A 57251-nucleotide genomic window follows, 5' to 3' on the forward strand; every position below is an offset into this window, starting at 1 on the left:
GGTGTGCAGCTCCCCGTTCGCGGTGATCCCCCGCAGCGCGGCGCGCTGGGCGGCGGTGAGGGCCCGCTGACGTCCGTCACCGGTCACCACCTCGGCGGCGATGACCTTGCCGTCGGCGAAGCGGGCCGCCAGGGTGCCGGTCGGCTGGCCGCGCTCGTTGAGGAAGCCCAGATCCGTCGCGCCGCCCGTCCGCCGCTGCAGCCCGCCCTGGCTCCGGTCCGCGGCGTGGGTGACCCGCTGGTCCAGATCCTCCAGCAGATACACCCGCTGGACGAACACCGTGGTGAGCGCCATCGCGGCGCACACCACGACGAGCGTCACGGAGACGAAGAGCACCAGCCGGACCCGTAGCGAACGCCAGCCCAGACCGGTGCCGGAACGGCCCGCCGGGCCCCTCGGCTCCGTCATCGTCACGCGTCCGCGGCTCTGATCGCGTAGCCCACGCCGCGCACCGTGCGGATCATCGGAGCCCGGCCTTTGTCGATCTTCGCCCGCAGGCCGTGGATGTAGACCTCCACGAGGTTCCCCTCGCCGTCGAACGAGGCGTTCCACACGTGGTCGAGGATCTGCGCCTTGCTGAGCACCTGGTGCGGATGGTGCATCAGGAAGCGCAGGAGGTCGAACTCCTTCGTGGTCAGCGTGATCGGCGTGCCGTCCCGCTGCACCTCGCGTGTGGTCTCCGCCAGCACGAGGTCGCCCAGTACCCGTACGGGACCCCGCTCGCCCGGGTCGGGGGGACCCACGCGACGCAGCAGCCCGCGCAGCCGCAGCATGACCTCCTCCAGGGAGAACGGCTTGGTCACGTAGTCGTCGGCGCCGGCCGACAGCCCGTCGAGCCGGTGTTCCAGCGCGTCCCGGGCGGTGAGCATCAGTACGGGCAGCCGCGTGTTCTCGCCGCGCAGCCTGCGGAGCACCTGCACCCCGTCGACATCGGGCAGCATGCCGTCCAGGACGACGACGTCCGGTGCGCAGTCGCGCGCGAGACGCAACGCGCTGCGGCCGTCCTCCGCCGCGAGGGAATGCCACCCCGCCTCGGTCACGGCCGCGGAGAGCAGCTCGGTGAGTTCGGGCTCGTCGTCGACTATCAGCACGCGAACCGTGCCTTCACGGGTACCGGAGGGGCCAGACATGTCGCCGACCCTCTCCCGGCCGGCCATGGGAATCATGTGGATGAGCTGAGCGTGCGCCGTGGGACGTGGTGAAGGGAGCACCGGCATACGCGATCCGTACGCGTTCGGTACGGAACACGAGGTCCGCCGCGCTGGCAGCCCCGGATCCGCGCCAGGGCCACCGAGGAGCAGTTGCGCGAGGTCGCGGCCGAGGGCCTGGGCGAGGTGTACTTCCGCGACCGGGGGCGCCGCGCCCAGGGCCTGCTGGTCGAGTTCACCGACGTGGAACACGTGGACTTCGACCTGGAGCCCCGCCGCCCGGCTCCCCACGCCCCACCTAGGATCGCCGGCATGGCACTGCGACCCGTTCACGTGATCATCAAGGCTCTCGACCCCTCGGCGGTCGGCCGGTTCTGGGCGGAGGCGCTCGGCTGGACCGCCTACAGCTCCGGCGTGACCACCTACGTCGGACCCGGCGGCGGCCTCGTCTGGCCCGACCCGGTCGCCCTCGGCATCGACGTCGTTCCCGTACCGGAACCCAAGACGGCGACGAAGAACCGGGTGCACCTCGATCTCGCCACCACCTCCGCGGCCCATCAGACGGAGCTGGTCGCGCGCCTCCGGTCGCTCGGTGCGACGCCCGCGCACGTGGGTCAGGGCGACGTGCCGTGGACGGTCCTCGCCGACCCGGAGGGCAACGAGTTCTGCGTCCTGGAGCCCCGGGAGATGTACCGGGACACCGGGCCGGTCGCCGTGGTGGTGGTCGACTGCGCGGATCCGCGGGCCATGGCCCGGTTCTGGGGTGAGGCGACGGACTGGACCCTGCACGAGGTGACCGACGACCACGCGGTGCTGCGCTCCGCCAAGGGTGTCGGCCCGTATCTGGAGTTCCTCCGCACGCCCGGCGCGCAGACCGTGCACGTGCCGGACCGCCTCCACGTGGACCTGCTGCCGTACCCCGGTGACGACAAGGCGGCGGAGGTGGCCCGGCTGCGCGCCCTCGGCGCCACCGACCTCGACCTCGGTCAGGGCGACGTCCCGTGGACGTGCCTGACCGACCCGGAGGGCCACGAGTTCTGCGTGCTCGCCCCGTCCTGACCCTGAGCCTCCCGCCCTCCGGCACGCGAGCCTTCGTCACCCCGGTGAGGACGCTCGGGCGCGGGCGGTCAATGTGCCGAGTGTTCCGGGTCAGGGCCGTTCGACTCTAGTCACGCCTTCCACGCCCTGACTTCACTGATCGCGAGGTCCCGAGCCTGGCGCAGGGATCCGGACGGAAGAGCGCCGTGACGGCGTCGTACGGCGGGAAGGAGTGGCAGATGATCGCGGTGGTGGGCCACGCCGATGTGACTTCGGAGACCCTGGGGCTGCTGGAGGCCGAGCTGGGGGCGTTGCTGGAGCGTGAGCCCGACGGGGAGCCTGGAGTGGTGCGCGCCGGTGGCGGCGTCGCGCCGGCGTTCGCACGGGCGGTGCGGCAGGCGGGCCGGGACCTGGTCGTGGTGATCCCCACCCTCGGCATGGTGCCCGCGTTGCTGCCGGAGCGGGACCGGGTGCCGACCGGCGAACTGCTGCTGCTCGCCCGGCAGGTGCGTCTGCTGACGTACGACCCGGGCGACCGCGACGCCTGTGTCCGCGCGGACGAGGAGATCGTCGCCGGATGCCGGCGTCTGGTGGCCGTCTGGGACGGTTCGCCCTCCAACGGCCGGGACGCCACCGCCCATCTCGTGGCCTACGCCCGCTCCCGCGGTGTGCCGGTGGAGGTGGTCTGGCCGCTGGGCGCCGGCCGCACGGGCCTGCGGGTCGCGGCACGCCCGGACGACGACGGCCGACCGCCCGGCGACGCTCCCCGGCCGACGGCTCTCCCGGCCGCCGTGGGCACGCCGGGCACCCGTGGCATCCGCGAGGCGGGGGCGGCCCGATGACCGGCGTGAGCGGCACCACGAGTCTGCGGGGGCTCGACACCGCGGACACCCGGGGACACGGGCCGGCCCGGGAGATCCCGGTGGCGGGCGCGACCGGGGGCTCCCGTGCTCTCGCCTGGCTGCTGATCGTCACCGGGGCCCTCGGCGCCCTCGCCTCGTTCGTGATCACCGTCGACAAGTTCGAACTCCTCCGGAACCCGGCCTTCGTCCCCTCGTGCAACCTCAGCCCGGTGCTGTCCTGTTCGAACGTGATGCGCAGCGACCAGGCGTCCGTGCTCGGCTTTCCCAACCCCCTGCTGGGCCTGGCCGCCTATCCGGTCGTGGCGTTCGTCGGATTCGCGCTGCTGGCCGGTGCCCGCTTCCGCCGCTGGTTCTGGCTCGGCCTGAACCTCGGCACGCTGCTCGGCGTGGGCTTCTGCATGTGGCTGATGACCCAGGCGCTCTACGAGATCGGTGCGCTGTGCCTGTGGTGCTGCCTCGCCTGGGCGTCCACCATCGCCATGTTCTGGTACGTCACCGTGCACAACCTCCGGCACGGCGTCATCCGGGCTCCCCGAGGGGTGGTCGCGGGCGTGCGGGAGTTCCACTGGGTGGTGCCGGTCACCTGGTGTCTGAGCATCGTGATGCTGATCGGGACGCGGTTCTGGGCGTACTGGCAGACGCTGCTCTGACCCTCCGGGCGGCGCCGGACTCCTCGACGGCGAGAAGAGTGGGCCGTTGGGCCCAGGGTGCCGGCCCGCATGGGGCCGTTCGACCCTATCGGGCCCTCGTACCCCTGCGGCGATCATGAGGCGGCGGCCGGGAAGAGCCGGCTCGCGGTCCCGTACCCATGGCTCTTCCCGGTCCGATCACGACATGGGCACCCAGCAGAGGACGCGATCAGGTGGACGAGGCACGGACGGAACAGGTGGAGAGCGCGCGGCCGAGCGCCGTGGTCTCCGCCGCCGGCACGGCGGTGGAGCAAGGCGGGCGGGACGGCCGGGCACCGCACCGGCCCTCCTGGGTGGAGTGGCTGACGACCACCGACCACAAGAAGATCGGCACGATGTACCTGGTGTCCGCCTTCGCGTTCTTCGTGATCGGTGGTGTCCTGGCGCTGCTGATGCGCGCGGAACTCGCCCGGCCCGGACTGCAGGTGATGTCGAACGAGCAGTTCAACCAGGCGTTCACGATGCACGGCTCGATCATGCTGCTGATGTTCGCGATGCCGCTGTTCACCGGCTTCGCCAACTGGATCATGCCGCTGCAGATAGGCGCCCCGGACGTCGCCTTCCCCCGGCTGAACATGCTCGCCTTCTGGCTCTTCCTGTTCGGCTCCTCGATCGCGGCCTTCGGCTTCCTCACCCCGGGCGGGGCCGCGTCCTTCGGCTGGTTCCTCTACGCGCCGCTGTCGGACTCCGTGCACTCGCCGGGCCTCGGCGCCGACCTGTGGATCATGGGTGTGGCGCTGTCCGGCTTCGGCTCCATCGCCGGCGCCGTCAACTTCATCACCACCATCATCTGCATGCGCGCCCCCGGCATGACGATGTTCCGGATGCCGATCTTCACCTGGAACGTGCTGCTGACCGGTGTGCTGATCCTGATCGTGTTCCCGGTCCTCGCGGCGGCGCTGTTCGCGCTGGAGTGCGACCGCAAGTTCGGCAGCCACGTCTTCGACTCCGCGAACGGCGGGGCCCTGCTGTGGCAGCACCTCTTCTGGTTCTTCGGCCACCCCGAGGTCTACATCCTGGCCCTGCCGTTCTTCGGGATCGTCTCCGAGGTGATCCCCGTCTTCAGCCGTAAGCCGATGTTCGGATACATGGGGCTGATCGGCGCGACGATCGCGATCGCGGGCCTCTCGGTGACGGTGTGGGCGCACCACATGTACGTCACCGGCGGTGTGCTCCTGCCGTTCTTCTCCTTCATGACGTTCCTCATCGCCGTCCCGACCGGCGTGAAGTTCTTCAACTGGATCGGCACGATGTGGAAGGGCAGCCTCTCCTTCGAGACACCGATGCTGTGGACCACGGGCTTCCTCATCACGTTCGTCTTCGGCGGCCTCACCGGCGTCATCCTGGCCTCGCCGCCGATGGACTTCCACCTCTCGGACTCGTACTTCGTCGTGGCCCACTTCCACTACACGGTCTTCGGCACGGTCGTGTACGCGATGTTCGCCGGCTTCCACTTCTGGTGGCCGAAGTTCACCGGCAAGATGCTCGACGAGCGCCTCGGCAAGATCACGTTCTGGACGCTCACGGTGGGCTTCCACCTGACCTTCCTGGTCCAGCACTGGCTCGGCGCCGAAGGCATGCCCCGCCGCTACGCCGACTATCTCGCCGCCGACGGCTTCACCGCCCTCAACTCCCTGTCCACGATCGGCGCGTTCCTGCTCGGCCTGTCGATCCTGCCCTTCTTCTACAACGTCTGGAAGACCGCGAAGTACGGCAAGCCCGTGGCCACGGACGACCCGTGGGGCTACGGCCGCTCCCTGGAGTGGGCCACCTCCTGCCCGCCGCCCCGCCACAACTTCACCAGCCTGCCCCGCATCCGCAGCGAGTCGCCGGCATTCGACCTGCGTCACCCGGAGATCGCCGCGCTCGAGGCGGAGGTCTAGGCCGTGCTCCAGCCCGTGGTCGCCGTGGGCACCGGGATGCTGACCGTGTCCGGCTGCGTCTGGTACCTGCCGGCCCTGGCCGATCTGCGGGCCGGTGCCGACCGGCCCGACTCGCGCCGTACGGCGGCGGCCGCCTGCCTGAGCGGCTGGTCCACGACCGGGATCATCGCCCTGCTGCTCCTCGTCGTGGAGGCGTGGTGGCTGCCCGTCGCCGCGGCCGTCGCCGGAGCCGGCGTCACGGCCGGCCTCCGGGCCCGGGCGGTCGTCCAGCGACGGCGTGAGGCACGACAGGCCGCACGCGACTGGGCGGAACTGCGCACCGGCCCGTACCCGCCCGGCCCCGACGGGGCCAGGAACGTCGTCGCGCTCCTCCTCGCCTTCGGCCTGCTCACGGCCGGGGCCATGGCGGCCGTCGGACTGGTCACGGGCGGGGCGCAGGACCCGGACTGGGTGTCGGCAGCCGTGGTTCCGGCCGGCGTCATGGGCCTGTTCATCGCCCTCGCACTCCTCTACCCGCGCGGCCGGCCCACCCCCGCGCAACATCGGGGCGAGCACGGCTCGAAGCCGACGCGGGGGTAGGCACGACGGCCCCCACGACGGCGCCCTGCGCGGGGACACGGGCCGACGCTCCGCGAGGACGACGACCACCAACCGGCCACACGACCCGTCGGCCACACGACCCATCGGCCACACGACCCGTCGGCCACACGACCCGTCGGCCGTGCGGCCCCGTCGGCCGTGCGGCCCCGTCGGCCGTGCGGCCTTCATCCGGCGTGTGACCCCATCGGGCGTGTGGCCCTATCGGGCGTGCGGCTCTCCTCGGCCGTGCGGCTCTCCTCGGCCGTGCGGCTCTCCTCGGCCGTGCGGCCTCCTCGGGGCGTGTGACCCCTATACGCTGAGCGGCCTTTGTCGGTCGGCGTGTGTCCCCGTCGCCGGGTGGCCTTCGTCGGCCGTGCGGCCTTCACCGGGCATGCAGCCCTTTGTGCCGAGTGGCCTTCACCGAGGGTGAGGTTCCCGCCCGGTGCGCGGCTTCAGCGGCTGTGCGGCCGCCCGTTGGCGAGTGGTCCCATCGGGCGTGTTGCCCTCATCTGGCGTGGGGCCTCGGGCGTGTGGCCCCCGATTGGCTGTGCGGCCACCCAATCGGCCGTGTGGCTTGGCGGCCGTGGGGCCCTCACTGGTCGTGCGGTCCCATGTGCGGAGTGGCCCTCATCGGGCGCTGCCCTGTCTGCCGACGGCCTGCATCGGGCGTGGGGCCGCATCGGGCATGCGGCCCCCTATGCCGAGCGCCTTGCCAGGCGTGCGGCCTCATCCGCCGACGGCCTTCATCGGCTGTACGGACCTGCCAGGTGGGCGGCTCCCCTCGTGCGCGCGGCTCACCTCGCGCGGGCGGATCCTCAGACCTGTGGTCCCATCGGTCGAATGGGCCTCGTCGAGGCTGTGGTCCCTGGAGGGCCATCCGTGCGGACCCCGGCCGAAGGCCGCGTGCCCTACTCGGCCGTGACGAACCGGAGGCGGCGGCGGGCCCGTGGTGGGGTGCTTCTGCGGGCGCGGATCTCCTGTACGACTGCGGCGAGGACGACCACGGCCCAGGCGATCGAGAAGACGCCGGTCTGGCCGTCCGGGTCGAAGGCCAGCCAGCCGACCCCCAGCCCGGCCGTGGTCAGGCCGGCGGCGGCCGCGAGGGGCGACGGGCGTCGGCGGCTCAGCGCGCGGAGCAGGCAGAGCGCGCCGAGGGCGAGCAGCGGGGTGGCCAGGATCTCGATGTTGTCGTGCGCGGTGTAGTCGTGGTCGACCCCGACCTCGGCCTGGGCAGGGGAGTAACTCCCGCTGTAGTCCTGCTCGAAGAGCCTGGAGCCGGAGGAGTCGGGCGGCAGCTCGTAGTAGCCGCCGTACGCGGAGTCGTAGTAGTACAGGGTGGAGAAGTCGGACTCCGACACGTAGTCGTAGTCGTAGTCCGAGCCGCCGACCGCACCGCCCACCGTGACGCTCGCCATGACCAGGGCCCCGGCCCCCCACCACAGGCAGGCCGAGGTGAGAGGGAGCCAGCGGAACAGGACGAGCCCGAGCACGCCGGTCGCCACCCACACGCCGATGAACGCGTCGCTGGAGTCCTCGTACAGATCCTGGTAGCCCACGGCGACGACGCCGGAGACCACCAGGCCGAGCAGGGCGACGATCCTCCCGTGGGGGAGCGTGAACCGCCGCCTGCCGGGCGAGGCTTCGCCGTCCGGCGACGCGGTGCCGGCCGGCGTCCCGCCGCCGTCCGCCGCACCGGACCCGGTCGCGCCGACCTCCTCGCCCGGTGGCGGGGTGGCGGGCCTGGGCGGTGTCAGCGCGGTGCGGGTCTCCTGGTGGGCCAGCGCCGTCTGCCCGGGACCGGCCGTGGCCTCGGCGGACGCACGGGCGGGGGGCACGGCCGGCACCGGAGGCGTGGGCGGCGTCGGCGGTGTCGGCGGCGCGGCCGGGGTCGAGGCGCCGCCCGGCCGGGCCGGCACGGGCGCCGGAGAGCTCAGCGCGAGGAGGGTCTCCGTCAGCGCCTCCCGCATCTCCGCCGCGCCGGCCTGCCGCTGCTCTCGGTCCTTGGCCAGGGCCCGCAGCACCAGGACGTCCACCGCCGCCGGGATCTGCGGGCGCAGCCGGGACGGCGCGACCGGCTCCTGGCTGATGTGCTGGTGCATCACCGCGAAGGGGGAGTCGCCGATGAACGGAGGGCGGCCGGTCAGCAGTTCGTACAGCAGACAGCCCGTGGAGTACTGGTCGGAGCGGCCGTCCACGGGCTGCCCCGTGAGCTGCTCGGGGGAGAGGTAGGCGGGGGTGCCCACCGTCATTCCGGTGGCGGTGAGCCGGGTGGTGGTCTCCGCGACGACCTTGGCGATCCCGAAGTCCAGGACCTTGATGCCGCCCTCGGACGTCAGCATGACGTTGGAGGGCTTGATGTCGCGGTGGATGAGGCCCCGGCCGTGGCTGTGGGCGAGCGCGTCGGCGATGTCCCGGCCGATCGCCAGGGCCCGTTCGACCGTGAACGGGCCGTCGGCCAGCACATCGGTCAGAGTGCGCCCCTCGATGAACTCCATGACCAGGAACGGCGTCGTCTCGCCGTCCGTGGAGTCCTCGCCGACGTCGTGCAGCACGGCGACGTTGCGGTGGTTGAGCGAGGCGACGACCCGTGCCTCCCGGCGGAACCGGACACGGAACTCCTCGTGCCGGGTGAGTTCCGGGGGCAGCAGCTTCACCGCCACCGTGCGGCCCAGCTCCCGGTCCGTGGCGCGCCAGACCTCCCCCATTCCACCGCGCCCGACCGCCTCGACCAGTTCGTATCTCTCCGCGAGCACCCGCATGGTTCTGCCCCCCTGGTGGCATGGGGCAGCCCGAACACGACCCGACTGCCCGAGATGTGCGAAACACGGCAGCCGACGGGGCGGGCACACCGTGAACTCCCCGGTGCCGGCGCGCCCTCCGCTCAGCCGCGCGCCCACGATAGTGGTGAAAATCGGCGCACGGGATATTCCGTGCTTAACCGTACAAATGTGCGCCTGTTGCGCGCCTTTGCCTCCTGAGTCCCTCCTTCCCGAGGGCGGTGGCGGCTTCGGGAGAGCGGATGCCCGACGGAAGGCGTCTACCGGCTCAGGCGCAGGACGAGCCGCAGCGTGTCCGTCAGCACGGCCGTGGGCACGGCAGGGTCGGCGACCCGCTGGACACCGAGACCGATGCCCAGGCTGAGCAGGGTCATCGCGGCCTGCTCGGCCGGCATGGCCAGGGAGGCGCCCAGTTCGCCGGCCAGCGCTTCGAGGAGCTGGGCCAGCGCCTCGCGGATCGCGGTGACCCGCGCCGTGATCTCGCCGCGGAGCTCGGCGTCATGACGGGCGCCGATGAGGAACTCGACCTCGAGCAGGGTCCAGGTCTCGTCGCCGATGTGCGCCTCGCCCCACGCGGCGAAGGCCGCCAGGCGGTCGTCGGCCCCCGCGTCGCGCAGGACCGCCTCCGTCAGCAGGGCGAGCTGCTCGGCGCGGATGGCGTCGAGCACGGCCAGGCACAGATGGCCCTTGCTGCGGAAGTTGGAGTAGACGGCGCCCTTGGAGTAGCCGGCCCGCTCCGCGACGTCGCTGAGCGAGGTCACACCGTAGCCGTCGCGCAGAAAGAGCTCCCGCGCGGTGGCGACGAGTTGCTCGCGCGTACGTTCCTGGCTCTCGACGCGGCTGAGGCGGGCCATGTCTCGCTCCCTCTCCCGTCCCGCGCGGTGTTCTGTCTCCCGGCGGCTCCCGAATCCCTCGGATCCTAACGCCGGAACGGGCTGTCCCCGGCATTCGGATACCGCTAGTATCCGGATCTCGTCGGTATCCCGAATGGGCGGAGAACCCAGTGACCGCAACGGGCACACGCACGACTCCTTCCCGGGGACTGGTCCTCGGCTGCGGCGGAACGCTCGGCGCCGCCTGGACGACCGGAGCCCTGCACTCACTCCAGCGGGCCCTGCGGTGGGACCCGCGCCACGCGGAGGTGCTGGTCGGCACCTCGGCGGGCGCCGAGCTGGCCGCACTCCTCGGCGCCGGCGTCGGCGTGGAGGACCTCCTGGCCGCGCAGCTCGCCCGGGTGGGGGCCCGAGCGGACCTGACCGGTCACTTCGCCGCCCCGCCCCGCGCGCTCCCGCCGCGGCCCGCACTCTTCCCCGGATCCCCGCGGCTGGCGCGCCATGCGCTGGGACGTACGGTTCCCCTGGTCGCGGGCCTGTCCGGCCTGCTGCCCCAAGGGCGCGGCGACGCCGCCCGGCTGGCCGCCCTCGCCGACGTCCTGGCACCGGCCGGCGGGTGGGTCGCGCACCCGGCGACCTGGCTGGTGGCCACCGACTTCGACACGGGCCGGCGTACGGTCTTCGGGCACCCCGACACCCCGCCGGCCGCCCTGCGCGACGCCTTGCGCGCGTCCTGGGCGGTCCCGGGCTGGTTCCCGCCCGTACGCATCGACGGCCGGCGCTACGCCGACGGCGGCATCCTGTCCACCGCCTCCGCCGACCTCCTCGTGCCCCGGGGCCTCGACGAGGTGTACGTCGTCGCCCCGATGAGCTCGACCGCTCCCGGCCCGCGCAGAGGACTCGGCCGGGCCGAGGCCCTGTTGCGGCGGGCCATGACCCGGACCCTCGACGCGGAGTGCGCCGCGCTGCGGGCCACGGGCACCCGCGTCGTCCGGATCGAGCCCACCGCCGCCGACCTGGAGGTGGCCGGCGGCAACTTCATGGACCCCCGGCGCCGCCTGGCCGTGCTGGAGACCGCTCTGCGCACCACCCGCGCGACCGTCCGGGACCTCCTGCGCCCGGCCGTCACCCCCGCCGCGGACCCACGCCCCGAACGCCGCCCCGACGCCCGGACAGGAGCCTGACATGCCGCGAACCGAACCCGCCGCGGCGGCCACCCGCCGGCCGCACGCCGTCGAGGCACTGGTCGTCGGCAGCGGACTGTCCGGCATCGGGGCGGCCATCGGGCTGCGCCGGACCGGCGTGCACGACCTCGTCGTCCTCGAGAAGGCGGACGACCTGGGCGGCACCTGGCGGGACAACACCTACCCGGGGTGCGCCTGCGACGTCCCCTCCGCCCTGTACTCCTACTCCTTCGCGCCCAACCCGGAATGGACGCGTGCCTTCGCCGGCCAGGCGGAGATCCGTTCCTATCTCCGTGACACCGCGGCCCGGTACGGCATCACGCCCCTCATCCGCTTCGACACCGAGGTGATCCGTGCGCAGTGGGACCCCCGGACCGCGCGCTGGCACGTCGAGACCAACCGCGCCGACTACACGGCACGCTTCCTGATCGCCGCGGCGGGGCCCTGGCACGAACCGCTGCTCCCCGACATCCCGGGCCTGGCCGATTTCCCCGGCACGGTCTTCCACTCCTCCCGCTGGCGCCACGACCACGAACTCACCGGCGCACGCGTCGCCGTCGTGGGCAGCGGAGCGTCCGCCGTGCAGTTCGTGCCCGCCATCCAGCCGCGCGTCGCCCGGCTGCATCTGTTCCAGCGCACCGCCCAGTGGGTGCTGCCCAAGCCCGACCACCATGTGCCGCGTGCCGAACGCCTGTTGATGCGGCGCTTCCCCGCGGTCCAACGGGCCCTGCGGAACGCGGAGTACGGAGCTCTGGAAGCCCTGGGCGTGGGCTTCCGCCGTCCTTCCCTGCTGCGCGCGGTGCAGAAGGTGGGCGCCCTCCACCTCCGGGCCGCCGTCAAGGACCCGGACCTGCGCCGGGCCCTGACACCCGACTACACCCTCGGCTGCAAACGGCTGCTGCTGTCGAACACCTACTATCCGGCGCTGACCCGGCCGAACGTCACCCTCCACCCCACCGCCGTGCGGGCCGTCGACGGCCACCGCGTCATCGGCGCCGACGGCAGCACGGCCGAGGTGGACACCATCATCCTGGGCACCGGTTTCCACATCCTCGACATGCCCATCGCGCAGCGCGTGTTCGACGCCGGCGGCGCGAGCCTCGACGATCACTGGAAGGGCAGCCCGGACGCCTACCTGGGCACCACGGTCAGCGGGTTCCCCAACGCGTTCCTCCTGTTGGGGCCCCACCTCGGGACGGGCCATTCCTCCGCGTACACGATCCTCGAAGCGCAGCTGGACCACCTGACCCGAGCGGTACGTCGCATCCGCTCGGCGGGCTGGACGAGCATCGACGTGCGCTCCGAGGTCCAGGAGGCCTTCAGCGCGGAAGTGCGACAGGCGCTGCCGTCCACGGTCTACAACTCCGGCGGGTGTTCGAGCTACTACCTCGACGGCAACGGCCTGAACAGCTTCAGCTGGCCCTGGTCGACGGGCCGGCTGCGCCGCCGGCTGGCCCGCTTCGATCCCGAGGCGTACGAGATCACGTAGGGCGGCTCCCGGTCACTGGCCGGCGGCGAGGACGTAGGTGTTGAGGGTGCCGACCGTCTCGAGCGGCGCGGGGGAGCCCAGGTCGTAGCGGTCCACGGCGAGGTAGTTGGGCTTCTTGCGGGCGGCGGGCGTGCAGAAGTTCTGGGCGCGGTTGAGGAGTTTGCCGTTGTCCGTGGCGGCGGTGGAGCCGATCGTGTAGTCCCTGAAGTGGTTCATCACAAACAGCGGACGGAAGGCGGCCGAGTCCACGGTCAGCGGGCGGCCGGTGCCCCAGCGGCTGTAGCAGGACCAGTCGGAGGTGCCGATCCCGCCGCCCATGGACCAGTAGTTCTCCACGGTCCACTCGCGCTGGTACATCACACCGAAGGTGTCCCGGGTGGCCCAGCCGTTCGCGGTGTCACCGGCACGCGTCCGGTCGCTGAAGATCAGCAGTTGCCTGCCGCGTGCCGCGAGGTCGGCCATGGCCGGCCAGCCCCGGGCCGCGACGCCCTCCTGGTCGGGCCGGTAGAGCACGTCGTACAGTCCGTTCACCGAGGCCAGGGAGGACTTCAGCACGTCGGAGGAGGCGTAGTCCTCGAGGAACAGGGTGACGAACTGGCCGGAGTGGGCCTTGAGGAAGTCGACGACGCGTTGCAGGTCGGTGGCGAGCGGGACGGGGTTGCTCACGCCGTCGCAGCTGTTGTGGCAGAGCACGGCCTGTCCGGAGACGGTGTAGTCGTCCAGCATGAAGCCGCGCACGCCGTCATCGAGCTGCCGGCTGATGCCGCGGGTCTGGTTGGGGAACAGACTGACCGGGAACGAGGCGAAGTTGCCGTCGGCGCCGTTGGCGAAGGCGTTGTGCGCGGTGAGGAAGGTGACCTGGTCGAGGGTGCGGGTGTCGGCGGAGGGGATCGGGCTGGTCGCGTACGCCACCGGTGTGAGGTACCAGCGGGCGAGGTCTCCGGCGGAACCCAGCTGTACGGCGCCGGAGTCGGCGGAGGACCCGGTGAGGTACTGCGAGGTGCCGGGGACGCCGACGGTGTAGGTGCCGTCCGTGCCGGCGGTGATCGTCCAGACGGTGCCCTCCGCCCCGCAGGGGAGGGTCACCGCGGAGGTACCGCTGCGGCCTAGGCAGGTGCCGGCCTCGTCGGTGTTCCGCAGCTGGTGGCCGCCGTCGACCGCGACCGGGGTCCACTGCTGGTGGTCCTCGTCGCCCTTCGGGTGGTGCGCGGCGACCGTGCCGCCGCTGTCGGCCGCGTTCAGGCCGGTCGTGCGGTTCTGCAGGTACACCGGGTGAGCGGGGACGGCGGCCGACGCCGGGCCCGCGGACAGGACGGGCAGGGTCAGGGCGAGCGCGGCGGTACCGCACAGGGCGCGCAGGGGACGCAGATGCACGCGGCTTTCCTTTCGTTCCAGCACTCCGAGATGGCAGAGGCATGACATATCGAAAGGAGCGGGTGCCGCGCCAGACCCCGCGTCCGAACTCGCCCCGGAAAAGGCAACTTTGACGCCTCGTCAACGCCCCTGCTATGAGGCCGAGAACGCCTTCAGCCGTACGCCGGTGTCGCAGATGCGCACCGCTTCCGCCTTCCCTCCGGCGGCCGTGAACGCTCGGGTGAGGGGCCGGGACTCGCCGGGCGGGACGATGTCCAGGCCGGTGACCGCGTCGCATTCGTCGAGGCTGGTGAAGGTGAGGGCGGCGGTGGCGGAATCGCCGGGGGAGAGGGTGGACTTCGCGGCGTCGCCGACCGACCCGGCCCAGTCCACCGGCAGTTCCACCCGGCCGGACTCGCCGACGAAGAGAAGCGAGGGGAAGCCCCGCACCGTGCAGGATCCGTCCCCCTTGTTCGTGATCACGACCGAGGCCCGTCCCGGACCGGTGGTGCGTGCCACGGCCGTCAGGTCCTTCGTACGGCAGTGGTCGGCGGCGGCGCTGGGGAGGGAATCGGCTCCGAAGAGCACCCCGGCGGGCGGCGAGGACGCGCCGTCACCCCCGCGCGACCCGCCCGACGCCGAACCGTCGGTCGAGGCCCCGCCGGTCGACGCCCCGCCCCCGGCTTCCGTCCTCGACGAACCGGAGCCGGAACCAGAACCGCTGCCCGGTGCGCCTTCGACGCCCGGCGGCGAGGAGGAGGCGCCCGACGGCGAGGAGGAGCCCGGCGACGCGCACCCGGCCGCGCCGACGAGGAGCAGCACCGTGACGGCGGAGATCAGAGGTCGGCGCATGGCTCCTGCTGCTGGTTCGAACGGATGGACGGACCCGGTGACGTGGACGTGAGGATATTGCATAGAATCCACGGCGATCACGTTCACCGGCGCTGCTCAGCGCACCGCCTTTGGGGGGAAAGGCACGCGTGTGCAACCGAGCGACAACGACATGAGCACCCACGGCATGCGCCGCAGGCGGTTTTTGGGCGCCGGGGGAGCGATGACGTTGGGAGCAGCGGGAGCGCTGGCGGCCGGACAGCTGGTGTCGGGAGACGCCTCGGCGTCCGTGGGCGGGGCGACCGCCACGGCCGGCGCCGGCACGTCGGTGAGCGGCACGGTCTTCGGACTGGGCGTCGCCTCCGGCGACCCGCTGCCCACCGCGGTGGTGCTGTGGACCCGGGTGGTGCCCCCGCAACAGGGCAGTTCCGGCATCCTGGCCCCCACCGTCGCGGTGACCTGGCAGCTCGCCTCGGACAGCGGTTTCACCACGATCGTCAAGAGCGGCACGGCCACGGCGAGCAGCAGCCTCGGCTACAGCGTCCACGTGGACGTCACGGGCCTGACCCCGGCCACCGACTACTGGTACCGGTTCACGGCGCTGGGCCGCACCTCCGTCACCGGCCGGACCCGCACCGCCCCCGCCCCCGGCACCACCCCCGAGAACCTGCGGATCGCCCTCGCCTCGTGCCAGAACTGGCAGCACGGATACTTCACCGTCTACCAGGACATGCGCGAACAGCGGCCGGACCTGGTGCTGTTCGTCGGCGACTACATCTACGAGAGCTCCGCCTACTCCTACCGCGTGCGCCGCCACGAGGGTTCGGGTGCGCCCGTCACACTCGCCCAGTACCGTGCCCGGCACGAGCAGTACAACACCGACCCGGACCTCCAGGCGATGCGTGCCGCCGCACCCTTCGTGGTCGTCTTCGACGACCACGAGGTGGAGCAGGACTGGGCCGGTGACGTGGCGAACGACCCCGTCGCCTGGCCCGCCGACAAGTTCCGCGCCCGCCGAACGGCCGCGTTCCAGGCGTTCTACGAGCACATGCCGATCCGCCTCGCGCAGAAGCCCGTCGGCCCGGACGTCCTGATGTACCGCGCACTCGACTTCGGCAGTCTGGCCCGGCTGCACGTCCTCGACACCCGCCAGTACCGCGACGACCAGGCGGCCACCGCCGCCGAGGCCTCCGAGACCGGCCGCGTCATCATGGGCGACACCCAGCGCGACTGGCTGCTGGACAGCATGCGCGGCTCCGGCGCGCGGTGGAACCTGGTCGCCTCGCAGGTGATGATGGCCGAGACCGACTACCTCGCCGGCGTGGGCAAGGAGTGGTCGTACGACGCCTGGGACGGCTACCAGACCGAACGCGCGGCCCTGCTCGCCGAGTTCCAGGACATCCGCAATCCCGTCGTGCTGTCCGGCGACCGGCACCGCACCATCGTCAGCGACCTCAAGCTGGACTACGCCGACGCGGACTCCGCCGTCGTCGGCGCCGAGTTCGTCGGCACCTCCATCTCCAGCAACGGCGACGAGGACCTGACGGCCTTCGCCGCCGAGTGGCAGCCCAAGCTGGCGGACAACCCGCACTGGAAGATCATCGACGCCCGGCGCGGCTACCTGCTCCTGGACATCGCACCGGACCGCATCGACGCCCGACTGCGGACGATCTCCACCGTGCTGACCCGGAACGGGACGACCACCACCGCCGCGACCTTCCGGGTGGAGGACGGCGTGCCGGGCGTGTACCAGGTCGGCGTGGAACCCCAGTCCGCGGCCGACGCCTCCACCGCCGTCCCCACCCCCTGACCTCCCCGGGAGAGCACGTGTTCACCACCCGACCCCGGCGGCGCGACGGAAGCCACGGACGCCGGCGGCACAACCTGATGAGGACCTCCGCGCTGACCGGTGTGGCGGCGGTGCTGGCGGCGGGCGCCTTCGTGCTGCTGCCCTCCGACGCGGACGCCACCGCCCCCGCGCGCGGTGACTTCGACGCGGACGGCACGTCCGATCTGGTGTACCGCAACGTGGCGGGCCAGTTGTACGTCCACACCGGCGCGGCCGAGACCATGGTCCTCGACACGGACGTCGCCAAGGTCAAGGACGTCCTCACCCCCGGGGACCTCGACTCGGACGGCGTCCAGGACGTGCTGACCCTCAGTCCGACCGGCGTGCTGTTCTTCCACTCCGGTGTGTACGCCCGCACCCCCGGCGGCCTCGGCTCGTACCGTACCGCCGCCTCCGGCTGGCAGATCTACAACAAGGTCGCCGCCCCGGGGGACATGAACGGCGACGGCAAGGCCGACCTGGTGGCCCGCACCCCGGCCGGCACGCTCTACTTCTATCCGGGCAAGGGCACCGGCGCCTTCGGCAGTCGCGTGACGATCAGCACCGGCTGGCAGCAGTACGACGAACTGATCGGCGCCGGCGACCTCAACGGCGACGGCGTCGGCGACCTCCTCGCCCGCACCCCGGCCGGCGTCCTCTACCGCTACCCGGGCAGGAAGGGCGGCACCTTCGGCACCCGGGTCAAGGACCCCAGGACCGACTGGGCGTCGTACAACCAGATCATCGGCGGCGGCGACTGGGACGGCAACGGCAGGACCGACCTGCTTGCCCGGGACTCCGCCGGCGCTCTCTGGTTCTACGCCGGCGACGGCAAGGGCACCTTCGGCACCCGGTCCGCCCGCAGCACGGGCTGGGGCAAGGCCACGCAGTTCGCGGGAGCCGGCAACAACCCGCACTTCGGCAAGTTCGGCGTCATGGCCCGTACGTCGGCCGGCAGCGTCTACAGCTACCAGGTCACCGGCACCGGCACGCTGACCGGCAAGCTCCTGGTCGGCGAGGCCTGGCCGTCCTCCACCACCCGCCTCGCCTACGCCTCCTCGCTGCGCCAGAACGGACTCGCCGACCTCGTCGTGCAGTCCGTCAGCAGCGGCCGGCTGACCAACCCGGCGTTCTACGCCCTCTCGGACCCCGCCCTCGCCACCGGTTCCACCTCCTACAACCGGGTCGTCGGCCCCGGGGACGTGACCGGTGACGGCAAGGGAGACCTGCTGGCGGTGACCACCGCCGGCACGCTGTACCTCTACGCGGGCGACGGCTCCGGCACCGGCGTCGCCGGACGCGTCAAGATCAGCACCGGCTGGGAGCGCTACAACACCCTCGTCGGCGCGGGCGACTTCACCGGGGACGGCCGCCCCGACCTGCTGGCCCGGGACACGGCCGGCGTCCTGTGGCGCTACGCGGGCACCGGCAGCGCGTCCGCCCCCTTCGCCGCCCAGGTGAAGGTCGGCACCGGCTGGCAGCAGTACAAGAAGGTGTTCTCGCCCGGCGACGCCAACGGCGACGGCAAGGCCGACCTCATGGCCACGAACTCCACCGGCGCCCTCTACTTCTACGCGGGCACCGGCACCGGCGGCTTCAAGTCCCGCGTCACGAAGGCCACCACCGGCTGGAGCGGCTGGGCCGACCTGCTGTGACCGCCCGGCCCGGCGCGCGGGCCCGGGCGGCCCCGCAGCGCGGCGCGTGTCACGGGCGCCGCCGGCGGGCGAGCTCGTCGGCTCTGCCGCCCGCCCCGAGCGAGCCGGTGGGGCGGAAGGACCGACCGGCCTCCAGGCGGGTCAGGACGCGCCGGGAGCGGCGCAGCACGAGAGGCGGCAGCGTGCCGCGGGAGAGCTGGGCGAGACGCAGCCAGGGCGGGGCGTAGACGGCGGTGCGCCGGTGCTCCACGGCCTGGACCAGCCGCTGGGCGACGCTGTCCACCGGGTGGACGTGCCGGGCCGGCGGCGGCATGTGGGCGCGCAGTTCACGCAGAACGGCGTGCCGGTCGGCGTCGCGGACCATGTCGGTGGCGGTCCAGTTCAGGTAGGCGACGCCCACGGCCACCCCGTACGGGGCCACCTCGGCGCGCAGGGAGTGCGCGAAGGCCTCGGCACCGGCTTTCGAGGCGCAGTAGGCGCTCATCATCGGGGCGGCACCGATCGCCGCGAGTGAGGCGACCTGGAGGTAGTAGCCCGCCGTCCCGATCAGATCGGGCAGGAACACGTGCGCGGTCAGCGCGCTTCCGGTGAGGTTGACGTCGACGACCCGCCGCCAGTCCGTCATGTCCGTGTCGGCGAACGGGCCGCCCTGCGCGATGCCGGCGTTCGCCACGACCGCGGACGGGGGCCCCAGCTGCCGGCGGACCCGCGTCGCCGCCCGTTCGAGGGCCGCCTCGTCGGTGATGTCGGCCTCGATGGCCAGGGCCGGTGCGGGCAGGGCGGCAGCCACCCGCTCCAGGCCCGCCCTCTCGTGGCCGATCAGCGCCAGGCGCGCGCCACGGCGGGCGAGTTCGCGCGCCTGGGCCGCTCCCAGCCCACGGGCGGCTCCGGTCACCACGACGGTTCGGCCTTCGAGCGGACTGCCGGACACGGGCTGCTCCTTCGGCTGGGGCTTCAGCGGCCGTCCGGGCGTGGTGCCCCGGTGCGGTCGCGGCGGGTGAGGACGTGCTGCAGCCGGTGCAGACCGGGTGGCCGGTTGCGGCGCAGGGCCGCCCGCGCGGCGTTGGCGCCCGGGGCACCGTGGACGCCGCCGCCGGGATGGGCTCCCGCGGAGGCGAGGAAGAGCCCGTGCACGGGGGTCTCCGGACGCCCCGAGCCGGGCAGCGGGCGGAAGACCAGCTGCTGGTGGAGGGCGGTGGTACCGCCGTTGATCGCTCCGCCGTCGAGATTGCGGTCGAGCAGTTGCAGGGTGGGGGGAGCCAGGACGCGCCGCGCCCGGATCAGCGACCGGAAACCGGGGGCGAACCGCTCGACCTGGCGTTCGACCCGGTCGGCCATCACCTCCTGCTCCTTCGTGTTCCAGGCACCGGTCAGCCCCTCGTCGCCGGCGTCGGACGTGATCCGCCGCGGCACATGGGTGTAGGCCCACGCGGACTCGGTCCCGTGCGGTGAGCGCACGGGATCGGCGGTCGTCATCTGGCCGAACAGCGCGAACGGGCGGTCGGGCACCGCACCCGTCGCGATCTGGGCGGCGAACCGGGTGAGCTCGTCCAGCCCGTCGGCCAGATGGACGGTCCCGGCCCGGCGGGCCGCCTCCGCCTGCCAGGGCACACGGGCGTCGAGCGCCCAGTCGACCTTGAAGGTCCCGAAGTCCCACTCGAACCGCTCCAGGTCCGCCAGCAGCTGCGCGGGCAGATGTTCCGGGCCGACCAGGGAGCCGTAGAGCGCGGGCACCGAGACGTCCGCCAGCACCGCACGCCGGGCGGCGACGCTGTCGCCGTCAGCCGTGCGCACGCCGACCGCCCGCCCGTCCCGGACCACGACCCGGTCGACCCGCCGCTCGCAGCGCACGACCCCACCCCGCGCCCGCAGACGCCGCACCAGCGCGTCGGTGAGGGCACCGGAGCCGCCGACCGGCACCGGAAACCCGTACGTCTGGCCGAGCATCGACATCAGCCAGCCGAATCCACCGCTGCCCGCGGCCTCCGGGGCGAGATCGGCGTGCAGGGCGTTGCCGGCCAGCAGCAGCCTGCCGCCCTCGCCCGTGAACTCCTCGGACCCCAGGCGCCGCACCGGCAGGACGAGGGTGCGCGCCATCCGCAGCCCGCCCGCTCCCCGCAGCCGCAGCGCGAGCCGAGCCGTCGCCCGCAGCGGGGGGAACGGCGTGAACAGCGCGTCCAGGATGTCGCCGCGCAGCTGCTCCCACACCCCGTGCAGCCGCCGCCAGGCGTCCCCGTCCCCGGCCGCGAAGGCGTCGAGCGAGGCGGCGGTGGCGTCGATCCCCCGGTCGAGGACGGCGCATCTGCCGTCGGTCAGGGGGTGGGCCAGGACGCGCGGCGCATGGCTCCACCGCAGCCCGTGTGCCTCGAGCCCCAGGCCCCGCAGCACGGGGGAGGCGGCGGCCAGCGGGTAGAACGAGCTGAAGAGGTCACTGACGAACGCGGGGTCCACCCCCCGGTCGTGCCGCACCGCACCACCGGGTTCGGACTGCTCCTCCAGGACCTCCACGCTCCACCCGGCGTCCGCCAGGAGGTTCGCGGCCACCAGACCGTTGGGCCCGGCCCCGATCACCACCGCGTCAGGCATCGCCGCCTCCGGGCGCGCCTGCCCTGGCCGTCGCCTGCCGCCGGGGCACCCCGGCGGCCTGCTCCTCGGCCTCGCAGACACGGGCGAGGCGGGCCAGCATGGCGCGGTGCCGCAGCTGGATCACGACCTCCACGGCCGCGCTGTGCAGCATGCCGCCGACGCCCTCCAGCGGGTGCTCGTCCACGATCGCCAGACAATGCTCGCCCCACGAGCGCAGTTCCAGCGCGATCCGTGCCGTGCCGAGGGCGCCCGCGTGGGCCTCCAGCTCCAGCACGGACGGCTCCACGCAGCGCCGGACGACCGTCTCGTTCGTCAGCCGGGCAGGGCCGAGCCGGACCTCGTAGGCGATCGTGGCGCCCACCTGCGGCCAGTCGCCCCGAGCGGGCTGCGACGCCGAGGTGCCGACCACCCACTCCGTGTAGCGGTCGCCGTCCGCCAGGACGTTCCACACCGTCCGGGGACTCGCCTTGATCAACTGATGCCGAACCGCCACGGGTACCTCCCGCACTCGTCGATGTTCATCGCCAAGTGCCCATATCGACAATCGCCAACCGGGAGGTGCCGTGACCGTGAGGCCGCGGGTCGGTCAGGCGGTGTGGTGCAGCCAGCGCCGCAGGACGGCGTTGACGTCGTCCGGCAGGGCGCTGAGCTGGTCGATGGCGGCACGGTCCTCCGGGCGCGGCGGGATTCCCGACGCGGTCAGGGCCGCGTGCAGGTCGATGCGGCGCAGGTCGCGCGGGCTGACGGTGAAGCTGAGGCGCTCGGCGGGGTTCGGTGGCGGCAGCGGGTGGTCGGCCTCCAGGCGCGGGCCGGCCGGCTCCGGCCAGAGGACGTCGGGCGCCTCGACGGCGTAGAAGTCGACGTAGGCGTGGGGTGCGCCGTGCTCGGCGGCGGTGGTGGTCACGTGGGTCTCCTCACCGGCTTGTCTGCGGTTTCTGCGGGACATGAGGCGCGCGGAGCCCGCGCCGGTTGCGGTCGCCGCCGGACATCACACCGACGGCGTCATAGGAGGCTCATCCTCTGGTCCGACCACCGTCCCGGACCGGCCGTGAGGCGCCTGCGTCGCGCAGGGGGCGCCTACGCGTCAGGGGGATCGGGGCAGAACACCGGAACCCGCTGGACCAGGTTGTTGGCGAACCCGCCCAGGTTCCAGGGCTGTTCCAGCGGCTGGGTGTTCCCCGCCGCGTCGTGGGCGCGGGCGCTCAGGACATGCGGGCCGGGGGCCGCGGCCCATGGGGCGGACCAGCGGCGCCACGCCCATCGGTGCCCCCGATCCGGTTCCAGCCCGGCGTCGTACCAGGTCAGGCCACCGTCCGTGCTCACCTCCACCGAGGTCACCGGGGCGCGTCCCGACCAGGCTCGTCCCTCCAGTCGGACCGGCCCGGGCGCCACGACCCGGGTCCGGGACATGAAGTCGGGAAAGCCCGGCGGGATCATCAGCGCCCTGGGAGCGATGCGGGTGACCGGCTCGCCCTCCTCCCCGGGCACCTGCCTGATCCGGTACGCCACCGACTGCTGGAAACCGGCGAAGGGCGCGTCGACGACCGTGATGTCCCGCAGCCACTTCACCTGGGCCATCCCGTACCAGCCGGGCACCACCAGGCGCAGCGGGCTGCCGTGCTGGGGCGGCAGCGGCGCGCCGTTCATCGCGTAGGCCACCAGGACCTCGGGCTCGTCGCCCAGGGCCAGGTCGAGAGGGAGACCGCGCCGGTAGTCCTGCTCGACGCCGCGTTCCACGCCGTGGTCCGCCCCGGTGAACACGACGTCGACCGCGTCGTGTCCGACGCCCGCCTCGTCGAGGAGCAGCCGCAGCGGTACCCCGGTCCAGTCCGCCGTGCCGACGGCCTCGACCAGCCACGGCTGGCTCACCGGCCGCGGTGACAGCAGGGCCCTGCCGTTGCCCGCGCACTCCATCGTCATCCGCGTGGTGACGGCGGGGCAGGTGCGCAGCCGCGCCGGGGTGAAGCTGAGCGCGCGCCGTACCCGTCCGCCCACCGTCAGCCGCCAGGCGTCCGGCTGCGGCACATGGGGGATGTCGTAGTGCGTCAGCACGTAGTGCAGGCCGGGCGGGGTGACGTCGTGGCGCATGGCCTCCAGCGGCAGGCCGTGGTTCCGCGTGGCCAGCGCCAGCTCGTCCAGCCCCGCACCGTCACCGGACGGGGCGAGGCGGGCGGGAGCACTGACGTCGGCCGGTCGACGCCTCATGCCCTGATTCTCCGCTCCCTGCGCCGAGGGTGCATCGGCAGCCGCGGGCGGGGATCGGCCGGCCACTGCCGGAGCTCTCCGGCCGCCGCCGGGTCCCGCGCGAGGAGCCGGCGATCCGTTCCCGCAGGCCTGCCGCAGGAAGCCCGACGTGTGGACAGGCGGCCGTCCTTCGGGGACGTGTCCTCAGCTCCGGCAGCCGCAGCCCGATGCCGTCTTGGCCTGGGCGACGGTCAGGCTGGGGTCGGCGGAGGTCTCGTCGGGGGTGCAGCAGGCGTCGACGCCGCAGCAGGCCTGGGCCGGCTCCGCGGCCCCGGCGGGGGTGTCGGCGGTCTCCGGCTTGGTGGCGCGGACGATGGCGGAGTGCATGCCGGCGGCGACCGGGTGGGTCGGGGTGATCTCGATGCCGGTGAAACCCGCGGCTCGCAGTCCCGCACGGTATTCGGCGAAGGAGAGGGCGCCGGCGATGCAGCCGACGTAGTCGCCGCGTTCCGCCCGCTGGTCCGGGGTGAGGTCGTCGTCGGCGACGACGTCGGAGACGCCGATGCGGCCGCCGGGCCTGAGGACGCGGAAGGTCTCCGCGAAGACGGCGGCCTTGTCGACGGACAGGTTGATCACGCAGTTGGAGATCACCACGTCGACGCTCTCCGCGGGCAGCGGGATGGACTCGATGGCGCCCTTGAGGAACTCGACGTTCGTCGCGCCCGCCTTCGCCGCGTTGGCGAGGGCCAGGGCGAGCATCTCGTCGGTCATGTCCAGCCCGTACGCCTTGCCGGTGGGGCCGACGCGGCGTGCGGAGAGCAGGACGTCGATTCCTCCGCCGGAGCCGAGGTCCAGGACGCGCTCGCCCTCGCGCAGTTCGGCGACGGCGGTGGGGTTGCCGCAGCCGAGCGAGGCGGCGACGGCCTCCGTGGGCAGCGCGTCGCGTTCGGCGGCGGCGTACAGGGTGGAGCCGAAGTTCTCGTCGCTCTCGACGGGCTGCGGCCCGCAACAGGCGGTGGAGCCCTCGGTGACCTTCAGGGCCGCCTCCGCGTAGCGCCGGCGGACGGTTTCGCGCAGATCGGTGGACTGCTCGCTCATGGCTTCACTCCTGGATGACGGGACAGGGGCATGCCCCGGAACGGCTTGTATCGACGTTCGTTGATGCAAGAGTGCGCCCTGAATCGAAAAGCGTCAACATAGAGATATGTCGAATCAAGAAGCCGTGGGCGGCTCCGGACGCCGACGGCCCGCCACAGGTCACCGGAGGGTGGGAAGCCCCCCACCCTCGACATACGCCACCTCGACCCCCGCAAGTCCCGTCACCCACCGGCCGGCGAGCTCCGCGAGCCGCTCCGCGCCGGGCGGCGTACGTCCGAGCCCGATCGCGTACCGCGCCTGCGCCGCCCCCGCGCCGGGGACCGCGGAAGGTGCCGGGAACAGCGGCCGAGGCCAGGCGTGCGCGTCCCCCACGCCCGCGTCCTCCAGCGCCCCGAGCAGCGCGCGCACCCGCCCCCGGACCCGCCCGTTCAGCTCGTCGAAGTCCTCCGCCCGCCGGGGCAGCACCGTCACCACGGCCCACGCCGCGTTCCGCCGGTGCAGGGGCGGCGGGGAGAGAAGCTCGGGCCACGGATCCCGGCCTGCCTCGGCCGCGGCCTCCACCGCCTCCCAGGCCCGGTAGAGCTCCTGGCTCAGCAGATCGAGTCCGCCCGCGCCGACCTGTCCGGTGCACGACCGCACGGGCGCGCTGGGCGTCCACACGGTCAGTGACCCTCGGGCTTCGTCCCCGAGTACGTCACCGTCCCCGGCGAGGCCCACGGGCTCGCGCCAGTCCCACGCGGCCCACGTCCCGAAGAACCGCCGCAGCAGGTCACCGGCGTCCGCGACCTCCGGTGCCTCCCGGACCGTACGGGCCGCGAGGACCGCCCACGCCACCCCGGGCAACCCGCCGAACGGCGCCCCGTCCAGCCCGCGCGCCCTCGCCCACGCCTTCACGCCCCGCGCCAGCGCCGCGAACCGCGACACCCCGGACCCGTCACCGCCGGGTCCGCCCACCGCCGCCAGGACCGCGTCCGCGTCGGACACCGCGCTCAGGGCGACGGCGGCGGCCTCGCCCAGCCCGGCCCTCCGGGCCACCGCCTCCTGAACCGGCACCGGGCCCGTGGCCACGACGACCAGGTCCACGTCCAGCCCTCCGGCCCGGAACCGCAGCCCCGGCACCCGCGCGCCGACGACCTCCCGCATCCGTTCGGCGTCCGGCAGCGAGGCCGCGACCCGTTCCCGTACGGCCGCGAGGTCCACCGTGCCGGGCAGCGCCGCGACGAGGTCCAGGTCGGCCCCGTCCAGCGCACAGCCCATACGCCGCGACCCGGCGACATGGACCACGCCCTCGCCGAGCGCGTCCGTCAGACGCCGTACGACCCGTTCCGCCGCCGCGTCGTCCCCGGCGGGCCGCACCACCGGGCCGGCGGCCGGCGCGGCCCAGTCCGCCCACTCCCGGTCGGGCCGCCCGACGGCCGGCTCGGGCAGCCACCGCACCTCCCCGGTGCCGAGGGCGACCGTGCCCCGGGGCCGCATCGGTTCGTCGCCCCGCCGGGACAGCAGGACCAGTTCCCCGACCCGCGTGGTCATGGGGGACAGGCGGGCCGCGCAGTCGACCGCGACGGCATGCGGGTCACTCGTCCGGCCGAGGCTCAGATGCGGGGTGAACCCGTCGTGGCGGCCACGGCAGCGCGGGAAGCGCCGCACGAGCGCCCGCCACAGTTCCGCCCACGGCGTCTCGTCGTCCGCCGCGGGGTCCAGCCATACGGTGGCGCCGTGCCGGTGGGCGAAGGTGTGCAGCCCCGCCAGCCGCGCCGCGAACGGGGCGACCTGCGCGGCCGCGCCGGCCAGCAGCGGCGCCGCCCGCTCGAATTCCGCCTCGGGGACGAACCCGAACAGCACGTTGACATGCGGTGGCCAGCGCCGGATCTGCACGTCGTGGTCCCGGCGCACGTCCTGCAGCGCCGGCCACAGCTCGCGCGGCGGGACCCACGCCAGCGCCGTACGGGGCGTCGGCGCGACGTCGAGCACCTCGAAGGGCGCGCCGGTGCCGCAGTACAGGTCGGCGGCCACCCCGTAGTGGTCGGAGATGTACAGCCCTTCCGGTGCAGGCGTGTCGCCGAGCAGCGCCGCACCGGTCACGCGCGGTCCGTCGGAGGCGCGGACGAGGACGCGGTCGAGGCGCGAGGCGCGGCCCGACAGGGACGAGACGGCGGCCAGCGGGTTGACGCCCGGGTCGAAGGTGGGGGAGTGGTCGCCCGGTCCGTGTGTCTCGGTCCAGGCGTCGAGCATGCCGAGCGTGCGCTCCGGGCCGGGCCCGCCGTCGTTGAAGTCGCCCACCAGGACCAGGCCGCCCGTCACCCCCGCGAGCCCCTCGGCGAGCCGGGTCAGTTCCGCGCCGCGCCGGGCCGGCCCGTCCTCGGAGTGGTCGCTGGTGAGATGGGTGGCGGCCACGGTCAGCGGCCCGGACGCGGTGTCCACGACGACGGCCGTGACGGCCTTGTGGTGGCCCAGGACGTGCAGTGCCGCCTCCCTGACGGGCAGCCGGCTGAGCAGCAGCAGCCCGCAGTCGTCGACGTCCTTGCCGTAGGGGTCGGTGCCGAGGGTGTAGTGGGCCCGCACCCAGGGCGCGTCCAGCAGCAGGGACAGCAGCCCCGCCTCGACCTCCTGCAGGGCGATCACGTCCGCGTCGGCGCGCTCCAGCGCCCGCAGCAGCAGCGGACGGCGCAGGGCGGTGTCGATGCGGTCGCTGTCGTAGCGGTCCCACAGCGTGTTCCACGTCAGCACCCGCGCCCGGTCCGGCCCCGCCTCCCGCGCCACGGGCGCCGCGGGGGCCCACCGGCCGGCCGCCGCGTCCCACGCGTACGGCGTGCGCGCCGAGAAGAAGGGCGCCCGCAGCCGCCGCGCCTCGCGCACCCGTCCGGCGCCCGAGGCGTCGATGCGGTCCACACCCGTGGCGCGGTCCCACACGACCTCGCCGTCCGCCTCCACGAACAGCACCCGGTGCCACGGGATCTCGCCGCCCGGCACGAAGGCCGGCAGCGGCACCCGCTTGGGTGCGGCACCGCGCTGGTGGATGCCCAGCACGAACCGCGCGGGGTCGAAACGCGCGTCCCAGCGCACCCGGTGGTAGATCTCCTCGCTGGTACGCATCAGGCGTCCTCCCCCTCCAGTGTGCCGTCGCGGTCCTCGACGGTCCCGCGCGCGCCCACGTACCAGGTGCGGTGCGCCTGGCCGGGATACGGCGGCACGAACCGGCGCAGCTGCGCCGCCAGCACCTCCGCCGGCACCGGGTGCGCCCGCGCGCCGTTGCGCCGTACGAGCTCCTCCTCGTCCGCGAGCAGCACGGCGTGCGTGATCAGCGCGTCGCGCCGGCGCGCCACGGCGTGCACCAGGGACCGCTGGTGCGCGTTGAGCGACGTGGCGTCCCACACCACCGTGCCCCCGGCCGCGAGCGCCCCGTCCAGCCGCTCCAGGCCCTCCCGCAGCACCTCCCCGTTGGCCTTCTGGTCCGCCCGCGCGCCGCGCGCCTCGCGCAGGTCGTCGAGCGCCACGCGCACCGACACGCCCTCCAGCCGCGCCGCGAAGGCGCTCTTGCCGCTGCCGGACGGCCCCACGAGATGCACCAGCCGGGGAAAGTCCCCGCCCCGCCACCGCCATGTCGCCGCGACGGCCTCCTCCACCGTCGCCACCCGCCCCTGGGCGTACGCCTCCCGCGCTTGCGCCCAGCAGCGGTCCGCCGCCTCGCCGCCGACCCCGTCCCGCGCCAGAGCCTCCCGCAGCCCGTCCCGCAACGGCCGCAGCGGCGCCTCGGCCAGCAGACCGGCCTCCTGCGCGTGCAGCGCGGACCACTCCACCTGTTCCCGCGCCTGATCGTCCACCGCCACCGCCCCCGCGACGGCGTGCAGCACCCCCGGATCCGCCGCGAACGACATCCGTACGAGCCCCGTCCGCCGCTCCGCGTCCGGGTACGGCCGGTGCAGCGACGGGTGCAGCCCCACCAGATCGGCGACCCGCCGCGCGAGCGGCACCCCCAGCGGTCCCGCCGCCCGGCCCATCACCGTCGCCCGCGGTGTGCGGTGCAGCAGCGCGGCGAGCACCCCGGCGAGCCGTGCGTCCCCGCCGCGCCCCAGCGCGTCGAGCCGCGCGCCCGCCTCGGCGGCCGCGCCCGCGTCGAGGTCCGCCACGCCCAGGTGCCCGGCCAGCGCTTCCGCGTCCGGCGCCGCCCCGGACCGCACGGCCCACAGCGCGGCCGCCGGGCCGAGCCCGTTGGGCACCACGGGCGCGTGCATCCAGTGCGTCCCCGTCGTCACATGGCCGGGCCGCACCCACTTGGCGACCCGCTCGGCGAAGTCCCCCCGTGCGAAGCCCTCGACGGTCCGTACGACGTACCCCTCCTGCCGACCGGTCTCCACCCGCAGCCGCCGCAGCACGCGCTCGTCGAACACCCCCCGCCACCACACCGGCGGCACCGGCACCCCCAGCCGCCGCAGGAAGCGCACGGTCTCGTCCCAGCCCAGGCACCGGTCGTGCTCGTCCCACACGGAGAACCCGTAGAAGTACCCGTCGAGGGTGTCGTACGGGATCGAGTGCCGGGCGTACATGTTCTCCCCGCACACCCGCCAGCCCGCCGGTATCCGCGCTCCCACCCGCCCCTGGAGCGCCTTGACCCACGCCCGCGACGGGTGGTGCGCGGAGTCCACGGACCGCGCGTGCAGCCCGTCCGCGTACAGGGTCGTGTTCTCCCCGTCGAGCTTCTCGGTGACGACGACCTCCCGCCCCAGGAACCCGCTCACCCCACCGGCCCGCACATCGTCCGCGGAGACGCCCGGTGACCAGGGCAGATGGGGAGTCCGGGGATAGGAGGCGCGCATGCGGGCCACTATAGGAGCGCGGAAAACGGCCCCTCCAGCGGATTACCGGCCGGGGCCGGGCCGTTCACGGCGTCACCGCCTCACGGTCAGGGCGGCGACGGTCACCGAGGTGAGGCACGTGCCGGCGGCCAGCACCCAGCCGAAGCAGCGCAGGCGCAGGGTCCGGTAGCGCTGCTCGTACTCGCCGCGCAGGAAACGGCAGCGGGCCGCGACGCGTTCCAGGTCCTCGCGCGCGCGCCGGAGGCTCTCGGCGACGTACCGCTGCTCGATGTCGGCCCGTTGAGAGGTGGTCAGCCACTCGATGGGCCGCACGAACTCACGCGCCCGCTCCTCCGCCACCGCGATCCTGGCCTGCCACAGGAGATAGCCCTCCGCTTCGTCACCGACACCGGCCCCCGCGGTTCCCTTGCCCGTCAGATCGCTCATCGGGGTCCCCGGTCGGTCATCAGCGGACTCCGTGTGCCTCGGCCTCGGCGATGGCGATCTCGGGGTGGTGCAGGTCGAACGCGGGGGACTCGCTGCGGATCCGCGGCAGGGTGAGGAAGTTGTGCCGCGGCGGCGGGCAGGAGGTGGCCCACTCCAGGGAGCGGCCGTAGCCCCAGGGGTCGTCGACCCCGACCGGCTTGCCGTACCGGCCCGTCTTCCACACGTTGTACAGGAACGGCAGCATCGACAGACCGAGGATGAACGAGCTGATCGTCGAGATCGTGTTCAGGGCGGTGAAGCCGTCCTGCGAGAGGTAGTCGGCGTAGCGGCGCGGCATGCCCTCGGCGCCCAGCCAGTGCTGGACCAGGAAGGTGCCGTGGAAGCCGACGAACAGCGTCCAGAAGGTGATCTTGCCGAGGCGCTCGTCGAGCATCTTGCCGGTGAACTTCGGCCACCAGAAGTGGAAGCCGGCGAACATCGCGAAGACGACGGTGCCGAAGACGACGTAGTGGAAGTGCGCCACCACGAAGTACGAGTCCGACACATGGAAGTCCATCGGCGGCGAGGCCAGGATGACACCGGTCAGACCGCCGAAGAGGAACGTCACGAGGAAGCCCGTCGCCCAGAGCATCGGGGTCTCGAAGGACACCGAGCCCTTCCACATCGTGCCGATCCAGTTGAAGAACTTCACGCCGGTCGGAACGGCGATGAGGAACGTCATGAAGGAGAAGAACGGCAGCAGGACGCCCCCGGTGACGAACATGTGGTGCGCCCACACCGTCACCGACAGGCCGGCGATCGCGATGGTCGCGGCGACCAGGCCCATGTAGCCGAAGATCGGCTTGCGGGAGAAGACGGGGATGACCTCGGTGACGATGCCGAAGAACGGCAGGGCGATGATGTACACCTCGGGATGGCCGAAGAACCAGAAGAGGTGCTGCCACAGCAGCGGCCCGCCGTTGGCCGCGTCGTAGATGTGCGCGCCGAACTTGCGGTCCGCCTCCAGGGCGAACAGCGCGGCCGCCAGGACCGGGAAGACGAACAGGACCAGGACGGAGGTCAGCAGCACGTTCCAGGTGAAGATCGGCATGCGGAACATGGTCATGCCCGGTGCGCGCATGCAGATGACCGTGGTGATGAAGTTGACCGCGCCGAGGATGGTGCCGAAGCCGGAGAAGGCCAGACCCATGATCCACATGTCGGCGCCGACCCCCGGGGTCCGTACGGCGTCCGACAGCGGGGTGTAGGCGAACCAGCCGAAGTCGGCCGCACCCTGCGGGGTGAGGAAGCCGCCCACGGCGATGGACGAGCCGAACAGGTACAGCCAGTAGGCGAACATGTTCAGCCGCGGGAACGCGACGTCGGGAGCGCCGATCTGCAGCGGCATGATCCAGTTGGTGAAGCCGGCGAACAGCGGGGTGGCGAACATCAGCAGCATCACGGTGCCGTGCATCGTGAACGCCTGGTTGTACTGCTCGTTCGACAGGAACTGCAGCCCCGGACGGGCCAGTTCGGCGCGGATGAACAGCGCCATCACCCCACCGATCACGAAGAACGCGAACGACGTGATCAGGTACAGGGTGCCGATGGTCTTGTGGTCGGTCGTGGTCATCCACTTCACCACGACGTTGCCGGGCTGTCTGCCCCTGACCGGCACCTCACTGTCGTAGGAAGCGGCAGCCGACCGCTCCGGGCCGTTCAGAATTGTCACAGCCGTTTCTCCCGATGCTCGCGGTTCACCCCGCCATGGCGTGAATCACGGCTCATCCTTGCGGCTCGCCGTGGCGGGCGAAGCCCGGAGCGGCCGACACACCGCCGATCGGGCGGTTGTCACACACGGGTGGAGTAGTCGGTCCTGTGCGCCGTCCGGGGAACCGCGTTCAGGCGCCGGCAGGGGCGAAGGCCGGGGCCAGGCGGTCGAGGAGGGCCGCCGCTGAGCGTCCGAAGGTGCTGGACGTTCTCGAACTCGGCCCGCTCGGCGGGCTCGTGGCCCGCAAGCGAAGGTTCCTCACCGGCCGGGCGGCCCCCGCCACGGCCGAGTTCACGATCGGCGCACTGGCCAAGGACATGTCGCTGCTGGCCGCCGCGTCGAACACCCCCGTGCGCGGCGCGGCCGGCCTGGCCGGCCACCCCGCCGGACCCGAGGCCGACATCGCCCTCGCCGCCGCGGCCCCCGCCGTGGAGGACGCCGTGCGCACCCCTGCGCGCCTACGTCCGCGGGCACGCCACCGGCGACCCCTCCCATTTCCGCGCCGCGTTCCTGCCCACCGCCCACATCGAGGGAATCCGGGACGGCGCATTCGTCTCCTGGCGTCTGGACGAGTACTGCGCCCTCTTCCCCGGCCGCCCCGCCCCGGACGAACCGTCCCGTTCCCGCCGTGTCGACGTCCTCGACGTCCACGGCTCCGTCGCGACCGCGACCATGACGCTGTCGCACGGAGCGGACACCTTCACCGACGTCTTCCTGCTGGTCCGCACCGACGACGGCTGGCGCATCGCCAACAAGGCCTACCACCGGCACTCCTGAGCACCGTCCTTCCGCCAGGCACCCCCTGCGGGCGCAGGGAAGGGGGCCTGGCGGGAGGACCGGCCGTCCGCCGCCCGCCCGGTCAGTTCGCCATGGCGGCGAACATGCCGGGCTCGTACGAGCCCCCGGGGTTGTGCACGATCACGTTCATCCGGGTGGCCGCGTTGATCAGGGCGACCAGGCAGACCAGCGCACCGACCTGGTCGTCGTCGTAGTGCTTGCGGACCTCGGCCCACGTCTCGTCGGACACGCCGTGGTCGCCGAGCCGGGTGCCCTCCTCGGCGAGCGCCAGCGCGGCCCGCTCGGCCTCGGTGAACACGGTGCTGTGGCGCCAGGCGGCGACCAGGCCGAGCCGGAGCGCGGTCTCCCCGGCGGCCGCGGCCTCCTTGACGTGGACGTCGACACAGAAGCCGCAGTCGTTGAGCTGGCCGACCCGCAACTCCACGAGGTGCCGCAGGTTCTTCGGCAGCGTCGACCCTTCCAGAGCCAGCGCCGCCGTGTAGAACCGCTTGGCGATCTTCGCGGCGGTCGGGCTGTCGAGCAGATTGAAACGGGGTTCCATGACGTGGTCCTCACTCGTGGTGTCGCGTGCTGCTCCGGACGCACACAGGACACCGGCGGCCCGGTCCCTGTGACGGCGCGGCGATGTGGCGTGCGTCACCGGCCGCGGGTGTCACGACGCGGAGGGGCCGGGGGCCGGGGTGCGGGGGCCCTCCGGAAGTCGGAGCCGCGAACCGGCGGCCTGTGCAAGGTGCCGCGCGAAGAACCGCAGCGCGTCGTCGGTCTCGAACGCGGGGATTCCCCCACGCTCGCCGGGGTTGGCGTGCAGTGTCCTCTCGGCCGAGCCCAGGGCGTCGAACAGCGCCAGGGCGTGTTCCCTGGGCACCCGCGTGTCGTCCCACTGGAGCAGGAACAGCACCGGCGCGGTCACCCGGGCCGCGGTCGCGGCCGGCCCGCGCACGCCGAGCAGCCCCAACACCGCGGCACGGACCCGGGGTTCGGCGGCGAGCAGGGGCACCCCGAGCCCGCAGCCCATCGACACCCCGTGGTAGCCGACCGGACCGGCGCCCACGTGGTCCAGCTCCTGGACGGCGGTCAGGACGGCTGCCGGTCGGCGACGGCCTGCCCGGCCGGCGGATCGTGCATGGCCGCGACCAGCTCGGCCGCATCCTCGCCGGCGGCCATACGGGTCCGCATGGCGCCCGCGAACCGGAGGAAGCTTTCGTCCTTCGGCACTGTCGGCGCCCCGACTTGAGTCTCAAGCGACTTGAGGCTTCAGACTCTTCGCATGAACGACGAACACGTCGGCCGACTCACCATCGGGCAGCTCGCCGAACGCGGTGACGTCGCCGTCCCCACCATCCGTTACTGGTCGGACATCGGTGTGCTCCCGCCCGAGGGACGCTCCGAGGGCGGTTACCGGCTCTACGGGGCCGAGGCCATCGCCCGTCTCGAACTCGTCCGCACTCTCAGGGAGTTGGGGCTCGGCCTCGAAGCGATCAGCCGGGTACTGGAACGCGAGGCGACGATCGCCGAGGTCGCCGCGGCCCACGTCGTCGCACTGGACGCCCGGATCCGGGCACTGAAGGTCGACCGGGCCGTGCTGGCCACGGTCGCCGAACGCGATTCCACCGCTCAGGAGACAGCACTGATGAACAGACTGGCACGACTCTCGGTCGCCGAACGCAGGGAGATCATCGAGGACTTCATGAAGGAGGTGGCCGAAGGACTGGACGTCGAGCCCGGCATCGGCGAGCGCCTGTCGCGCTCTCCGCTCGAACTCCCCGACCACCCCACGGCGGAGCAGGTGGACGCCTGGCTGGAGCTGGCCGAACTGATCCAGGACCCGGGCTTCCGCTCCCGGATGCGAACGATGCTGGAACTGAGTGCGCCCAGGCCGGGTTCAGGCGGATCCATCTGGTTCGCCGGGCACGTCGTCCAGGTCGTCGGCGACGCCCGCGCCAGAGGAGTCGCCCCCGACGCACCGGAGGCCTCCGCGGTACTGACCGGGCTGTTCGGTGACGCCGACCGGCGCGAGATCCTGCGGTGCCTCGAGGCGGGCCTGGCCGCGGAGGCCGACCGGTACCGCAGGCTCATCTCCGTCGTCCGGGGGCACCGGCCGCCGCCCTCCCGCGCCGACGACCACACCTGGCTCGGCCAGGCCCTGCGGGCCGACCTCGCTCCCACGCACCGGTGAGCCGGAAGCCCCGCGGCACATCGCAAGCCGCCGGCGGAAACCGGACGCCCCTCGGCGGAAAACCGGATGCTCTGCGGCGGAAACCGGATGCTCCCCGGCGGCGTCCTCGCCACTGATCGGATCTGATGTCCGGCGGACGACGTGTCACCGGCGCCGAGCGGCGCCGTGCCGGCAGGGGAGGGACAGCGAATGAACGCGGGCCAGCAGGTGGAGTTCCACGCTTCGTGCGGACACTTGATCTCGGCTCCGGCCGACCGCGCCGGGCAGGACGTCCGCTGCCCGCACTGCCACCAGGTGGTCCGTGTCCCGCCGCCCGACGTCCCGTACGCCTCGACCGTTCCCGTGCCCGCGACGGCCGTCGAGCCGGTCCTGCTGACCACCGTCTACCTGACCGCCCTGATCGGTGGGCTGCTCGCCGCCGGGCTCATCTACCTGGTCATGTTCGACGAGTTCTCCGAGAGCGAGCTGGTCACCATCACGCCGCTCTGGTTCTTCCCGGTGGTCTTCGGCCTGTACGGGTTCACCTCCCAGCGGCTGCTGCGCCGGATCGCCACAGGGCGTGCGAGAACCCTCAGCGATGCCGCTCGCCTGTCCATCGACGTCGCCGGACACTGGGCGGCGCTGCTGCTCTTTCCGTTCCTGGTGCTGAAATGGCGCAGCTCGCTGCTGGTGTCCCTGGCGGCGGCGGTCTTCTGGGCCGTGCTGCTGTGGCTCTTCTTCGTGCTGCTCTTCCCGAGCCTGTGAGCGCCACCTCGCGGTTCGCCGGTGACGGATCCCTCACGGATCCTTTGTGTGAAGGAGTGGACCCGCCACCGCACCCGGGCCGATCGTGGGCGGCATGAAGGATCACCGCACGGCGTCCGCCGACATCGACCCCGACGCGTCCGGAGACTCCGCCCCCGCCGCCGGCCACGAGTCCGGCGGCGAGGAGGCCGCCGAGGTCCGCCGCTTCTGGGGCCGGCTCGGGCTTCCCGGGCTGGTCGACGTCCACACCCACTTCATGCCCGAGCGCGTCCTGCACAAGGTCTGGGACTACTTCGACGCGCTCGGAACGCTGACCGGTGGGCTGGAGTGGCCGATCACCTACCGCACGGAGGAGGCGGAACGGACGGCCCTGCTGCGGGAGTTCGGCGTCCGCGCCTTCACCGCGATGCTCTACCCGCACAAGCCGGGCATGGCCCGGTGGCTGAACGGCTGGGCGGCCGGGTTCGCCCGCCGCACCCCCGACTGTCTGCACACCGCCACCCTCTTCCCCGAGCCGGGCGTCGAGGCATACGTCCGAGAAGCAGTCGAGGCCGGCGCGCGCGTGTTCAAGGCCCATGTGCAGGTGGGCGCGTACGACCCGGCCGACGAACTCCTGGACCGGGCCTGGGGGTTGCTGGCCGAGGCCGGGACCCCCGTGGTGATCCACTGCGGCTCCGGTCCGGCTCCCGGCAAGCACACCGGTCCCGGGCCGGTCGCGCAGGTGCTGGCGCGGCATCCCCGGCTGCGGCTGGTCGTCGCCCATATGGGGATGCCCGAGTACGAGGACTTCCTCGGCCTCGCCGAACGGTACGAGGAGCTGCGGCTGGACACGACCATGGCCTTCACCGACTTCGCCGAGGGACTCATGCCGTTTCCCCGCCGGGCCCTGCCCCGGCTGGCCGGGCTCGGCGACCGCGTCCTGCTCGGCTCGGACTTCCCCAACATCCCCTATCCGTACGTGCATCAGCTCCGGGCGCTGGAGCGGCTGGGTCTGGGGGAGGCGTGGCTGCGGGCGGTGTGCCACGACAACGGGGCACGGCTGTTCGGCCTGTGAAGGGGCCCGGGGGCAGCCGGCCCAGGGTCAGCCCTCGTCCGGTCGCTCCCAAGGGCGCGGTCCCGACCCGGAGCGCCACGCCCGCAGCCCCTCGGCGTCCACACACACGATTCCGCACTGCTGTGCGTACTCGACCGCCGGCGCCGTGAAGTCGCTGGTGGTGACGACGACGGCGATGTCGGCCTCGTGGACGGTGAAGCAGGTGCCGCCGAAGCGCTGCAGATCCTGGGAACCGACCTTGTGGCCGTCGCCGTACCGCTTGCACTGGATGACGAGGCGGTGGCCGTTCGGCGCCATCGCCGTCACATCCGCGCCCAAGTCACCCGCGCCGCCCACCACTTCGACGCCGGCACAGCCGTCGCGGGCGCACAGGTCGGCTATCGCCTGCTCGAACTCGTCCGGATCCAGGGCCTCGTAGCCGGGAAAGTCCGGGACGTGATCCGTGGTGAGGTCGAGTGACTCCTCCACGGTGGCGACGGCGGACGTCCGGGGCGTGTCTTCGGCCACCTGCACCGGGGTGGCGACCGGTGCCTCGTCCAGTGCGCCGACCGCTGTCTCGGCCGCTTCCTCCAGGGCCTCTGCGGCCTCCCGGACGAGTCTGCGCGCCGACCGGCGGCGTCGGCCGCGGTGGCAGGCGACGATGCCGGCGGAGGTGAGGAGAAGCAGGGTGAAGGCCCATGCGGGACGGCGTTCCGCCGCGGCCGCCGCGAGGCGGGCGATCAGGCCGCCGAGGCTCAGAAGCAGGGCGAGAAGGACGAAGAACAGGGCCGTCGCGCGCAGGTCGAAACGACGACGGCGGCGCACGGGGGGCAGCGGGCGGGTGGGCACGGTCACGGTGGTGGTTCCTCCCAAGTGGCCTTTGACGATGATCACTTGGGGCGTGTGCCCCGCATGGGACGGTTCACCGGGGCGCGGGCCCGACCGATCGCCGGAGAGTTTGCGGGAGTTCGGCCCGCAGGCCGTCTGCCCGGACACGACTCCGCGTGGTGGGCCCGGCCTTGAGGAGGCCTGCCGACCCACCGCGCGTGCGGGGCGTCAGATCCGGCCGCCGGTGAGCCGGGTGATCGGGCCGTGGGTGTGGCGGCCGGAGCGGCGGCCCACCGCGTACGAGGCGGCCGTCAGCGCGGTCAGGCCGGCGCCCACACCGGCGGCGATCAGCTTCTGGTGGGTGATCACCGTCCAGGCCGTCTTCGCCGTGGTGGCGATCTGTCCGGTGGCCGCCTTGGCCGTGGCCGCGACCTGGCCGGTCGTCGCGACGAGTGCCTGACGACCCGCCTCGACGCCGCGGGCCGCGCCGTGCGCCGCCCCTTCGACGGCCTCGGCGGACCGCTGGGCCCCGGACGTGGCGGCCGACGTGGCGTCACCCGTCTTGTTCGCGGCACCCTTCGCGGCCCGTGCGGCGGGGGCGGTCGCCTTGTCCGCCGTGCGCCGGGCCTTCGCTGCGGTCGCTCGTGTGGCGCCGCGCTCGTCCTTCGTCTCCTTGTTCGGTTCAGTCATGGACTTCGCATTGCCCCTCGCTCGGACCGCAAACACCTTCGGTCGCAGGACGTGCACGCCCCGACCCGGGGGGCCGCACGGTGCGGCGGGTCAGTAACGGCGGTCGGGCCAGTGAGGGTCCTCCCAGCGAGCGGGGCCGGTGAGGCCGAGCAGCCGTATGCGGTGGAGCAGTTCCTCGGACGCGCCGTGGGCCCGGAGCCGGGCAGGGGCGTGGCGGACCAGCCAGGCGGTGAGCTCCGCGCGCATCTCCTCCTCGTCGTCCCAGGCGTGCCAGGGGAGTTGGTCGCCGAGCAGGTCGTACTCCCACTGTGCCGCCAGTTCGGCCAGGTGCTGGTCGGCCGGGGGACCGGTCAGCGTCGCCCAGTCGTCGAGCCACGGGGTGAGCGCGCCGGCTGCCTCGGTGCACAGGGTGAGCACCTCGTACGCCGGTACGACGGGCGCCGGATCGGTGAGCGTGTCGGCCCACCACGCGTGCAGGAACTCCCCGACCGCTTCCGCCTGGGCGTCGGGCCACTGCTGCCAATGACCGCGAGCGAACGCCTGGCCGACCTCCGCCATGACGAACAGGGGCGGCTGGACGAGCCCGGCGACGAGGGCCGGGGCGAACTGGGGAAGGATCCGCCGCAGCACGGAGTCGTGGTCGCTCCAGTCGCAGGCCTGCCAGGTGCGCCGCAGGAGGTCGGGGTCCAGCTCCACGTCCGGCGTCTTGAGCTGCGCAAGGTCTTCGGGGCTGCCCCAGTGACACTCGCAGTTGTGCTCGTCGGGGTGTGCGGTCATCCCGCCGAAGGTGGCGGTGAGGCCGTCCAGCGCGGCATCGAGACGAAGTCGGGCGCGGGGCTGGTCTGGGCGCATCATGGCGTTCACATTCAAGGACTCCGGAGCGTCTGCCACCCCGAAGATCGCCAACTTACCGGCCCGGCCCCCCGCCCGCCACCCCGAACAGCGGCGCCGGGGCGGGGTGCCGGCCCACCGCGATCAGTGTGGCCTTCAGCGACAGCTGCGCCCCGTGCACGACCCGGGAGAACACGTCGCGTCCCAGTTCGTCGGTGCCGAACCAGTGCGCGCCGCCGGCACCCCGGAAATTCTGCGACGACACCCCGTGCAGCGGGTCCTGCGAGGTGAACGGTCCGGGCCGGAACGCGGCCAGCACCACGAGGACAACGACGAGGACCGATGCCGACAGACCGGGCCGGCGCAGCAAGAACCGCAGCACGCGCCGCAGTTCGCGCCCTCGCCCGGGCCTCGGGCCGCTGCCGGGTTCGACCGGTCGCGCCGGACCGAGCGCGGCGCCGGTGGCCACGTCGTCGACGAGGGACTCGGGCATGCGTGACTCCCCTTCCTGCCGGAGGCCACCACGATCCGCGGGTCGAGCAGCGGACAGACGAGATCGACGATCAGGTTGGCCGGCACGAAGACCAGCGCACCGAACACCACGACCCCCTGGACCAGCGGGATGTCCTGGACGGTGACCGCGGCGGCCGTGATCCGGCCCAGGCCGTCGCGGGAGAACACGGTCTCCACCACCACCGAACCCGCGATCAGCTGCCCGGCCGGCAGCCCGACCACCGTCAGCGCCGGCACCTGGACCACCCCACCGCGTCGGAGGGTTGCCGGTCAGCGAGCCAGGGCTTGATGCTGACACTCAATGCCATGTGAAACTTGATGGACCGCCGCCGTAATCCGTCAATGACAAGGGTCTTGATCCGTCAATGACGAGAGGTGAGCCGGCGCAGCGTGCCGAAGCGGTCGGACATCAGCGATGCGGTCGGGTTTCCCTCGCACCGCGCTGCGCCGGCGCCACGGCGCGGCGGCCCGCGCTCGTGCCGTCGTTCGCCGTCGGTCGCAGGCACTCGATGAGATAGTCGCCGGTGTCCGGGTCCACCGTCACGCCGTGGGTCTCACTGCGGAATCCGGGGAAGTGCCGGTCGAACGCCTCCAGTGCGGTGAGGTAGCGCAGCAGGGGGCCGTCGGGGGCGCCGACGCTCTCGCCGGGCATGAGGACGGGGATGCCGGGCGGGGTGACGGTGACCATGGCGGCGGCCACCTGGCCCGGCGCGTCGGTCAGCCGCACCCGGTGCGTGCCGCCGCGGATCAGCCGCTGGTAGCACAGCTGCGGCGGGGTGACGGGTTCCGGCAACTGCCTGAAGGCGTTGTCCAGCAGGTCGACGAGGCGGGCCGAGCGCAGGTGGTCGTGCATCTCCTGGCACAGCGCGCGCAGCGTCCGGCCGGCGTAGCGCCCCGGGTGCTCGGCGACCAGCGCGGGCAGCACGCGGTCGAGGGGGGCGTCCTCGTCGTGGAGTGCCTTGAAATCCATCAGGGCGTCGAGGAGCGTGCCCCACTTGCCCTTGGTGATGCCCATGGAGAACAGCACGAGCGTGCTGTAGGTGTCGGTCTTCTCCACGACGATGTGACGGGCGGCCAGGTAGGCGGTGAGCACCCGGGCCGGGATGCCCCACTCGGCCGTCCGTCCGGTCGCGTCGACGCCCGGACAGGTCAGGGTGACCTTGATCGGGTCGAGCATGCAGTAGCCGTCGGTCAGTGCGGGGAACCCGTGCCAGGGGGCGCCGGGTTCCAGGTGCCAGCAGGACGGCTCGGTGCGCAGCAGTTCGGCGGGTGCCTCCTCGAACGGCAGGCGCGCACCGGTGTCCGGATCGGTGACCGTCCCGGGCTGCCACACGCCGAAGAACCACGGCGGCCGGTCCCCGGCCTCCTCGATGCGGTGCCGGATGCGCACCGTCTCCTGGCGGAACCGGACCGCCTCGGTCACGGCCTCGTCCAGCAGCCAGCGGCCCTGCGGACCGTCCATCATCGCGGTCGCCACGTCCAGCGAGGCGATCATCGGATAGAGCGGGGAGGTGGTGCCGTGCATCATCAGCGCCTCGTTGAACCGGTCGTGTTCGACGGGCGCCCGGGGCGCGGGCCTGACGTGGACCATGGCACTCTGCGAGAGCGCGGCCAGCAGCTTGTGCGTGGACTGGGTCGAGAAGACCGTCGGCCGGTCCGGGCCGGGGAAGGCGTCCTCGTCCACCGACATGCCGTACCGGCCCGCGTACAGCGGGTGGAAGCGGGCGTACGCGAACCACGCCTCGTCGAAGTGCAGCCGGGGAGTGCTGGACGCGAACGCCCGCGCCACCGCTGAGGCGTCGTAACACAGGCCGTCGTACGTGGAGTTGGTGAGGACGGCGTACTGGGCGTCCGGCGCGACGGCCCGTCCGGTCAGCGGGTTCGCCCCGATCCGGGCCGCGACCGCGTCCGCCGCCACCTCCGCCGGAGGCAGGGGTCCGGCCAGGCCGTAGCCGTTGCGGGTGGGGATCAGATAGACCGGGCGGGCGCCCGACACGACGAGTCCGTGCAGCACCGACTTGTGGCAGTTGCGGTCCACCAGCGCGATCTCGTCCCGGGTGACGCTGAAGTGACCGACCACGCGGTTGCAGGTGGAATCCCCGTGCAGCACGAAGTAGGTGAGGTCGGCGCCGAAGACCCGGGCCGCGTTGCGTTCCGCCTCGCCGATCGGGCCGGTGTGCTCGAACAGGGAGCCGAGCTCCCCGACGGAGATCGACAGGTCACTGCGCAGCAGCCGTTCCCCGAAGTAGTCGTGGAAGGCCCGGCCCGCGGGCGACTTCAGCAGGGCGACACCGCCGGAGTGGGCGGGGGTGTGCCAGGAGTACTCGTGCGCGTCGTCGAAACGGCGCAACGCCCGGAAGAACGGCGGCAGGACGGCTTCCCGGTAGGTGCGCGCGGCGGTGGTGACCCGGCCCGCGATGAAGCCGGGGGTGTCCTCCAGCGGCCACACGTACCCCACGATCAGTTCCGACACCCACAGCGGCAGGTCGCGTACACCGTCGTCCGGCATGACCAGGAAGACCGGCAGATCCTGGAACCGCCGGCCGATCGAGCGCAGCACCGCGGCACCTCCCGGCTCGCCGTCCGCGCCCCCGCCGCCCGGAAGGTCCCAGGCGACCAGCGCCGCGGTCAGCCCCGCCTCCGTCCGCACCACCGCCGCGGCGTCCGCCGCACCGACGGCCCACCGGACCGCGAACCCCCGCGCCTCGATCGCCTCACCGATGCCGGCCCACTGCTCCGAGCCGGCCCCCTCGGCCCGAGGATGCTCCCGCACCGCGACCAGAATCCTGCTGTCCGCCATGAGACCCCCTTCCGCGGCCGCTACCGCCGCCCGTGCCCAGTCTCCGGGAGACCGGCCGGTCCGCAGGGCGCGCGGCCGTAAACCACCCGCACGACGGAAAGACGCCCGCTTCCGCGGCCGGCCGGCCATGAAGGGCCCCGGCGGCCGGGCGACGCACGGTCAGGCGGTGAGCCTCTCGACTCGGCGCATCACGTCACGGCAGAACGCGCCGATCCCTTCCGGATCGTCGATGAACTGGTTGGGCTTGACGCAGAACGTCGTGAAGCCCTGCTCCAGTTGTTCCGGGATCGACGCCAGCGCCGCGCCGAGGTCGGCCGTGGAGTGCTCGTCGGGGAAGACCGCCTGGGTGCCGCCGATCATCTCCAGGCCGGTGATGTCCCGGCCGGCCGCGGCCATGGCCGCCTCGAGGGCCCGCCTGTCCTCGGGCGTGGGCCGCCCGAGCGGATGGAATCCGTGGCCGTGGCGTACGAGCCTGCGCAGCACGGGCCCGTGCAGGCGCTGTCCTCCGAACCACAGCCGCGGGCCCCCGGGACGGTACGCCTTGGGCTCGAAGTACACGTCCCGGAAGGGATAGTGCTCGCTCTCGTGCGCGATCGGGGAGGGACCCCAGGCCTTCGCCCAGACCTCCAGGTGTTCGTCCAGCAGCCGTCCGCGCCGCCCGAAGGGCACACCGAGCGCGTCGTACTCGTCCTTGCTCCAGCTGACCGTGGGCTGCACCAGCAGACGGCCCTCGCTGATCAGGTCGAGGGTGCCCAGTTCACGGGCCATGAGCAGGGGGTGGCGCAGGGGGGCCAGCACCGCGGCGGCGGCCAGCCGCAGACGCTCGGTGACGGAGGCGATGGCGGCGAGCAGGAGAAGCGAGTGGGGCCAGGGGGTGTACGGGTCCTGGTTGCCCGGCAGGGCGTAGTCGCGGGGGTTGCCCATGACGCCGTTCGCGGCGGCGTCCGGACCGAGCACGATGTGCTCGCTGACCATGACGGAGTCGAACCCGGCGTCCTCGGCCTCCCGTGCCCACCGGATCGCGGCGGGCAGGTCGGCCCGGCCGCCCGTGAGGGTCCAGTTCTCGCTGAGGACGAGCAGCATGCGGGGCGCGTGGGACATCGACGACTTCCTTGGGTTCCGGTGGCCGCGGTGACGTGCGACCACGGGGCGGTGCGTTTCTTCGCGGGGGAGCCCGGCGGGGAGAGAGCGCCACTCGCCCTGCCCCCGCCGGTGCCTCAGCGCTCGTACACCACGCTCCCGTCGAACACCGTCATCTCCACCTCGGCGTCCGTGATCTCGTGGGGGTCCAGGCCGAGCAGCGGGCGGTCCAGAACGCACAGGTCCGCGACCTTGCCGGGCTCGATCGAGCCCTTCCAGTCCTCGGCGAAGTCCTGGCGGGCCGGGTTGACGGTGTAGGCACGCAGCGCCTCGGCCAGCGGTACGCACTGGTCGGGCCCGCTGGGCCGCCCGGTGGCCTTGGACTCGCGCAGCATCATCGCGGCCACGCCCTGGCGCCAGTCGGGCTCGGTGATCGGCGCGTCGGAGCTGGCGCAGACCGCGACGCCCGCCTCCAGGGCCGAGCGCACGGGCCACTGGCAGGCGGACCGCTCGGGTCCGACGACCTGGTCCATCAGGTCGGAGATCGTCCACTTGATGGCGGGGTTCATGTTGACGCCGTAGCCGTGCGCGGCCAGCTTGGCGAGGCTGTCGGCGCCCACGAAGTCGCCGTGGATGACGTAGTGCCGGGCGTCGGAGCGCGGTACCGCCTCGTTCGCCGCGAGGAAGGCGTCCACGACGGTGTCGATGGCCCGGTCGCCGGTGACGTGCACCCCGAGCTGGAAGCCCGCCTCGTGGGCGACGCGGATCATCTCGCGGAGTTCGTCGACCCGCAGCGCGGGGGAGTCGCCGTGCACGCACAGCGCGCCGTGGCCGCCGTCGGTGTACGGCTCGTTCATCCAGGCGGTGCGGTTGGGCGGCACTCCGTCGGCGAAGATCTTGACGCCGATGGCGCGCAGCAGGCGCGGGTCCGCGGACTCGGGCCTTCGCAGCTCGGCCAGGCCCGTGCGCACCTCGTCGGCGGAGCCGCCCATGGGGGCGGGCAGCAGCAGGACGCTGACCCGGGCCCGCAGTTCGCCGGTGGCGGCGAGGTCGGCGTACGCGGTCCAGTTGTCGGTGCTCAGCCCGCCGAACAGGGTCTTCGCTCCGCCGGGGCCGAGGCCGGGCTCGGTGTAGCTGGTGACACCGCGGGAGTGGAGCTCACGGACCACGCTCCGGATGGCCTGCCGTCGTTGTCCGGGGGTGGGCGACGGGAGTTCGGCCAGCACGAGGTCCTGGGCCGCCTCCCGCAGGATGCCGGTGGGTTCCCCGGCGGGGTCGCGGTCGATCACGCCGCCCGGCGGGGGCAGGGTCTCCGCGTCGATGCCGCACCGGCGCAGAGCCGCCGAGTTGACCCACACGAGGTGGGCGGAGAAGTGAGTCAGGCAGACCGGGGTGTCCGGCGCGATCGCGTCCAGGTCCCGGCGGTCCGGGAAGCGGTGCGGGTCGGCCAGGCACTCCGCCAGATAGCCGGCGTCCCAGCCGAGCCCGACGACCCACTCGCAGGGCCGCGCCGCGCGGACCGCCTGCCCTACGGCCGCGGTGATGTCCGCGATCGATCCGACGGCCGGATGACCGACGTCCACGGCGAACGGCGGCTTCGTCATGCCGTACGCCACCCCGTGCAGATGGGAGTCGTTGATGCCGGGCAGGACGGTCCGGCCGCCGAGTCCGACGACCCGGGTGCCGGGCCCGGCCAGGGCGCGCATCTCGTCGTCGCCGCCGACCGCGACGATGTCGCCGCCGCGCACGGCCAGGCCTTCGGCCACCGTGAAACCGGCGTCGAGGGTCAGGACCTGACCGCCGGTCAGGATGAGGGAGGGGGCGCTGTCACTCACGTGAGGCCTTTCTTCTGAGGTGGGTCGGGGCCGACGGGGAAGGCCGCCGTGTCACCGCGTCGGCCGCGGGCCGAGGTACGCGAGTGCCGCGCCCGCCACCAGGGCGCCGCCCTGCGCCATCTGCTGCCAGAACGTGGGGACGCTCAACAGGGTCAGGCCGTTGTTCAGACAGCCGAGGAACAGCACGCCGAGCAGCACCCCGAAGACGGAGCCGGAACCACCGGTCAGGGCGACCCCGCCGAGCAGGACGGCGGTGAGGACGGTGAGTTCGAATCCGGTCCCCGAGGTCCCGGCGACCACGCTGTCCAGCACCGACGCCTTGATCGCCCCGGCCAGGGCCGCCGCGCTGCCGGTGACGACGAACAGCGCGAACGGCGTACGGCGGACGTCGATGCCGGAGAGGTGGGCGGCCTCCCGGTTGACGCCGATGGCGAAGACGTGCCGCCCGGCCGGCGTGAGAGCCAGGAACAGGGCGCCCGCCGCCAGGACGAGCGCGGCGACGACGACCGGCGCGTCGAGTCCGGCGACGCGCGACCCGCCCAGCCAGGCGAACCCGGAGCCGAAGCCGCTCAGCGGCAGCGGGAAGAGCTGCTGCGCCAGACCACGCACCGCGGTCAGCATGCCCAGGGTCACGATGAACGCCGACAGCCCCAGGTGGCAGCAGAGGACCCCGTTGACGGCGCCGACCGCCGCGCCCACCGCCAGGGCACCGAGCACGGCGACGACCGGTGACTGGTGCTGCTGCCCGGCGAGCCAGCCGGCGGCCAGTCCGCCCAGGGCGAGGGTGGAGCCGACCGACAGGTCCAGGTAGCCGCTGATGACCAGCAGGGCCAGTGGCACGGCCACGATGGCCAGGGTGGCGGCGTCGGTGGCGATGCCGCGCAGGTTGCCCGCGTCGAGGAAACTGCCGGTCGTCAGCTGGAAGACCAGCACCATGGCGGCGAGCACGACGAGCAGGGGATGGTGCCGCAGGGCGTTCAGCGCGTCCGCCGCCAGCACGCGCGGCTTCGGAAGGAGACGGTCGGCGGGGGTGGTGGTCGCGGTGGTCATGCCGCTCCTTCCGATACGTGTCTGGACGGGAGTGCGTTGTCGTCGGCGTCGTGCACGGCCGCCAGCAGGGCGGCCTCGGTGAGTCCGGTGCCGCCGAGTTCGCCCACGACGCGGCCGCGGGAGACGATCAGACAGCGATGGGCGAGCGCGACGACCTCCTCGGGGTCGCTGGACGCGAACAGCACGGCCGTGCCCCGCTCGGCCGCGAGCGTCGCGACGACCTGGTAGATCTCCTGCCGGGCGCCCACGTCGACGCCCTGGGTGGGTTCGTCGAGGAGCAGCACGTCGACGCCGCGGGCCTCGTTGATCCACCGGCCCAGGACGAGCTTCTGCTGGTTGCCGCCGGAGAAGGCGGACGCGGGCAGCCGTGGCCGGGCCGGACGCAGACCCACGGCCTGTGACAGCGCGCTGAAGACCCGCCGCTCCCCGCGCAGCGCCCGCACACCGTGCCGGGCGAGCGGACGGACCGTGGGCAGCAGCGCGTTGTCCTGTGCGCTCAGCCGCGGGAACAGGCCCTGCCGGCGCCGGTCGGCCGGAACGAGGGCGATGCCCGCCGCGAGGGCGTCGGCGGGGCGGGCGGGGGCGACGGTCCGCTCGCCGAGACGGACGGTGCCGGCCGCGGCGCGGCGTCTGCCGTAGAGCGTCTCCAGCAGGCGCGTGCGGCCGGAGCCGATGAGCCCGTACAGTCCCACGATCTCGCCCTCGCCGACGGCGAGGTCGACGGGGCCGAACCCGGGGCCGCGCAGACGGTTCACCAGCAGACGGGGGACGCGCGGGACGCCGTCGGCGGGCGTGGCGGCCACCTGGCCGGCACCGCCCGCCGTGACCCCCGGCGCGTCGGGAGCCGGCCGGCCCACGACGGCGTCGACCAGTTCGCGCCGCGTCCGCCCCGACATCGCCGAGTGGTGGGTCACGCGGCCGTCCCGCAGCACCGTCACGGCGTCCGCGAGGCGCTCCACCTCGGCGAGCAGATGCGTGACGTACACGATGGCCAGTCCCTGGGCCCGCAGGTCCTCCACCCGCTCGGCCAGGGCCTCGCTCTCGGCCCCGGACAGGGCGGCCGTGGGCTCGTCCAGGACCAGGACCGAGGCGCTGCGGCTGAGCGCTTTGGCGATCTCCACCAACTGCCTCTGGCCCATGGGTAGTTCACCCACGCGGTCGCGCGGCGAGCAACTCGCCGCGACCCGCGCGAGCAGGCCCGCGGCGACCTCCTCCTGGGCTCGCCGGTCGATCCGGCCGCACCTGGTCCATTCCTGGCCGAGGAAGATGTTCTCGGCCACCGTCAGGGAGTCGACGACGCTGAGCGTCTGGAAGATGATCGCCACGCCCGCGGCGATGGACTGGCGGGGACTGAGCCGTGCGTAGCGGTCGCCGCCCACCTCGATCGTCCCCGCGTCCGGTGCGAAGGCTCCGCCGAGGCACTTGATCAGGGTGGACTTCCCGGCGCCGTTGTGGCCGAGCAGAGCGTGCACCTGACCTCCGGGGACCGTGAGGTCCACGCCGTCCAGTGCCCTGACGCCGCCGAAGGACTTCGTCAGTCCGCTGATGCGCAGCGTGGGCCCCGTCGTACGCGTCCTGTCCGTCATGACGGCCGCCTAGGCGTTCTGGGCCAGCAGGGCGTCGATGGCCGCCGTGTCGCCGCGCTGCACGAAGGTGATCGGCACCTGGACGCTCGGATCGGCCTTCCCGGCGGCGACCGCGAGCGGTACGTCGACGACGGCGCCCGCGATGTCCTTCGGCGCCAGGGCGGCCGAGGCCCGGTAGAAGGTGCCCTGTCTGATCGCGAGCAGGGAGGGCGCGGATCCGTCCTGCCCGCCGACGAAGGTCTTCTCGTCGTCCTTGGCCCGGCCGGTCTGCTGGAGCGCCTTGAACCCGCCGTACGCGGCGGCGTCCGTGACACCGAGGATGATGTTGAGGTCGGGGTGCTCGGCGAGGATGGCACGGGACTTGGTCAGTCCGGTGTCCGGGTCGATGGCCTGCTCCCTGGCCACCACGTCCACACCGGGCGCGAGCTTGGTGAAGGCGTCGATCATGCCCTGGGTGCGCTCGCGGCCCAGCTGGATCGTGCTGTCGGTGAGGAAGGCGATCTTGCCCTTCCCGCCGAGCCGCTCGCTCGCCCACTTCGCGGCGGCCTCGCCGAGCAGCGTGCCGCCCTTGACGAAGCTGAACTGGATGTCCGCGCTCTGGTGCTCCAGCGATCCGCCGTACGTCACCCAGATCAGCCCGGCGTCCAGTGCCCTCTCGGCGATCGCCTCGGCGGCCTCGAAGACCATCGGGAAGGACACGATGGCCGGGACCTTCTGCGCGACCCAGGCGCCGAGATTGGTCGCCTGGGTGTCGGCACTGGCGTTGTCGCTGGTCGTCACCAGTGAGGCGCCCCGCTTCCGGGCGGCGGCGGTGGTGAGCTTCACCAGCGTCGAGTAGAGCGGGAGCTGGGTGAAGGGATAGTCCAGGCCGATCCTGGTCAGGGCGTCGGCGCCGGAGGAGGCGCGGGCCGCCGCGTTCGCGGCCTTCGCGTCCGTGCCGTCGCCGGGGGCCGAGCAGCCCGCGGCGGTCAGCGCGGTGGCCGCCGCACCGGCACCGGACCAGGCGAGGAACTGCCGGCGTGAGGCCGAGGGGGCGGCGGACGGGGTTCTGGTCATGGCGGTCTTCTCCGGAGGGCAGGGCCTGGACGGCAGGCGAAGGAATCGGCGGCTGTGGCGAACAAGAAAAGACCCGGCGGCCGCGCTCCGCCATCCGTACAAATACCGACCCCGGCCCAGGCCGGCCGCCGGCCCGGGCGAACCCGGTCACGTCTTGGTGAACGCCTTGCCCCGGACACCCGCCCCCGCATACCGTTAGGGGCCAAACGACACAGGTCGCGGGTTCCCCGGAGGCCTCCATGCCCAGCCACCACCAGCTAGCGGCAGCCGCCCGCATCGGCATGCTCACCCGTGAACACGACACGGTCTCGGCCTGCGCCCAGGCACTGCAGGAACTGCGGCACGCCCTGCCCCTGGACGCGGTGACCCTGCTCTCGATCGACCCCCTCACCGGAGCGCACGTCGAGGTCGCGGGCATCGGCTACGGCGCCGGGACGTCCGAGTCGCTGGCCGCCGAGTTCGTGTCCACCCGCTGGTACGGCAACGTCGTCGGGCAGCCGCTTCCGCCCTCCATCACCGAGGACGCCGAGGACACCGGACAGTGCTTCCGCGACGGCTGGTTCTACGCCGAACGGATCCGTCCGAGCGGATTGCGCGACGGGCTGACCGGAGCGCTGCGCCACGAGGGCCGCCTGGTCGGTCTGATCAACCTGGCCACGGAGCGACCGGACTCCTACGACACCGAGGCACGGCGCCTGCTCGCCTCGCTCCTGCCGGCACTGGGCGCCCTCGCCGACCCGACGGCCCACACCGCGGACCTTCACGACCTGCCGGCGGAGGCGAGCGCGAGCCTCGTGACACCGCAGGGCGTCATCGCACTCCCGGGCCGGGAGCCCGCAGAGGTGCTGAACGACGGCGCATTCGCGCCGCTGGTCACGGCGTTCGCGGAACTCGGCGGCGACAGACTGAGGTTGCTGTGGCCGGTCGGGCGCACCTGGCACCAGGTGGTACTGCGCCGGTGCGCGGTGCGTTCGACGCCCGAGCGGAGACGGGTCCTCGTGTCCACGGCCGTGACCGAACTGCCGTACGGGCTGAGCCCCCGCGAGCTCGAAGTGCTGACGCGGGCCGCGACGGGGCAGACGAACCAGGCCATCGCACGCGCCCTGTCCCTGTCGCCGCGCACGGTGCACAGCCACATCGAGCACCTTCTGCGCAAGACCGGCTGCGCCTCCCGGGCCGAGGCCACCGCCCTCGCGGTGCGGGACGGCGTACTCAAACCCGCCACCGGAGACATCGAGTTCTTCGTCGAGCGGATGCCCCTCGGCTGAGGGGCCACGACCGGGTGTCGTGGCCCCCTCTCGAACCCCGCGGGGAGCGGAGCCCGTTGCGATGTCCCGCATGCGGTCGCCCGGCACAGCACGGGGAGTTCACCCCGTCGCGGTGGAGGTCAGCTGAGGGTCCACTTCTGGTTGGCCTGTCCGTTGCACGTCCACAGGATCAGCTTGGTTCCGTTGGCGGTCGCCGCGTTGTCGGCGTCGAGGCACAGTCCCGACAGGTCGTTGGTGACGGTGCCGTCGGAGTGGACGGTCCACTTCTGGTTGGCACCGTCGTTGCAGTTCCAGATGATGACCTTGGTGCCGTCGGCGGTGCCGTTGTCGTCGGCGTCCAGGCATTTGTGGCCGTAGACGACGAGCTCGCCGCGTGAGGTGCGCGCGAAGGTCTCGTTCTGCCCGCCGAAGCAGTCCCACAGGATGGCCTGGGAGCCGTCGGTGATGGTGTTCTTCTCCAGCCCGACGCAGCGGTTCGAGGCGGTGCCGACGAGGGCGACGCCGTCGGTGCCGGGGACGGCCTGGACGCGGATCGCGTCGATGTCGGGCGCGGTGCCGCCGGAGACCGCGGCGAAGCGCACGGTGTTGGTGCCCTTGGCCAGGTGCGCCAGTACGGACACCGTGCGATAGGTCGTGGCCGAGCCGGTCGGCGGGAAGGAGACCACCTGCCGGTACTGGCCGTTGACCTGGAGGGTGGCCTTGCGGGCGGTGCCGCCGCCGTTGGCGTAGGTGATGTCCACCAGCTTGGTGCCCGCCGTGCCGGCCGTGACGGCACTGAAGTCGGGCGTGGTCGCCGTGCCGGTGTCCTCGTAGGCCGAACCGGGCGCTTCGGTGCCGGAGACGGTGAGCAGGACGGCGTCGCCGGCCGGGACGCCGGTGGTGTAGCCCGTCGCGTGGGATCCGGCGTCGGTGCCGGTCCAGGCGTTGCGCACGGTGGCGGTGGCCGAGGTCAGGCCGAGGTCGGCCCAGCGGACGGTGATGTTCGCGGCGGAGGAGGTGCGGTTGAGCAGCAGCACGGCGCGTCTGCCGGTGCCGGCGAGGACCTTGCCGTAGACCTGAAGGTTCCGGGTGTCCTCGGCGACCTTGACGCCCTGCAGTCCGCGCGGGTCCTGGTCGATGGCGATGACCTCGCGGTTGGTGAGGATGTCGCGGGTGGTGCCGCTCATCGTGGCCACGTTGTTGCCGGCCAGCAGCGGGGCGCCCGAGACGGCCCACAGGCCCATGTGCAGCCGGTTCTGGGCGGCGGTCAGGCCGTTCATGCCGACCATCAGCATGTCGGGGTCGTTGTAGTAGCCGGTGTGCTGGGCGGCCGGGTGCAGGCCCCGGTCGAAGTTGGTGAGCATCATGCCGGTGGTCGGGGTCTGGCCCCACAGGATGACGTCGGTGCTGGTGCGCCACAGGTCGCCGTGGCCGGCCGCCCAGTTCCACGGGCGTCCGCTGCCCCACTCGCAGAACGACAGCACCAGCCCGCGGCCGGTGACGGCGGTCGCGGCCTCGTTGGCGGCGGCGATCGCCTTGTACGTCGTCTCCTGGTCGAGGCCTTCCACCTGGCCGCCGCACCAGTCGATCTTGACGTAGTCGAAGCCCCAGCGCTGGAAGGTCTCCAGGTCCTGCTGGTAGTGGCCCTCCATGCCGGTGTCGGGGGCGGCGGGGCGGGTGGTGGGGTAGTAGTAGCCGCAGCCCTGCTTGCCGGCGTCGGTGTAGATGCCGGCCTTGAGGCCCTTGCCGTGGATGTAGTCGGCGACGGCCTTCATGCCGCCCGGCCACAGGTCTGCGTCGACGGTGATGGTGCCGTCGGAGGCGCGGGCGCCCTGCCACCAGCCGTCGTCGAGGTTGACGTACTGATAGCCGGCGGCCGCCATGCCGGAGGAGACCAGAGCGTCCGTCTGCTGCTTGATGACGTCGAAGTCGATGCTGCTGGCGAAGCTGTTCCAGGAGGCCCAGCCCATCGACGGCGGGCTGACGGCGGCCTGCGTGGTGCTGACCGCGGCCGGCTCGGCGGCCGGCGGTGCCGGTGTCTCGTGGCCGGCCAGGGCCGTCAGGCCGGCCGCGGCGAGGGCGAGGGTGAGCACGCGGACGGTGACGCGTCTGGCCCAGCCACCTGCGGAGGTGTGCGACATGGGGATGCCTTCCCTGGTCAGTGGGCGACGCGGAAGGCCGCGTCCTGCCGGTCCGTGGTCGTGGAGTTCGGGGCGATGCGCGGCGCGCGGTGCGCGTGGCGGAGGTTGCGGGTGGGGCCGTCGACCGATCGGAAGGGGGCCCCGGACTCGGGCGCCCTGCTGTGGGTGGTCTGGCCGGACGGCAGGGGATGTTCGCTCATGTGTGCTCCAGGGGGCGTGCGGAGGCACTGCGGTGGCCGGTATGTCGGACAGGGTTCGGAAAATCGATCAGACCGTAGGTCGTGGTCATGGCCTCGTCAATCGTCCTGTCGCGCTTTTCCGTCCTCCGCCCCAGGAACCGGGCGGGGACCCTAGTCGGGTGTGGTGTCGCCGGGCAGGGTGACCACGGCGGTGGTGCCGCCGCCGGGTGTCTCTTCGAGGCGGAGGCTGCCGCCGTGAGCGGTGGCGATCCGCTGGCAGGTGGCCAGCCCGATGCCGGAGCCTTCGACGTCTCTGTCCAGGCGGGTGAACATCTCCATCACGCGCTGCCGGTCCTGCGGCGGGATGCCGCAGCCGTTGTCGATGACGGCGATGTCCCAACCCCGCGGATTCGCTTCGGCGGCGATGACGATCCGGCAGCCTCGTGCGCGACTGCGGAATTTGAGGGCGTTGCTGACGAGGTTCTGCAGCAGCACGCGCAACTGGGTCGGGTCGGCGACCACGACGGGCAGGCTCTCGACCGTGACGCGCGCGCCGTGGGTGCGGATGGGAAGGTCGAGGTCCTCGACGACGGCGGAGGCGAGGGCGTTCAGGTCGACGGCTTCGAGGTGGAGCTGTCCGCCCGCGCCGGCCAGGGCGAGCACGTCCTCGATCATGGTGCGCATGCGGTTCGCGGACCTGATGACCCGTCGGGCACAGAACGAGGCGTCGGGGTCGTTCGCGATCGCCGGGATGTCGATGAGGTTGTCTGCGTGACCGAGGATGCCGGTCAGCGGGTTCTTCAGATCGTGGCTGACCTGGCCGGCGAACTGCTGCAGGGCGGCGTTGGAGCGTTCGAGTTCCGAGCGCGCCTCGTCGGCGGCCCGCAGCGCCTGGTGGAGCAGCCGCTGGTGACGGTTCAGATCGAGGATGTCGACGACCATGCGGGCCAGCTTGTCCAGCGCGTCGCGTTGCGGGGCGGTCAGCCGGCGGACCTGGGTGTCGAAGACGCAGAGGGTGCCGAGGACCGGTCCTTCGGGGGTGCGGAGCTGGGAGGCTGCGTAGAAGCGGATGTCGCCGAGGACGCCGCTGACGTAGGGGTTGTCCGCGAAGCGCGGGTCCAGCCTGGCGTCCGGGACGAGCACCGGGGCCGGCTCGACGATGGTGGCCGCGCACATGGAGTCGCTGCGGGCGCATTGCGTGGGTTCGAATCCGATGGCGGCGATCATGTTCGCGTGTTCGGCGGAGATGATGTTGATCACCGCGTGGGGGACCTGGCAGGTGTAGGCGGCGAGTTCCACGATCGACGCAAGGTCCGGCGGAGCCGGCGCGGTCAGGATGCCGTACCGCTCAAGGGCACGCAGGCGTTCCGGCTCATCAGCAGTCACCCGGAACGATGCTGCGGCCACGGTGGTCGTCCCTTCCTGACCGGTCGGTGTCGAAAGATCGTTCCCTGTGCGGCGCCCGCGTCCACGCGTCCGCACGCGGATCACCCGACGGGCCGACCGGAGACCCGGGCGGCTCCCTGGCGGACCGCATCCGCCGTGCCGCTGTCGAAAACGGATACGATAAGGCCGAAAGTCCTGTTCCGGACTCGTGTCGACAGCAGCTCTGGCCGAGAGGGTGACCGCGTCATGGCGTCGCAGGCCCAGCCGGTTCCGGGAAGTCCCGCCTGGTGGGCGAGCCGGACGCCCGCCCCTGCCTACCGGCGCGGACGCCCCCCGATGGACGCCGGGCGGATCGTCGACACCGCCCTGAAGCTCATCGACGACGTCGGGATCCAGGCGCTGACCCTGCGGATGCTCGCCGATGCCCTGGACTCGGGCACGGCGACGCTCTACCGGCACTTCAACGGCAAGGACGAACTCCTCGCTCTCGTCGCCGACCGAATCCTGGGCGAAGTCCACGTCCCCTCCGAGGAGTTGGACGGCCTGTCCTGGAGGGAAGCCGTGACCGCCGTGGCGGACGCCTTCTACGGCACCCTGTGCCGGCACCCCCACGCGCTGTCCTTGCTGGCGGCCCAGGTCCCCGTCGGCCCCCACGGTCTCCGGGCCAGGGAACGGCTCATCACCCTGTTCCTGAGCCACGGCTTCCCGGTCGGCCTGGCCGCGCGGGCCTTCACCGCCGTCGGCCACTACGTGATCGGCTTCGCCATCCAGCAGCACGGCCCCGGCACACCAGGACCCGAGGATCGGACGCAGCTGCGGGACTACTACGACTCGCTCGACCCGGCCGCCTATCCGGCCACGACGGCGGCGGCCGACGAGCTGACCTCCGTACCGCTGCACGAGGAGTTCCGGTTCGGCCTGGACCTGCTCCTCGACGGCCTGGAGAAGGCCAGGCTCGACGCGCCGCGGGATCCTGACCATGGACGGCCCTGACGGGCCTTTCGTTCGAGCGAGGTTCAGATGCGTGCCCCCGGGCCCGGCCGGCGCGCGGCTCCTCAGCGCCAGCCGATCCAGTCGGCCACGGCGCGTCCCATGACCAGCTCCAGGTCGCGCCCCTTCAGCCAGGGCAGCTCCTCGGTGAACATCGTCACCGCCTCGCGCCATGAGCAGGGGAGGCGGGTGATGTCCGTGCCCCAGAACATCCGCTCGGCGCCGTATGCGTCGAAGACCTGCCGCAGGACGCCATGGGTGCCGGCGAACGGGTACGGGTCCGTGGCCATGCCCGGTACGCCCGTCGCCTTCACCGCGATGTTGGGGTGCCGGGCGAGGGCGAGCAGGGCGTCGAGGTGCGCGGCCGCACCGGGCAGCTTCTCGAAGGGGTTGCAGGCGAGATGGTCGATCATCAGGCGCATCTGCGGATACCGCGCGGCGATGCCGCCGACGGCGGGCAGGTACGGGGGCATCACCATGAGCCCCATCGCGATGCCGCGCCGGTCGGCCGCCGCCCACAGCCAGTCCAGCCCGCCCGACGCGAGGCGTTCGGCCGGCTCCGGCGCCGCCAGCATGAAGCGCAGGCCCAGCATGCCGGGTCTGTCCAGCCACGCGTCGACGAGGGACTCGTCCGCCGCCTCGTCGAGGGGGAACCAGCCGAGGGTCGCGAACCGCTCGGGATGACGCTCCGCCGCCTCGACCGCGTAGTCGTTCGCGTCGGCGTCCCAGACCGCCGGACAGTTGACGGCCCGGTCCACACCGGCCTCGTCCATGTCACGCAGGGCGGTGTCGACGGTGTACGGCGCGCGCCAGTGGTGGGGCGGCGCGCTCTGGCCGGCCCAGAGGTGGATCTGCGCGTCGGTGATCTGCACGGGGCTCTTCTCTCAGTTCGCGATCGTTGGGTTCGGCCGGCCGCACAGGCGTGCCACCGTCCAGTCGGCGACGAGGGCGTCGCGGTCGTGCCGGTGGTTGTAGACGCAGTGGTTGCCGTCGGAGAAGACCACCATCCGCTTGTCGTCCGTGGGGGCGCCCCGCAGCAGGACCTGCGCGAGTTCCATCGAGACCAGGGGGTCCTGGCCACCCTGCACGACCAGCAGCGGATAACCGGCGTTGGGTCCGTCGGCCAGCGGGGTGACGGTCCGCCACACGTCCATCGCCCGGTCCGGGTCCCGCGTTCCACAGGCGGCCACCATCTTCGAGAAGAAGGTGCCCATGGTCGGGGGCACGAGCCACGGGGCGTGGATGCCGCCGTTGTCGACGCACGCCCGGATCCGGGGCTCCCGCGCCGCGACGGCCATGGCGAAGCTGCCGCCCATGCTGTTGCCGACGAAGCCGATCGGGCGGCCCGGCGAGCGCTCGGCGAGGAAGTCGACGGCTCGCCCGTAGGCGTCACCCCAGTGCGCCGTGAGGTGGTGACCGTGGGTGAGCCGTGTTTCGCCCTGCCCCGGCCCGTCGAGCATCAGCGCGTCGACGCCGCGCGCCGCCAGCGCCTCGCCGAGGCTGTCGAAATCCATGGCCCAGCCCTCGACGCCCCCGATGACGACGGCGGAGGCGACCGCGTTGCCGCACGCGGGGACCAGCCATCCCGTCATGTGGCCCTGGTCGGTCTCGAGCGTGACGCGCCCGCGGTCGGCGCCCAGTTCGGCGGCCTGTGCGTAGACCGCCGCGGCCCGCGCGAAGATCTGCCGACGCTCGGCGGTGTCGGACAGCATCATCATCTGGCTCATGCGGAGCAGGGCCGACGCACGGCGGAGGTACGCGATCCGGGTGGGCCTCCCCGCGTGTCCGAGTCCCGTCGCGCCCTCGACGCGGCGCAGGCACGTCTCCGCGAGCTCCGTGCAGGCCGACCGCCAGTCCTGCCCCTCGACCACGCGGGCCCTCACCTCGACGGCGTCCGCGTGGTCGACGCCGTAGCCGGTCATGCGCTCCAGCGAGAACTGGCGCAGCGCGGCCTGCGATTCGACCGGGAGCTTCGACGTGGCGTCCTCCGTCTCCGTGCGGCTGCCGACGAAGTCGAGGGTCACGACCGGTGCCGTGCGTCCCTCGGCGACCTTCTCCTGTGCTGACATGGTTGAAGCTCCTCCTGTTCGGTCCGACGCGGCGCGGCAGGACCAGCGGCCGGGGGCGAGCGAGGCAGCGTGTGCTCGACCTCCGCATGGGCGGGCGGCCCACCGGCCGGCCGTCGCGGAGGGCACGAAGACCCCTGCCGAGCTGTACGCGGCGCCGCTCACCTCGGGGTGAACGCCTCGGCCGCGGTGGCGAACGAGGCCGCCCAGTCGCTCGTGATGATGCCGCCGATGTATCCGTCGGGCCGGATCAGCATCAAGGTGTCGCCCTCGACGCCGTAGACGCCGGTCAGTTGGCCGGTGGCGTCGCTGATGCGGCCAGGGTCGATACCGCGCCCGCTGTGGACGGCGTAGCGGCGCAGCTCAGCACCCTCGGCCGGCCATGTCAGCTCGGGCAGGGCCTCGGTGGCGTCGGGGCCGAAGGCCAGCACGGTGAAGTGCGGTCCCTGGAAGATCTCGAAGAGACGGCTGGTGCCGGGTGCGGTGCACGGTGCGTCCGGCGCGCGGTCACCCACATGCAGGGTCTTGGTGGCCGGTGCGTCGGCGGGGGCGAGCGGGCCGCCGCGGTAGGAGAGCGAGAGCTGCCGCTCTTCGTCGCCGCGCTTCAGGCCGGAGACGCGGTGCTCGCTGAGGCTCCGGTAGAGCTCGCTGGACTTGCCGAGGACGTTCGCGGCGATCGGGAGCCGTTCGGCCTCGTAGCTGTCGAGCAGGCCGTCCGGCGCTCCGGCGATCGCCTGACCGAGCTTCCAGCCCAGGTTGTAGGCGTCCTGCACACCGGTGTTGAGGCCCTGCGCGCCGGCCGGGGTGTGCACGTGGGCGGCGTCGCCCGCCAGGAACACCCGGCCCTGGCGGTAGTGCTCGACGAGCCGGACGTTGGGCCGGAACACCGAAACCCAGGTGATGTCGCGGAGCTTGAGGCCGGTGAGCGCGTGGAACCGGTCGGCCAGGGCGGCGTGGTCGAGGTTCGGTGCGTCGCCCGGCTTCAGCCGGATCATCACCTGGAACTGGTCCGAGTGCGGCAGCGGGCACGCTCCCGCGGACGCCTTGGGCCACATGTGCCACCGGTCGCGGGACAGGCCGTCGATGGCGCAGTCGATGATGAGGGTCTTGTCGGAGTCGTCGGTCTCCCCGACGAAGCCGAGCCCGGTGGCCGTGCGGACCGCGCTCGCTCCGCCGTCCGCACCGACGAGGTACCTGCTGCGCACCCGCTCGCC

50 protein-coding genes, 2 pseudogenes and 1 riboswitch (2 of these 53 running past the window's edge) are annotated in these 57251 nt (G+C 72.8%); of the genes and pseudogenes, 16 read left to right on the top strand and 36 right to left on the bottom strand.

Going from position 1 to position 57251, the window contains the following annotated elements; all coding sequences use genetic code 11:
- Window positions 1–408 carry the 5' end (the start) of a sensor histidine kinase gene (locus ACFY2L_RS12110; protein WP_390822193.1) on the bottom strand. 1161 nt of this gene lie to the left of the window's left edge, so 408 of the gene's 1569 nt are visible here — the first part of the coding sequence; the start codon lies at window positions 406–408; its stop codon lies beyond the left edge, outside the window.
- A 2-nt stretch (window positions 409–410) separates the two neighbouring features.
- Window positions 411–1130 (bottom strand): response regulator transcription factor, encoded by a 720-nt coding sequence (locus ACFY2L_RS12115; protein WP_390656821.1) that lies wholly within the window; start codon window positions 1128–1130, stop codon window positions 411–413.
- A 330-nt stretch (window positions 1131–1460) separates the two neighbouring features.
- Here ACFY2L_RS12115 and ACFY2L_RS12120 point away from each other — a divergent pair, with 330 nt between their 5' ends.
- From ACFY2L_RS12120 to ACFY2L_RS12140, 5 genes are all read left to right on the top strand, one after another.
- Window positions 1461–2207 (top strand): VOC family protein, encoded by a 747-nt coding sequence (locus ACFY2L_RS12120; RefSeq protein WP_390656823.1) that lies wholly within the window; start codon window positions 1461–1463, stop codon window positions 2205–2207.
- A gap of 185 nt (window positions 2208–2392) precedes the next feature.
- Entirely contained in the window at window positions 2393–3028 is a 636-nt protein-coding gene (locus tag ACFY2L_RS12125; protein WP_390656824.1) for a hypothetical protein, read from the top strand.
- A complete protein-coding gene (locus ACFY2L_RS12130) occupies window positions 3025–3699 on the top strand; it encodes a vitamin K epoxide reductase family protein (RefSeq protein ID WP_390656825.1) in 675 nt (224 codons plus the stop codon). The genes ACFY2L_RS12125 and ACFY2L_RS12130 overlap by 4 nt, the downstream gene beginning before the upstream one ends.
- A gap of 212 nt (window positions 3700–3911) precedes the next feature.
- Complete coding sequence (ctaD, locus tag ACFY2L_RS12135) at window positions 3912–5621, top strand: cytochrome c oxidase subunit I (RefSeq protein WP_390822194.1); 1710 nt, start codon at window positions 3912–3914, stop codon at window positions 5619–5621.
- Window positions 5622–5624: 3 nt separating this feature from the next.
- Window positions 5625–6200: a hypothetical protein gene (locus ACFY2L_RS12140; protein WP_390656827.1), complete on the top strand. Its 576-nt coding sequence runs from the start codon at window positions 5625–5627 to the stop codon at window positions 6198–6200.
- 908 nt (window positions 6201–7108) lie between these two features.
- On the opposite strand, the gene ACFY2L_RS12145 is transcribed toward ACFY2L_RS12140, so the two are convergent.
- Both ACFY2L_RS12145 and ACFY2L_RS12150 read right to left on the bottom strand, forming a co-directional pair.
- Window positions 7109–8959, bottom strand: coding sequence for a serine/threonine-protein kinase (locus ACFY2L_RS12145; RefSeq protein WP_390656828.1), 1851 nt, complete (start codon window positions 8957–8959; stop codon window positions 7109–7111).
- A gap of 278 nt (window positions 8960–9237) precedes the next feature.
- A complete protein-coding gene (locus ACFY2L_RS12150; protein ID WP_390656829.1) occupies window positions 9238–9831 on the bottom strand; it encodes a TetR/AcrR family transcriptional regulator in 594 nt (197 codons plus the stop codon).
- Between the two features lie 149 nt (window positions 9832–9980).
- On the opposite strand from ACFY2L_RS12150, the gene ACFY2L_RS12155 reads away from it, so the two are divergent.
- A complete protein-coding gene (locus ACFY2L_RS12155; RefSeq protein ID WP_390822195.1) occupies window positions 9981–10994 on the top strand; it encodes a patatin-like phospholipase family protein in 1014 nt (337 codons plus the stop codon).
- A 1-nt stretch (window position 10995) separates the two neighbouring features.
- Complete coding sequence (locus tag ACFY2L_RS12160; RefSeq protein WP_390822196.1) at window positions 10996–12483, top strand: flavin-containing monooxygenase; 1488 nt, start codon at window positions 10996–10998, stop codon at window positions 12481–12483.
- Window positions 12484–12495: 12 nt separating this feature from the next.
- Here ACFY2L_RS12160 and ACFY2L_RS12165 read toward each other — a convergent pair whose 3' ends face one another.
- On the bottom strand, window positions 12496–13851 hold the full coding sequence (locus ACFY2L_RS12165; protein ID WP_390657132.1) for a phospholipase: 1356 nt from the start codon (window positions 13849–13851) through the stop codon (window positions 12496–12498).
- A 138-nt stretch (window positions 13852–13989) separates the two neighbouring features.
- Complete coding sequence (locus ACFY2L_RS12170; protein WP_390822197.1) at window positions 13990–14319, bottom strand: DUF4232 domain-containing protein; 330 nt, start codon at window positions 14317–14319, stop codon at window positions 13990–13992.
- On the opposite strand from ACFY2L_RS12170, the gene ACFY2L_RS12175 reads away from it, so the two are divergent.
- From ACFY2L_RS12175 to ACFY2L_RS12185, 3 genes are all read left to right on the top strand, one after another.
- Window positions 14306–14740, top strand: a complete 435-nt coding sequence (locus ACFY2L_RS12175; protein WP_390822198.1) for a hypothetical protein — start codon at window positions 14306–14308, stop codon at window positions 14738–14740. The genes ACFY2L_RS12170 and ACFY2L_RS12175 overlap by 14 nt on opposite strands.
- A gap of 150 nt (window positions 14741–14890) precedes the next feature.
- Window positions 14891–16477, top strand: coding sequence for an alkaline phosphatase D family protein (locus tag ACFY2L_RS12180; protein ID WP_390822199.1), 1587 nt, complete (start codon window positions 14891–14893; stop codon window positions 16475–16477).
- A gap of 17 nt (window positions 16478–16494) precedes the next feature.
- A complete protein-coding gene (locus ACFY2L_RS12185; RefSeq protein ID WP_390822200.1) occupies window positions 16495–18150 on the top strand; it encodes an FG-GAP repeat domain-containing protein in 1656 nt (551 codons plus the stop codon).
- A gap of 49 nt (window positions 18151–18199) precedes the next feature.
- Here the strand turns inward: ACFY2L_RS12185 and ACFY2L_RS12190 are convergent, their stop codons facing one another.
- The 10 genes from ACFY2L_RS12190 to ctaD (ACFY2L_RS12235) form a co-directional block, all read right to left on the bottom strand.
- Window positions 18200–19081: an SDR family oxidoreductase gene (locus ACFY2L_RS12190; RefSeq protein ID WP_390822201.1), complete on the bottom strand. Its 882-nt coding sequence runs from the start codon at window positions 19079–19081 to the stop codon at window positions 18200–18202.
- A 23-nt stretch (window positions 19082–19104) separates the two neighbouring features.
- The gene (locus ACFY2L_RS12195) at window positions 19105–20736 is read right to left on the bottom strand and encodes a phytoene desaturase family protein (RefSeq protein ID WP_390822202.1); all 1632 of its coding nucleotides are present in this window, start codon (window positions 20734–20736) and stop codon (window positions 19105–19107) included.
- The gene (locus ACFY2L_RS12200) at window positions 20729–21229 is read right to left on the bottom strand and encodes an SRPBCC family protein (protein ID WP_390822203.1); all 501 of its coding nucleotides are present in this window, start codon (window positions 21227–21229) and stop codon (window positions 20729–20731) included. Before ACFY2L_RS12200 ends, ACFY2L_RS12195 begins: the two co-directional genes overlap by 8 nt.
- Window positions 21230–21322: 93 nt before the next feature.
- Window positions 21323–21640: a hypothetical protein gene (locus ACFY2L_RS12205; RefSeq protein ID WP_390822204.1), complete on the bottom strand. Its 318-nt coding sequence runs from the start codon at window positions 21638–21640 to the stop codon at window positions 21323–21325.
- 173 nt (window positions 21641–21813) lie between these two features.
- A complete protein-coding gene (locus ACFY2L_RS12210; RefSeq protein WP_390656841.1) occupies window positions 21814–22941 on the bottom strand; it encodes a sulfite oxidase in 1128 nt (375 codons plus the stop codon).
- A 183-nt stretch (window positions 22942–23124) separates the two neighbouring features.
- Window positions 23125–24018, bottom strand: coding sequence for an arsenite methyltransferase (gene arsM / locus ACFY2L_RS12215; protein ID WP_390822205.1), 894 nt, complete (start codon window positions 24016–24018; stop codon window positions 23125–23127).
- 159 nt (window positions 24019–24177) lie between these two features.
- Window positions 24178–27111: a poly(A) polymerase gene (locus tag ACFY2L_RS12220; RefSeq protein ID WP_390822206.1), complete on the bottom strand. Its 2934-nt coding sequence runs from the start codon at window positions 27109–27111 to the stop codon at window positions 24178–24180.
- Entirely contained in the window at window positions 27111–28832 is a 1722-nt protein-coding gene (locus tag ACFY2L_RS12225) for an RNA ligase family protein (protein ID WP_390822207.1), read from the bottom strand. The genes ACFY2L_RS12220 and ACFY2L_RS12225 overlap by 1 nt, the downstream gene beginning before the upstream one ends.
- A gap of 72 nt (window positions 28833–28904) precedes the next feature.
- On the bottom strand, window positions 28905–29258 hold the full coding sequence (locus tag ACFY2L_RS12230) for a cytochrome C oxidase subunit I (protein WP_390822208.1): 354 nt from the start codon (window positions 29256–29258) through the stop codon (window positions 28905–28907).
- 19 nt (window positions 29259–29277) lie between these two features.
- Window positions 29278–30969, bottom strand: coding sequence for a cytochrome c oxidase subunit I (gene ctaD / locus ACFY2L_RS12235; RefSeq protein WP_390822209.1), 1692 nt, complete (start codon window positions 30967–30969; stop codon window positions 29278–29280).
- Between the two features lie 227 nt (window positions 30970–31196).
- On the opposite strand from ctaD (ACFY2L_RS12235), the pseudogene ACFY2L_RS12240 reads away from it, so the two are divergent.
- Window positions 31197–31785: pseudogene (locus ACFY2L_RS12240) on the top strand (nuclear transport factor 2 family protein); the annotation flags it as partial.
- An 82-nt stretch (window positions 31786–31867) separates the two neighbouring features.
- Here the strand turns inward: ACFY2L_RS12240 and ACFY2L_RS12245 are convergent.
- The 3 genes from ACFY2L_RS12245 to ACFY2L_RS12255 form a co-directional block, all read right to left on the bottom strand.
- Window positions 31868–32347: a carboxymuconolactone decarboxylase family protein gene (locus ACFY2L_RS12245; protein WP_390656851.1), complete on the bottom strand. Its 480-nt coding sequence runs from the start codon at window positions 32345–32347 to the stop codon at window positions 31868–31870.
- A 111-nt stretch (window positions 32348–32458) separates the two neighbouring features.
- On the bottom strand, window positions 32459–32857 hold the full coding sequence (locus ACFY2L_RS12250; protein WP_390822210.1) for a hypothetical protein: 399 nt from the start codon (window positions 32855–32857) through the stop codon (window positions 32459–32461).
- Between the two features lie 23 nt (window positions 32858–32880).
- Window positions 32881–33021, bottom strand: coding sequence for a hypothetical protein (locus ACFY2L_RS12255; protein WP_390822211.1), 141 nt, complete (start codon window positions 33019–33021; stop codon window positions 32881–32883).
- 52 nt (window positions 33022–33073) lie between these two features.
- Here ACFY2L_RS12255 and ACFY2L_RS12260 point away from each other — a divergent pair, with 52 nt between their 5' ends.
- The 3 genes from ACFY2L_RS12260 to ACFY2L_RS12270 all read left to right on the top strand — a co-directional run bounded on the left by ACFY2L_RS12260 (window position 33074) and on the right by ACFY2L_RS12270 (window position 35780).
- A complete protein-coding gene (locus ACFY2L_RS12260; RefSeq protein WP_390822212.1) occupies window positions 33074–33982 on the top strand; it encodes a MerR family transcriptional regulator in 909 nt (302 codons plus the stop codon).
- Between the two features lie 189 nt (window positions 33983–34171).
- Entirely contained in the window at window positions 34172–34726 is a 555-nt protein-coding gene (locus ACFY2L_RS12265; RefSeq protein ID WP_390822213.1) for a hypothetical protein, read from the top strand.
- Between the two features lie 94 nt (window positions 34727–34820).
- On the top strand, window positions 34821–35780 hold the full coding sequence (locus ACFY2L_RS12270) for an amidohydrolase family protein (protein ID WP_390822214.1): 960 nt from the start codon (window positions 34821–34823) through the stop codon (window positions 35778–35780).
- 27 nt (window positions 35781–35807) lie between these two features.
- Here ACFY2L_RS12270 and ACFY2L_RS12275 read toward each other — a convergent pair whose 3' ends face one another.
- The 11 genes and pseudogenes from ACFY2L_RS12275 to ACFY2L_RS12325 form a co-directional block, all read right to left on the bottom strand.
- Window positions 35808–36614: a restriction endonuclease gene (locus ACFY2L_RS12275; protein ID WP_390822215.1), complete on the bottom strand. Its 807-nt coding sequence runs from the start codon at window positions 36612–36614 to the stop codon at window positions 35808–35810.
- 201 nt (window positions 36615–36815) lie between these two features.
- Complete coding sequence (locus ACFY2L_RS12280) at window positions 36816–37277, bottom strand: hypothetical protein (protein ID WP_390656860.1); 462 nt, start codon at window positions 37275–37277, stop codon at window positions 36816–36818.
- A 90-nt stretch (window positions 37278–37367) separates the two neighbouring features.
- Window positions 37368–38129 (bottom strand): hypothetical protein, encoded by a 762-nt coding sequence (locus ACFY2L_RS12285; protein WP_390822417.1) that lies wholly within the window; start codon window positions 38127–38129, stop codon window positions 37368–37370.
- A 55-nt stretch (window positions 38130–38184) separates the two neighbouring features.
- The gene (locus tag ACFY2L_RS12290; protein WP_390822424.1) at window positions 38185–38601 is read right to left on the bottom strand and encodes a hypothetical protein; all 417 of its coding nucleotides are present in this window, start codon (window positions 38599–38601) and stop codon (window positions 38185–38187) included.
- 11 nt (window positions 38602–38612) lie between these two features.
- A pseudogene (locus ACFY2L_RS12295) lies at window positions 38613–38858 on the bottom strand (ABC transporter permease subunit); the annotation flags it as partial.
- Window positions 38814–38927: riboswitch (SAM riboswitch) on the bottom strand. It overlaps the preceding pseudogene by 45 nt.
- A gap of 103 nt (window positions 38928–39030) precedes the next feature.
- A complete protein-coding gene (locus ACFY2L_RS12300) occupies window positions 39031–41421 on the bottom strand; it encodes an Orn/Lys/Arg decarboxylase N-terminal domain-containing protein (protein ID WP_390822216.1) in 2391 nt (796 codons plus the stop codon).
- A gap of 159 nt (window positions 41422–41580) precedes the next feature.
- A complete protein-coding gene (locus ACFY2L_RS12305; protein ID WP_390656863.1) occupies window positions 41581–42522 on the bottom strand; it encodes an LLM class flavin-dependent oxidoreductase in 942 nt (313 codons plus the stop codon).
- Window positions 42523–42638: 116 nt separating this feature from the next.
- Window positions 42639–44336, bottom strand: coding sequence for an amidohydrolase (locus ACFY2L_RS12310; protein ID WP_390822217.1), 1698 nt, complete (start codon window positions 44334–44336; stop codon window positions 42639–42641).
- A 51-nt stretch (window positions 44337–44387) separates the two neighbouring features.
- Window positions 44388–45386, bottom strand: coding sequence for an ABC transporter permease (locus tag ACFY2L_RS12315; protein WP_390656867.1), 999 nt, complete (start codon window positions 45384–45386; stop codon window positions 44388–44390).
- Window positions 45383–46972, bottom strand: coding sequence for a sugar ABC transporter ATP-binding protein (locus tag ACFY2L_RS12320; RefSeq protein WP_390822218.1), 1590 nt, complete (start codon window positions 46970–46972; stop codon window positions 45383–45385). The genes ACFY2L_RS12315 and ACFY2L_RS12320 overlap by 4 nt, the downstream gene beginning before the upstream one ends.
- 9 nt (window positions 46973–46981) lie before the next feature.
- A complete protein-coding gene (locus tag ACFY2L_RS12325) occupies window positions 46982–48028 on the bottom strand; it encodes a sugar ABC transporter substrate-binding protein (RefSeq protein WP_390822219.1) in 1047 nt (348 codons plus the stop codon).
- A gap of 239 nt (window positions 48029–48267) precedes the next feature.
- Here ACFY2L_RS12325 and ACFY2L_RS12330 point away from each other — a divergent pair, with 239 nt between their 5' ends.
- Window positions 48268–49296: a response regulator transcription factor gene (locus ACFY2L_RS12330; RefSeq protein ID WP_390822220.1), complete on the top strand. Its 1029-nt coding sequence runs from the start codon at window positions 48268–48270 to the stop codon at window positions 49294–49296.
- 119 nt (window positions 49297–49415) lie between these two features.
- On the opposite strand, the gene ACFY2L_RS12335 is transcribed toward ACFY2L_RS12330, so the two are convergent.
- The 3 genes from ACFY2L_RS12335 to ACFY2L_RS12345 all read right to left on the bottom strand — a co-directional run bounded on the left by ACFY2L_RS12335 (window position 49416) and on the right by ACFY2L_RS12345 (window position 52981).
- Complete coding sequence (locus tag ACFY2L_RS12335; protein WP_390656871.1) at window positions 49416–51416, bottom strand: RICIN domain-containing protein; 2001 nt, start codon at window positions 51414–51416, stop codon at window positions 49416–49418.
- Window positions 51417–51433: 17 nt separating this feature from the next.
- The gene (locus ACFY2L_RS12340) at window positions 51434–51616 is read right to left on the bottom strand and encodes an AbfB domain-containing protein (protein ID WP_390822221.1); all 183 of its coding nucleotides are present in this window, start codon (window positions 51614–51616) and stop codon (window positions 51434–51436) included.
- A 150-nt stretch (window positions 51617–51766) separates the two neighbouring features.
- Entirely contained in the window at window positions 51767–52981 is a 1215-nt protein-coding gene (locus ACFY2L_RS12345; RefSeq protein WP_390822222.1) for an ATP-binding protein, read from the bottom strand.
- 246 nt (window positions 52982–53227) lie between these two features.
- Here ACFY2L_RS12345 and ACFY2L_RS12350 point away from each other — a divergent pair, with 246 nt between their 5' ends.
- Window positions 53228–53974, top strand: a complete 747-nt coding sequence (locus tag ACFY2L_RS12350; protein WP_390656876.1) for a TetR/AcrR family transcriptional regulator — start codon at window positions 53228–53230, stop codon at window positions 53972–53974.
- A gap of 62 nt (window positions 53975–54036) precedes the next feature.
- On the opposite strand, the gene ACFY2L_RS12355 is transcribed toward ACFY2L_RS12350, so the two are convergent.
- The 3 genes from ACFY2L_RS12355 to ACFY2L_RS12365 form a co-directional block, all read right to left on the bottom strand.
- Window positions 54037–54843, bottom strand: coding sequence for an amidohydrolase family protein (locus tag ACFY2L_RS12355; RefSeq protein WP_390656877.1), 807 nt, complete (start codon window positions 54841–54843; stop codon window positions 54037–54039).
- Between the two features lie 12 nt (window positions 54844–54855).
- Complete coding sequence (locus ACFY2L_RS12360) at window positions 54856–56040, bottom strand: alpha/beta hydrolase (protein WP_390822223.1); 1185 nt, start codon at window positions 56038–56040, stop codon at window positions 54856–54858.
- A 158-nt stretch (window positions 56041–56198) separates the two neighbouring features.
- On the bottom strand, window positions 56199–57251 hold the 3' portion of the coding sequence (locus ACFY2L_RS12365) for an FAD-dependent monooxygenase (RefSeq protein ID WP_390822224.1). The gene runs 450 nt beyond the window's last position; only the last 1053 of its 1503 coding nucleotides appear in the window; the start codon falls outside the window, past its right edge; the stop codon is at window positions 56199–56201.

Origin of the sequence: Streptomyces sp. NPDC001381, from assembly GCF_042895685.1 — a bacterium.
Classification (GTDB): domain Bacteria; phylum Actinomycetota; class Actinomycetes; order Streptomycetales; family Streptomycetaceae; genus Streptomyces.

Coding starts and splice junctions, on each gene's coding strand:
- ACFY2L_RS12260 (WP_390822212.1), top strand. CDS start 33,074: ATGAACGACGAACACGTCGGCCGACTCACCATCGGGCAGCTCGCCGAA.
- ACFY2L_RS12270 (WP_390822214.1), top strand. CDS start 34,821: ATGAAGGATCACCGCACGGCGTCCGCCGACATCGACCCCGACGCGTCC.
- ACFY2L_RS12210 (WP_390656841.1), bottom strand. CDS start 22,941: ATGAGGCGTCGACCGGCCGACGTCAGTGCTCCCGCCCGCCTCGCCCCG.
- ACFY2L_RS12305 (WP_390656863.1), bottom strand. CDS start 42,522: ATGTCCCACGCGCCCCGCATGCTGCTCGTCCTCAGCGAGAACTGGACC.
- ACFY2L_RS12300 (WP_390822216.1), bottom strand. CDS start 41,421: ATGGCGGACAGCAGGATTCTGGTCGCGGTGCGGGAGCATCCTCGGGCC.
- ACFY2L_RS12130 (WP_390656825.1), top strand. CDS start 3,025: ATGACCGGCGTGAGCGGCACCACGAGTCTGCGGGGGCTCGACACCGCG.
- ACFY2L_RS12230 (WP_390822208.1), bottom strand. CDS start 29,258: ATGAGCGATCTGACGGGCAAGGGAACCGCGGGGGCCGGTGTCGGTGAC.
- ACFY2L_RS12115 (WP_390656821.1), bottom strand. CDS start 1,130: ATGTCTGGCCCCTCCGGTACCCGTGAAGGCACGGTTCGCGTGCTGATA.
- ACFY2L_RS12350 (WP_390656876.1), top strand. CDS start 53,228: ATGGCGTCGCAGGCCCAGCCGGTTCCGGGAAGTCCCGCCTGGTGGGCG.
- ACFY2L_RS12315 (WP_390656867.1), bottom strand. CDS start 45,386: ATGACCACCGCGACCACCACCCCCGCCGACCGTCTCCTTCCGAAGCCG.
- ACFY2L_RS12195 (WP_390822202.1), bottom strand. CDS start 20,736: ATGCCTGACGCGGTGGTGATCGGGGCCGGGCCCAACGGTCTGGTGGCC.
- ACFY2L_RS12120 (WP_390656823.1), top strand. CDS start 1,461: ATGGCACTGCGACCCGTTCACGTGATCATCAAGGCTCTCGACCCCTCG.
- ACFY2L_RS12340 (WP_390822221.1), bottom strand. CDS start 51,616: ATGAGCGAACATCCCCTGCCGTCCGGCCAGACCACCCACAGCAGGGCG.
- ACFY2L_RS12180 (WP_390822199.1), top strand. CDS start 14,891: ATGACGTTGGGAGCAGCGGGAGCGCTGGCGGCCGGACAGCTGGTGTCG.
- ACFY2L_RS12265 (WP_390822213.1), top strand. CDS start 34,172: ATGAACGCGGGCCAGCAGGTGGAGTTCCACGCTTCGTGCGGACACTTG.
- arsM (WP_390822205.1), bottom strand. CDS start 24,018: ATGAGCGAGCAGTCCACCGATCTGCGCGAAACCGTCCGCCGGCGCTAC.
- ACFY2L_RS12290 (WP_390822424.1), bottom strand. CDS start 38,601: ATGCCCGAGTCCCTCGTCGACGACGTGGCCACCGGCGCCGCGCTCGGT.
- ACFY2L_RS12280 (WP_390656860.1), bottom strand. CDS start 37,277: ATGACTGAACCGAACAAGGAGACGAAGGACGAGCGCGGCGCCACACGA.
- ACFY2L_RS12145 (WP_390656828.1), bottom strand. CDS start 8,959: ATGCGGGTGCTCGCGGAGAGATACGAACTGGTCGAGGCGGTCGGGCGC.
- ACFY2L_RS12160 (WP_390822196.1), top strand. CDS start 10,996: ATGCCGCGAACCGAACCCGCCGCGGCGGCCACCCGCCGGCCGCACGCC.
- ACFY2L_RS12285 (WP_390822417.1), bottom strand. CDS start 38,129: ATGCGCCCAGACCAGCCCCGCGCCCGACTTCGTCTCGATGCCGCGCTG.
- ACFY2L_RS12335 (WP_390656871.1), bottom strand. CDS start 51,416: ATGTCGCACACCTCCGCAGGTGGCTGGGCCAGACGCGTCACCGTCCGC.
- ACFY2L_RS12320 (WP_390822218.1), bottom strand. CDS start 46,972: ATGACGGACAGGACGCGTACGACGGGGCCCACGCTGCGCATCAGCGGA.
- ACFY2L_RS12360 (WP_390822223.1), bottom strand. CDS start 56,040: ATGTCAGCACAGGAGAAGGTCGCCGAGGGACGCACGGCACCGGTCGTG.
- ACFY2L_RS12245 (WP_390656851.1), bottom strand. CDS start 32,347: ATGGAACCCCGTTTCAATCTGCTCGACAGCCCGACCGCCGCGAAGATC.
- ACFY2L_RS12220 (WP_390822206.1), bottom strand. CDS start 27,111: ATGCGTACCAGCGAGGAGATCTACCACCGGGTGCGCTGGGACGCGCGT.
- ACFY2L_RS12325 (WP_390822219.1), bottom strand. CDS start 48,028: ATGACCAGAACCCCGTCCGCCGCCCCCTCGGCCTCACGCCGGCAGTTC.
- ACFY2L_RS12150 (WP_390656829.1), bottom strand. CDS start 9,831: ATGGCCCGCCTCAGCCGCGTCGAGAGCCAGGAACGTACGCGCGAGCAA.
- ACFY2L_RS12225 (WP_390822207.1), bottom strand. CDS start 28,832: ATGCGCGCCTCCTATCCCCGGACTCCCCATCTGCCCTGGTCACCGGGC.
- ACFY2L_RS12330 (WP_390822220.1), top strand. CDS start 48,268: ATGCCCAGCCACCACCAGCTAGCGGCAGCCGCCCGCATCGGCATGCTC.